This window comes from Streptomyces sp. NPDC000941, from assembly GCF_053599555.1.
Map to the genome: position 1 here is coordinate 1 of NZ_JBSFMM010000069.1, position 48,964 is coordinate 48,964.

39 protein-coding genes are annotated in these 48,964 nt (G+C 71.7%); 22 read left to right on the forward strand and 17 right to left on the reverse strand.

All coding sequences use genetic code 11. The annotated features are described in order from the left end of the window. Nucleotides 1–82 precede the first annotated feature (82 nt). The gene (locus tag ACWDSL_RS22620; protein ID WP_014179660.1) at nucleotides 83–718 is read right to left on the reverse strand and encodes a mycothiol-dependent nitroreductase Rv2466c family protein; all 636 of its coding nucleotides are present in this window, start codon (nucleotides 716–718) and stop codon (nucleotides 83–85) included. 160 nt (nucleotides 719–878) lie between these two features. Between ACWDSL_RS22620 and pepN (ACWDSL_RS22625) the strand changes: the two genes are divergently transcribed. Beyond that, on the forward strand, nucleotides 879–3,497 hold the full coding sequence (gene pepN / locus ACWDSL_RS22625) for an aminopeptidase N (protein WP_450488069.1): 2,619 nt from the start codon (nucleotides 879–881) through the stop codon (nucleotides 3,495–3,497). Between the two features lie 130 nt (nucleotides 3,498–3,627). Continuing rightward, nucleotides 3,628–4,671, forward strand: a complete 1,044-nt coding sequence (locus tag ACWDSL_RS22630; protein WP_450488071.1) for a hypothetical protein — start codon at nucleotides 3,628–3,630, stop codon at nucleotides 4,669–4,671. A 20-nt stretch (nucleotides 4,672–4,691) separates the two neighbouring features. On the opposite strand, the gene ACWDSL_RS22635 is transcribed toward ACWDSL_RS22630, so the two are convergent. After that, a complete protein-coding gene (locus tag ACWDSL_RS22635) occupies nucleotides 4,692–6,419 on the reverse strand; it encodes a TIGR03767 family metallophosphoesterase (RefSeq protein ID WP_450488073.1) in 1,728 nt (575 codons plus the stop codon). 412 nt (nucleotides 6,420–6,831) lie between these two features. On the opposite strand from ACWDSL_RS22635, the gene ACWDSL_RS22640 reads away from it, so the two are divergent. Beyond that, on the forward strand, nucleotides 6,832–7,857 hold the full coding sequence (locus ACWDSL_RS22640) for an aspartate-semialdehyde dehydrogenase (protein ID WP_089506815.1): 1,026 nt from the start codon (nucleotides 6,832–6,834) through the stop codon (nucleotides 7,855–7,857). A gap of 172 nt (nucleotides 7,858–8,029) precedes the next feature. Continuing rightward, complete coding sequence (gene pepN, locus ACWDSL_RS22645) at nucleotides 8,030–10,603, forward strand: aminopeptidase N (RefSeq protein WP_450488076.1); 2,574 nt, start codon at nucleotides 8,030–8,032, stop codon at nucleotides 10,601–10,603. A gap of 86 nt (nucleotides 10,604–10,689) precedes the next feature. Here pepN (ACWDSL_RS22645) and ACWDSL_RS22650 read toward each other — a convergent pair whose 3' ends face one another. The 4 genes from ACWDSL_RS22650 to ACWDSL_RS22665 all read right to left on the reverse strand — a co-directional run bounded on the left by ACWDSL_RS22650 (nucleotide 10,690) and on the right by ACWDSL_RS22665 (nucleotide 14,783). Beyond that, nucleotides 10,690–11,667, reverse strand: coding sequence for an acyl-ACP desaturase (locus tag ACWDSL_RS22650; protein WP_450488078.1), 978 nt, complete (start codon nucleotides 11,665–11,667; stop codon nucleotides 10,690–10,692). 301 nt (nucleotides 11,668–11,968) lie between these two features. Next, nucleotides 11,969–12,205: a hypothetical protein gene (locus tag ACWDSL_RS22655; RefSeq protein WP_089506818.1), complete on the reverse strand. Its 237-nt coding sequence runs from the start codon at nucleotides 12,203–12,205 to the stop codon at nucleotides 11,969–11,971. Then, complete coding sequence (gene malQ, locus ACWDSL_RS22660) at nucleotides 12,202–14,508, reverse strand: 4-alpha-glucanotransferase (RefSeq protein ID WP_450488080.1); 2,307 nt, start codon at nucleotides 14,506–14,508, stop codon at nucleotides 12,202–12,204. Before malQ ends, ACWDSL_RS22655 begins: the two co-directional genes overlap by 4 nt. A gap of 11 nt (nucleotides 14,509–14,519) precedes the next feature. Then, complete coding sequence (locus ACWDSL_RS22665) at nucleotides 14,520–14,783, reverse strand: hypothetical protein (RefSeq protein WP_450488082.1); 264 nt, start codon at nucleotides 14,781–14,783, stop codon at nucleotides 14,520–14,522. Nucleotides 14,784–15,211: 428 nt separating this feature from the next. On the opposite strand from ACWDSL_RS22665, the gene ACWDSL_RS22670 reads away from it, so the two are divergent. Beyond that, nucleotides 15,212–18,199 (forward strand): beta-N-acetylglucosaminidase domain-containing protein, encoded by a 2,988-nt coding sequence (locus tag ACWDSL_RS22670; RefSeq protein WP_450488084.1) that lies wholly within the window; start codon nucleotides 15,212–15,214, stop codon nucleotides 18,197–18,199. Nucleotides 18,200–18,342: 143 nt separating this feature from the next. On the opposite strand, the gene ACWDSL_RS22675 is transcribed toward ACWDSL_RS22670, so the two are convergent. Then, entirely contained in the window at nucleotides 18,343–18,879 is a 537-nt protein-coding gene (locus ACWDSL_RS22675) for an HNH endonuclease (RefSeq protein ID WP_014179649.1), read from the reverse strand. Nucleotides 18,880–19,245: 366 nt separating this feature from the next. On the opposite strand from ACWDSL_RS22675, the gene ACWDSL_RS22680 reads away from it, so the two are divergent. Continuing rightward, nucleotides 19,246–20,364 (forward strand): mechanosensitive ion channel family protein, encoded by a 1,119-nt coding sequence (locus ACWDSL_RS22680; protein WP_450488087.1) that lies wholly within the window; start codon nucleotides 19,246–19,248, stop codon nucleotides 20,362–20,364. An 87-nt stretch (nucleotides 20,365–20,451) separates the two neighbouring features. Here ACWDSL_RS22680 and ACWDSL_RS22685 read toward each other — a convergent pair whose 3' ends face one another. Together ACWDSL_RS22685 and ACWDSL_RS22690 are read right to left on the reverse strand one after the other, a co-directional pair. Further along, nucleotides 20,452–20,967: a hypothetical protein gene (locus ACWDSL_RS22685; RefSeq protein ID WP_450488089.1), complete on the reverse strand. Its 516-nt coding sequence runs from the start codon at nucleotides 20,965–20,967 to the stop codon at nucleotides 20,452–20,454. 46 nt (nucleotides 20,968–21,013) lie between these two features. Continuing rightward, nucleotides 21,014–22,111: a trypsin-like serine peptidase gene (locus ACWDSL_RS22690; RefSeq protein ID WP_450488091.1), complete on the reverse strand. Its 1,098-nt coding sequence runs from the start codon at nucleotides 22,109–22,111 to the stop codon at nucleotides 21,014–21,016. Nucleotides 22,112–22,364: 253 nt separating this feature from the next. Here ACWDSL_RS22690 and ACWDSL_RS22695 point away from each other — a divergent pair, with 253 nt between their 5' ends. The 9 genes from ACWDSL_RS22695 (at nucleotide 22,365) to ACWDSL_RS22735 (ending at nucleotide 33,504) form a co-directional block, all read left to right on the forward strand. Beyond that, on the forward strand, nucleotides 22,365–23,567 hold the full coding sequence (locus ACWDSL_RS22695; protein ID WP_450488093.1) for an ROK family transcriptional regulator: 1,203 nt from the start codon (nucleotides 22,365–22,367) through the stop codon (nucleotides 23,565–23,567). A gap of 138 nt (nucleotides 23,568–23,705) precedes the next feature. After that, a complete protein-coding gene (locus ACWDSL_RS22700; protein WP_450488095.1) occupies nucleotides 23,706–25,037 on the forward strand; it encodes an ABC transporter substrate-binding protein in 1,332 nt (443 codons plus the stop codon). Nucleotides 25,038–25,048: 11 nt separating this feature from the next. Further along, nucleotides 25,049–26,005 carry a carbohydrate ABC transporter permease gene (locus ACWDSL_RS22705; protein ID WP_450488098.1) on the forward strand — a complete coding sequence of 319 codons (957 nt, stop codon included), beginning with the start codon at nucleotides 25,049–25,051 and terminating at the stop codon, nucleotides 26,003–26,005. A 24-nt stretch (nucleotides 26,006–26,029) separates the two neighbouring features. Then, a complete protein-coding gene (locus tag ACWDSL_RS22710) occupies nucleotides 26,030–26,932 on the forward strand; it encodes a carbohydrate ABC transporter permease (protein WP_450488101.1) in 903 nt (300 codons plus the stop codon). Continuing rightward, a complete protein-coding gene (locus tag ACWDSL_RS22715) occupies nucleotides 26,929–28,191 on the forward strand; it encodes a 6-phospho-beta-glucosidase (protein WP_450488103.1) in 1,263 nt (420 codons plus the stop codon). The genes ACWDSL_RS22710 and ACWDSL_RS22715 overlap by 4 nt, the downstream gene beginning before the upstream one ends. Then, nucleotides 28,182–29,207, forward strand: a complete 1,026-nt coding sequence (locus ACWDSL_RS22720; RefSeq protein WP_450488105.1) for an N-acetylglucosamine kinase — start codon at nucleotides 28,182–28,184, stop codon at nucleotides 29,205–29,207. Before ACWDSL_RS22715 ends, ACWDSL_RS22720 begins: the two co-directional genes overlap by 10 nt. A 312-nt stretch (nucleotides 29,208–29,519) precedes the next feature. Then, complete coding sequence (locus ACWDSL_RS22725; RefSeq protein ID WP_450488107.1) at nucleotides 29,520–30,962, forward strand: hypothetical protein; 1,443 nt, start codon at nucleotides 29,520–29,522, stop codon at nucleotides 30,960–30,962. 5 nt (nucleotides 30,963–30,967) lie between these two features. Continuing rightward, nucleotides 30,968–32,017, forward strand: coding sequence for a glutamate ABC transporter substrate-binding protein (locus ACWDSL_RS22730; RefSeq protein WP_450488109.1), 1,050 nt, complete (start codon nucleotides 30,968–30,970; stop codon nucleotides 32,015–32,017). A 164-nt stretch (nucleotides 32,018–32,181) separates the two neighbouring features. Then, on the forward strand, nucleotides 32,182–33,504 hold the full coding sequence (locus tag ACWDSL_RS22735; RefSeq protein WP_450488111.1) for a hypothetical protein: 1,323 nt from the start codon (nucleotides 32,182–32,184) through the stop codon (nucleotides 33,502–33,504). Nucleotides 33,505–33,780: 276 nt separating this feature from the next. Here ACWDSL_RS22735 and ACWDSL_RS22740 read toward each other — a convergent pair whose 3' ends face one another. Then, nucleotides 33,781–34,107: a hypothetical protein gene (locus ACWDSL_RS22740; protein WP_450488113.1), complete on the reverse strand. Its 327-nt coding sequence runs from the start codon at nucleotides 34,105–34,107 to the stop codon at nucleotides 33,781–33,783. Between ACWDSL_RS22740 and ACWDSL_RS22745 the strand changes: the two genes are divergently transcribed. The 5 genes from ACWDSL_RS22745 to ACWDSL_RS22765 all read left to right on the forward strand — a co-directional run bounded on the left by ACWDSL_RS22745 (nucleotide 34,088) and on the right by ACWDSL_RS22765 (nucleotide 41,379). After that, a complete protein-coding gene (locus tag ACWDSL_RS22745) occupies nucleotides 34,088–36,211 on the forward strand; it encodes a tetratricopeptide repeat protein (RefSeq protein WP_450488115.1) in 2,124 nt (707 codons plus the stop codon). The two genes, ACWDSL_RS22740 and ACWDSL_RS22745, sit on opposite strands and share 20 nt — an antisense overlap. 3 nt (nucleotides 36,212–36,214) lie before the next feature. Beyond that, nucleotides 36,215–37,600: a PP2C family protein-serine/threonine phosphatase gene (locus tag ACWDSL_RS22750; protein ID WP_450488117.1), complete on the forward strand. Its 1,386-nt coding sequence runs from the start codon at nucleotides 36,215–36,217 to the stop codon at nucleotides 37,598–37,600. A 62-nt stretch (nucleotides 37,601–37,662) separates the two neighbouring features. Next, nucleotides 37,663–39,087 carry a VWA domain-containing protein gene (locus ACWDSL_RS22755; protein WP_450488119.1) on the forward strand — a complete coding sequence of 475 codons (1,425 nt, stop codon included), beginning with the start codon at nucleotides 37,663–37,665 and terminating at the stop codon, nucleotides 39,085–39,087. A gap of 71 nt (nucleotides 39,088–39,158) precedes the next feature. Continuing rightward, the gene (locus ACWDSL_RS22760; RefSeq protein WP_450488121.1) at nucleotides 39,159–40,481 is read left to right on the forward strand and encodes an FHA domain-containing protein; all 1,323 of its coding nucleotides are present in this window, start codon (nucleotides 39,159–39,161) and stop codon (nucleotides 40,479–40,481) included. Nucleotides 40,482–40,632: 151 nt separating this feature from the next. Continuing rightward, nucleotides 40,633–41,379, forward strand: a complete 747-nt coding sequence (locus tag ACWDSL_RS22765) for an SDR family oxidoreductase (protein ID WP_450488123.1) — start codon at nucleotides 40,633–40,635, stop codon at nucleotides 41,377–41,379. Nucleotides 41,380–41,402: 23 nt separating this feature from the next. On the opposite strand, the gene ACWDSL_RS22770 is transcribed toward ACWDSL_RS22765, so the two are convergent. Further along, the gene (locus ACWDSL_RS22770) at nucleotides 41,403–42,452 is read right to left on the reverse strand and encodes a methyltransferase domain-containing protein (protein ID WP_450488125.1); all 1,050 of its coding nucleotides are present in this window, start codon (nucleotides 42,450–42,452) and stop codon (nucleotides 41,403–41,405) included. Between the two features lie 80 nt (nucleotides 42,453–42,532). Here ACWDSL_RS22770 and ACWDSL_RS22775 point away from each other — a divergent pair, with 80 nt between their 5' ends. Beyond that, on the forward strand, nucleotides 42,533–42,937 hold the full coding sequence (locus tag ACWDSL_RS22775; RefSeq protein ID WP_450488127.1) for a globin: 405 nt from the start codon (nucleotides 42,533–42,535) through the stop codon (nucleotides 42,935–42,937). A 75-nt stretch (nucleotides 42,938–43,012) separates the two neighbouring features. Here ACWDSL_RS22775 and ACWDSL_RS22780 read toward each other — a convergent pair whose 3' ends face one another. From ACWDSL_RS22780 to ACWDSL_RS22805, 6 genes are all read right to left on the reverse strand, one after another. Further along, on the reverse strand, nucleotides 43,013–43,825 hold the full coding sequence (locus tag ACWDSL_RS22780; protein WP_450488129.1) for a hypothetical protein: 813 nt from the start codon (nucleotides 43,823–43,825) through the stop codon (nucleotides 43,013–43,015). Continuing rightward, a complete protein-coding gene (locus tag ACWDSL_RS22785; protein WP_450488131.1) occupies nucleotides 43,822–44,319 on the reverse strand; it encodes an acyl-CoA thioesterase in 498 nt (165 codons plus the stop codon). Before ACWDSL_RS22785 ends, ACWDSL_RS22780 begins: the two co-directional genes overlap by 4 nt. 2 nt (nucleotides 44,320–44,321) lie before the next feature. Further along, nucleotides 44,322–45,986: an energy-dependent translational throttle protein EttA gene (ettA, locus tag ACWDSL_RS22790; RefSeq protein ID WP_450488133.1), complete on the reverse strand. Its 1,665-nt coding sequence runs from the start codon at nucleotides 45,984–45,986 to the stop codon at nucleotides 44,322–44,324. Between the two features lie 324 nt (nucleotides 45,987–46,310). Beyond that, nucleotides 46,311–46,979, reverse strand: coding sequence for a YdcF family protein (locus tag ACWDSL_RS22795; protein ID WP_450488135.1), 669 nt, complete (start codon nucleotides 46,977–46,979; stop codon nucleotides 46,311–46,313). After that, nucleotides 46,976–47,365, reverse strand: coding sequence for a hypothetical protein (locus tag ACWDSL_RS22800; protein ID WP_450488137.1), 390 nt, complete (start codon nucleotides 47,363–47,365; stop codon nucleotides 46,976–46,978). The genes ACWDSL_RS22795 and ACWDSL_RS22800 overlap by 4 nt, the downstream gene beginning before the upstream one ends. Beyond that, nucleotides 47,355–48,164 carry a GntR family transcriptional regulator gene (locus ACWDSL_RS22805; protein WP_450488139.1) on the reverse strand — a complete coding sequence of 270 codons (810 nt, stop codon included), beginning with the start codon at nucleotides 48,162–48,164 and terminating at the stop codon, nucleotides 47,355–47,357. Before ACWDSL_RS22805 ends, ACWDSL_RS22800 begins: the two co-directional genes overlap by 11 nt. A 424-nt stretch (nucleotides 48,165–48,588) precedes the next feature. Between ACWDSL_RS22805 and ACWDSL_RS22810 the strand changes: the two genes are divergently transcribed. Further along, complete coding sequence (locus tag ACWDSL_RS22810) at nucleotides 48,589–48,789, forward strand: hypothetical protein (protein WP_450488141.1); 201 nt, start codon at nucleotides 48,589–48,591, stop codon at nucleotides 48,787–48,789. Nucleotides 48,790–48,964 lie beyond the last annotated feature (175 nt).

The following is a 48,964-nucleotide window of genomic DNA, read 5'->3' on the forward strand; positions in this document are numbered from 1 at the left end:
CCGCGCGACCGTGTCGCGCGGGGGCCTTCACCTGTCCGTCGTACGTACTTCAGGTGTGCCTCAGGTGTGCCTCAGGTGTGCCTCAGTCGAAGATCGGGCCCACCGTGCGGGTGCGCTTGATCTCGTAGAAGCCGGGGATCGAGGCGACCATCAGCGTGCCGTCCCACAGCTGGGCGGCGGCCTCGCCCTTGGGCGCGGGGGTCACGACCGGGCCGAAGAAGGCGATCTGCTCGCCGTCGGGGCCGGGGACCGCGATGACCGGGGTGCCCACGTCCTGGCCGACCAGGTCGATGCCCTCCTTGTGGGAGGCGCGCAGCTCGGTGTCGTACTCGTCGGAGTCGGCGGCGTCCGCGAGCTCGGCGGGCAGGCCGGCTTCCTCGAGGGCGGCGACGATCGTCTCGCGGTTCTTCTCCAGCCCCTGGTTGTGGAAGCGGGTGCCGAGGGCGGTGTAGAGCGGGCCGAGGACGTCGCTGCCGTGCTTCTGCGCGGCGGCGATGCAGACCCGGACCGGACCCCAGGCGGTCTTCATCAGCTCGCGGTACTCCTCGGGCAGTTCGTCGACCCGGGGCTCGTTGAGCACGGCCAGACTCATCACATGCCAGCGCACCTCGACCGGGCGGACCTTCTCCACCTCCAGCATCCAGCGGGAGGTCATCCAGGCCCACGGGCACAGCGGGTCGAACCAGAAGTCGGCAGGAGTCTTGGCAGTTTCGGTCACGATCTCTCCTCGAACGGACAGCTATGGGAAAGCGATAGGTGTTCCGGGAAACACGGCCGGGCGTGGCGGCCATTCCCCGATTCCCGTTGTCAGTGCCGCGTGACATGATTTCGCGTGTTCGAGTGTCCGATATTCGAGACGATGACGAGGGAGCCGCGTCTTGCCCGGCGAGAACCTGACCCGTGACGAAGCCCGAGAGCGCGCGCAGCTGCTGACCGTGGACGCGTACGACGTGGCGCTCGACCTGCGGTCCGCGGTCGGGGAGCACGCGGGTCAGGGTCCGCGCACCTTCCGCTCGACGACCACGCTGCGCTTCCGCTGCGCCGAGCCGGGGGCGGCGTCCTTCGCCGATCTGATCGCGCCGCGGGTCACCGCCGTGCGGCTGAACGGACGGGAGCTCGACCCGAAGGCCGTCTTCGACGGCGCGCGGATCGCCCTCGACTCCCTCGCCGCGGAGAACGAGCTGGTGGTGGAGGCGCAGTGCGCCTACAGCAGGACCGGTGAGGGGCTGCACCGCTTTGTGGACCCCGAGGACGGCCAGGTCTATCTGTACACGCAGTACGAGCCGGCCGACTCCCGCCGCGTCTTCGCGAACTTCGAGCAGCCCGACCTCAAGGCCCGCTTCACCTTCTCGGTGACCGCCCCGCAGGACTGGACGGTGCTCAGCAACGGCGCGGTGGCGGCGCTCGAGCCGTGGGGAGCGGGTGACGGGTTCGCCACCACCCACTTCGCGCCGACCGAGCCGATCTCGACGTACATCACGGCGGTCGTGGCCGGCCCGTACCACTATGTACGGGACCACTACAGCCGCGCCCTGCCGGACGGCTCGGCCCTGGAGATCCCGCTGGGGGCGCTGTGCCGCGCCTCGCTCGCCAAGCACTTCGACGCGGACGACATCTTCACCGTCACCAAGCAGGGCCTGGACTTCTTCCACGACCACTTCGACTACCCGTACCCGTTCGGGAAGTACGACCAGGCGTTCGTGCCCGAGTACAACCTCGGCGCGATGGAGAACCCGGGCTGTGTGACCTTCCGTGAGGAGTTCGTCTTCCGCGGCAAGGTCACCCAGGCCTCGTACGAGCACCGGGCCAATGTGATCCTCCACGAGATGGCCCATATGTGGTTCGGCGACCTGGTCACCATGGAGTGGTGGGACGACCTGTGGCTCAAGGAGTCCTTCGCGGACTTCATGGGCGCCTTCTCGCTCGTCGAGTCGACCCGCTTCACCGACGGCTGGATCACCTTCGCCAACCGCCGCAAGGCCTGGGCGTACCGCGCCGACCAGTTGCCGTCCACCCACCCGGTCACGGCCGATATCCGCGACCTGGAGGACGCCAAGCTCAACTTCGACGGGATCACCTACGCCAAGGGCGCCTCCGTCCTCAAGCAGCTGGTGGCCTACGCCGGGCGGGACGCCTTCCTGGAGGGCGCGCGCCGCTACTTCAAGCGCCATGCGTACGGCAATACGCGCCTGACCGATCTGCTGTCGGTGCTGACCGAGACCTCCGGCCGGGACATGGCCGCCTGGTCCCGGGCCTGGCTGGAGACGGCCGGGGTCAATGTGCTCACCCCCCAGGCCACCTATGACGCGGCCGGCCATATCACCGAGCTGTCGATCGTCCAGGAGGCCGCCTCCGCCGAGCATCCGACGCTGCGGCCGCACCGGGTCGCCGTCGGCCTTTACCGGCGGGCCGGCGCGGCGGCGGACGGGACCGGCGCGCTGGTGCGCTACGCGCGGGCCGAGGTCGACGTGGACGGCCCCCGTACGGTGGTGGCCGAGCTGACCGGGGCCGAGCGGCCCGAGCTGATCCTGGTCAACGACGACGACCTCACCTACTGCAAGGTCCGCTTCGACGAGGCCTCGCTGGACACCCTGCGCGCCCACCTGGGCGAGCTGACCGACCCCCTCGCGCGGGCGCTGTGCTGGTCCGCCCTGTGGAATCTGACGCGGGACGCGCTGATGCCCGCCCGCGACTTCCTGGACCTGGTGGAGCGCTTCGGCGGGGCGGAGACCGATATCGGCGTGCTCCAGATGGTCCAGGCGTGGGCCCAGTCGGCGCTCCAGCACTACGCGGCGCCCGACTGGCGCGAGGAGGGCGGCCTGCGGGTCGCCGAGGGCGCGCTGCGCGAGCTGCGGCTGGCCGCGCCGGGCAGCGGCCACCAGCTGGCCTGGGCGCGGTTCTTCGCCCAGACCGCCGCCACCGACCTGGACCAGCGGCTGCTGCTCGGGCTGCTGGACGGCACGGCCCGGATCGACGGGCTGGATGTCGACCAGGAGCTGCGCTGGACGTTCCTCGCCTCGCTGACCGCCCAGGGCGCGGCCGACGAGTCGCTGATCGCGGCGGAGCTGGGCCGCGACGACACCGCCTCCGGCAAGCGCCACCAGGTCCGCTGCCTGACCGCCCGGCCGTCGGCCGCGGTCAAGGCGGAGGCATGGGCGGCGGTCGTGGAGTCCGACGCGCTGTCCAACGCTCTGGTGGAGGCCACCATCGCGGGCTTCGCGCAGCCCTCGCAGGCGGACCTGCTCGCGCCGTACCAGGACCGGTACTTCGCCGTGATCGAGCGGGTGTGGCGGGAGCGGTCGATCGAGATCGCCATGTCGATCGTCCGCGGCCTGTTCCCCGCGCAGGGCGACCCCACGACCCTGGAGGCGGCCGACGCCTGGCTGACCCGCCATCCGAACGCGGCGCCGGCGCTGCGCCGACTGGTCCTGGAGGCGCGCGACGATCTCGCGCGGGCGCTGCGCGGACAGGAGTGCGACGCCCGCTCGGCCGTTTGACGGGGCTTTATCGGCAGATCAGCTGTTTTCGGCAATCGAACGTCCGTACTTTAGGACGGGGTTGTCCGTATTTGTCGACGAGCGTGTAACAGCGGTTAGCGGGCCGGGCGGGCCCGGGAATGGCGGGGTCATGAACTCCGACACCCCGCTCTCGCCCCGCCCGCTGCACCACCTCCCGGACGGCGGCCGCAGCGTTTTGACGAGTCGTCAACTCCGTGAGCACGGCGTGACGGCGGCCGAGGCCGCCGAGCGCTGCCGCCCCGGCGGACCCTGGCAGCGGATCCTGCCGGGCGTCCATCTGCTCCACCCCGGCCCCGCCACCGGCGAGGAGCGGCTGCACGCGGCGCTCCTGTACACCGCGAGCCGGGAGCGCCCGGGCCACCCGGAAGGCGCCGTTCCGGCACCCGGGGCGGGCGGCGGTCCGTACGGCGAGGCGATGATCACCGGACTGGCGGCGCTGGCCCTGCACCGCTTCTCCGCCGTCCCCTCGCTGCGCGCCCTGGACCGTGTCGATGTGCTCGTACCGCGTGCGCGGCGGCTGCGCGGGGCCGGCTATGTGCGCTTCGTCCGCGCCGCCGCCCTGCCCTGTCCCCGGGAGATCACCGGTCTGCCGACCGCCCCCGCCGCCCGCGCGCTGGCCGACACGGTGGCCCAGCTGTCCGACGCCTCGGCCGTACGCCGGCTGCTCATCGAGGCCGTACGCCAGGGGCACTGCGAGGCGTCGTCCGTCGTACGGGAGCTGAGCCGGGCCCGGCTGCTGTCCCGGCCGCATGTCGTCGACGCCGTCGACGCGCTGCTGGCCGAGGGGCGGGCCATGGCCGAGGCCCAGCTCTACGACATGGTGCGCGGATACTCCCTGCCCGAGCCGCTGTGGAACGTCGAGCTGCGGCTGCCCGGCGGCCCCCTGCTGTCCGGGGTGGACGCGTACTGGCCGCTGCAGGCCGTGGCGCTGGAGATCGACGCGCGCACCCCCCGCCAGGGCGGCGGGCACGATCCACTGGGCCGCTTCACGCCCGCGGGCGAGCATATGGAGCGGCTGGGCATCACGGTCGTGCGCGTCACGCCCAAGAAGCTCCGCGAGAGCCTGGAGACGCAGGCCGCGGTCGTCCGCACCGCGCTGATCGCGTCGATCGACCGCGAGCCCACGCCCTACCTCGTGATCCGGCCCAGGTGAGACCGGTTATATGAGACGGGTCACCGCTTGCGCAGCAGCAGCTCGGTGTTGCGGTCGTCCGCGTCGCCCGCCAGGGCCTGGCTGCGCCCCGGGGCGTTGTAGGACAGCTCGCGGTAGAGCGCGGCCAGGCCGGTCTGGGACAGATCGGCGTAGTCCGTGCGGCGCGGCGCGGCCGACTCGACGAGGGTGGTGAACAGCGACAGCGTGCCGTCGTGGTTGTCCACGACCTCGATCACCCGGGCCAGCTGGGGGAAGTCCACATGCGAGGCGGTGGTGATCTCCCAGAAGGTGCCACGCGGGGTGATCTCGTTCTTGTGGCTGTGGCCGTTGATCCACGCCAGCACCTGGGGGTGGCGCTGGAAGAGCGCCACGACCTCGTCGCCGCCGTGTCGGGCCTCGCGCGGGCGGGCCGGGTCACGGTTCAGGTTGTCCATGCTGCGGCTGTAGTGGTGGCTGAAGACCAGGATCCGGTCGTCCTTGTGGGCCTTCAGGGTCCGCTCCAGCCAGCGCAGCTGGGCGGTGCCCAGCGACCCGGTGTAGTGGCCGCCCGGGTCGGTGGTGTCCAGGCTGATGCCGAGGAGGCCGTCGGATATCCGGAACGAGTAGTAGCAGGTGCCCTCGTCGAGGTTGGCCTTGGTGTAGCCGTGGCCGACCGGGCCGGGCCCGGTGTGGGCCGGGTCGAGGTGCGCCGCGACGAAGTCCCGCTGGGAGAAGGGCGCGCGGCGCTCGTCGGGGGTGACGGTGCGCATGTCCTTCGCGTGCGCGCGCAGCAGCTCCTTCATGACCTTGCCCGTGGGGTCGCCGCCCTTGCGCTCGTCCTTGAAGCGCTCCTCGGCCTCGGCGGCCGGGATGATCTGGAGCTTGCGGCTGCCGGTGGCGAGGTCCGCGAAGTAGGAGCCGCCGAAGGAGTAGACACCGCCGGACAGGTCGTCGTGGTTGCCGATGGTCGAGTACCACGGCAGCCGCAGCCCGGGGCTGTTGACGGTGCGCAGCGCGGCCGTAAGGAAGCCGTCGATACGCGGGAAGCCGACCTGCTTGTCGGTGTCGCGCACCGCGCTCTCCGGGTGCCAGAACGCCTTGAGCCCGCTGTTCTGCACGCCCTCGTAGCGGCGCGGGTCGCCCGTGTTGGGGGTGATCCGGCCGCCGTTCATCACGCCCAGGAACCAGTCCAGCTCGATCCGCGCGTTGTTGTCGGTGTTGTCGCCGGTGGTCATGACGAAGGAGAGTGGGGAGCCGGTGGCCGGCCCGCCGCGCAGCCCGTTGACCCGCTCGATGAGGGACGCGGCGCCGACCACGGTCAGCGCCTCGTGGGGCCGCCAGGCGCCCGGGCGCCCGGCGCGCAGGAACTCGTACCGCAGCGGGTGCTGCACATCGGTGAGGTGCATGTCCGTGAGCTGTACGAAGGAGGCGAGCGTGGTGCGCCGGTCCTCCCGGCCGCCCTTGGCCCCGGCGAGCTCGGTGCGTACGGTACGGGCCCAGGCCGGGCCGTCGCCGAGCCTGCGGTAGGTGCCGCTGCCGCGCGGGGCGGAGAAGGTCTCCAGCGTCGTCCCGGCCTTCGAGGGGAGCGCGGGGGCGGTGACGACTCTGCGGGCGGCGGCGCGCACCTGGGCCGGCTGTGAGGCGGTCGCCGAACCGCTGCCGGGCCCGAAGGCGAGCCCGAGGCCCGTTGCGGCACCTGCGGAGGCGGTGGCGACGAGAAGGGTGCGGCGGTCGAGGGCGGCGTGGGTGGCGGACCGTATGCGGGACATGCGGGATCTCCCCGAGTGGATGCGCGGCAGCGGTCGGGCAGCGGGCTGCCCTGTCACTCCGGATCGTTGGCAGCGGGGATGGCCTGCGAGTTAACGATGCGGCAACGCCCAACGCCGAAATACGCACGTGGATCTTGGCGATAGCAAACGGTCATCCCGCACTCCGCAGCCGGAATCCCGCCGCTCACCCGGAGTTCACCGGACCTGGGAACGCCGACAGCACTCCGAAACGGGTTGCGCGCGGTGTGCGCGCGGCGTACGCCCGGCGCGGGGCCGTCCCGGGGACCGGACAATGGATTGGACAAGGTCGCCGGGGCCACCCGCATGATGGGAGGCACGCCAGGCACCCAGCAGCAGGCACAGAACGTGGCCAGGCGCCCAGCAGCAGGCACAGATCGTGAAGGAGCGCGTCGTGAGGATCGGAATCGTCGGAGCCACCGGCCAGGTCGGCGGGGTCATGCGGAAGATCCTCGAGGAGCGGGACTTCCCGGTCGAGGAGCTGCGCCTGTTCGCCTCGGCCCGCTCCGCCGGGCGCATGCTCCCCTGGCGGGACACCGAGATCGCCGTCGAGGACGCGGCCACCGCCGACTACTCCCGGCTGGACATCGCGCTGTTCTCCGCGGGCGGGGCCACCTCCCGGGCGCTGGCGTCCAAGGTCGCCTCGGCCGGCGCCGTGGTGATCGACAACTCCTCCGCCTGGCGGATGGACCCCGAGGTGCCGCTGGTGGTCTCCGAGGTCAACCCGGACGCCGTGGCCCACCGCCCCAAGGGCATCATCGCCAACCCGAACTGCACCACCATGGCCGCCATGCCGGTGCTGCGCCCGCTGCACGCGGAGGCGGGCCTGACCGCCCTGGTCGCCACCACCTACCAGGCCGTGTCCGGCTCCGGTCTGTCCGGTGTGGAGGAGCTGGACGGCCAGGTCCGCAAGGCCATCGACGGCGCGACCGCGCTGACCCACGACGGGGCCGCCGTGGAGTTCCCCGAGCCCGCCGTCTACAAGCGCCCCATCGCCTTCAACGTGCTGCCCTTCGCGGGCAATCTCGTCGACGACGGCCGGTTTGAAACCGACGAGGAGCAGAAGCTCCGCAACGAGTCCCGCAAGATCCTCGGGATCCCCGAGCTCAAGGTCTCCGGCACCTGCGTCCGGGTCCCCGTCTTCACCGGCCACTCGCTGCAGCTCAACGCCCGCTTCGCCAATCCGCTGAGCGTGGAGCGCGCCTACGAGCTGCTGGGGCAGGCCCCCGGCGTCGAGGTCTCCGAGATCCCCACCCCGCTTCAGGCCGCGGGCAACGACCCCAGCTATGTGGGCCGCATCCGCGTGGACGAGACGGTCGACAACGGGCTGGCGCTCTTCGTGTCCAACGACAACCTCCGCAAGGGCGCTGCGCTCAACGCCGTCCAGATCGCGGAGCTGGTGGCGGCCGAGCTCAGCTGAGCTCTCAGCCGAGCTCTCAGCCGAGCCGAGGCTCCGGGCAGCCGCGTTCCCGGCACCAGCCTCGTTCCCGGCACCTGACAGGCGCCCCGCGGCGCCGGGCGATTACCGCGGGCGGCGGATGGGCCTTGCGTGGAAGGATGGCCGAAACGTCGTATTCGAAGGAGATGCCCAGGTGCCTGGAACGAACCTGACCCGCGAAGAGGCGCAGCGGCGGGCGCGGCTGCTCAGCGTCGACTCGTACGAGATCGAGCTCGATCTCTCCGGCGCCCAGGAAGGCGGCACGTTCCGGTCGGTCACCTCGGTGCGCTTCGACGCGGCCGAGGCGGGCGACTCCTTCATCGACCTGGTCGCGCCCACCGTGCACCAGGTGGTGCTCAACGGATACGAACTGGACCCGGCCGACGTCTTCGCGGACTCCCGGATCGCGCTGGGCGGCCTCCAGCAGGGGCGCAACGAGCTGCGGGTCGTCGCGGACTGCGCGTACACCAACACCGGCGAGGGCCTGCACCGCTTTGTGGACCCGGTCGACCAGCAGGCATACCTCTACACCCAGTTCGAGGTGCCGGACGCGCGCCGGGTGTTCGCGAGCTTCGAGCAGCCGCACCTGAAGGCCACGTTCCAGTTCACCGTGACGGCGCCCGAGGGCTGGACGGTGATCTCCAACTCGCCGACGCCCGAACCCAAGGACAACGTCTGGCGCTTCGAGCCGACGCCGCGCATCTCGACGTACATCACCGCGCTGATCGTCGGGCCGTACCACAGCGTGCACAGCAGCTGGGAGGGCGAGGGGCGGTCGGTGCCGCTGGGCATCTACTGCCGCCCCTCGCTCGCCGAGTTCCTGGACTCGGACGCGATCTTCGAGGTGACCCGGCAGGGCTTCGACTGGTTCCAGGAGAAGTTCGACTACGCCTACCCCTTCGCCAAGTACGACCAGCTGTTCGTACCGGAGTTCAACGCGGGCGCGATGGAGAACGCGGGCGCGGTCACCATCCGCGACCAGTACGTCTTCCGCTCCAAGGTCACGGACGCGGCCTATGAGACGCGGGCGGAGACCATCCTCCACGAGCTGGCCCATATGTGGTTCGGCGACCTGGTCACCATGGAGTGGTGGAACGACCTGTGGCTGAACGAGTCGTTCGCCACCTTCACCTCCATCGCCTGCCAGGCGTCCGCGCCCGGCAGCAGGTGGCCGCACGCCTGGACCACCTTCGCCAACTCGATGAAGACCTGGGCCTACCGGCAGGACCAGCTGCCGTCCACCCACCCGATCATGGCCGAGATCCGCGACCTCGACGACGTCATGGTCAACTTCGACGGCATCACCTACGCGAAGGGCGCCTCCGTCCTCAAGCAGCTGGTCGCCTACGTCGGCGAGGAGGAGTTCTTCAAGGGCGTACAGGCGTATTTCAAGCGCCACGCCTACAAGAACACCCGGCTGTCCGACCTGCTCGGCGCGCTCGAGGAGACCAGCGGCCGGGACCTGAAGACCTGGTCCAAGGCGTGGCTGGAGACCGCGGGGATCAACATCCTGCGCCCGGAGATCGAAACCGACGCCTCCGGCACCATCACCTCCTTCGCCGTCCGGCAGGAAGCCCCGGCCCTGCCGCCCGGCGCCAAGGGCGAGCCCTTGCTGCGCCCGCACCGCATCGCGATCGGCCTGTACGACATCGACGCCACCGGCAAGCTGGTGCGCGGCGAGCGGATCGAGGTCGACGTGGACGGCGAGCTGACCCCCGTGGCCGCCCTGGCCGGCCTCAAGCGCCCGGCCGTGATCCTGCTCAACGACGACGACCTGTCGTACGCCAAGGTGCGCCTGGACCCCGACTCCCTGGCCGTGGTCACCGAGCATCTGGGCGACTTCGAGGCGTCCCTGCCGCGCGCCCTGTGCTGGGCCTCCGCCTGGGACATGACCCGCGACGGCGAACTGGCCACCCGCGACTACCTCTCCCTGGTGCTGTCCGGTATCGCCAAGGAGTCGGACATCGGCGTCGTCCAGTCGCTGCAGCGCCAGGCCAAGCTGGCCCTCGACCTGTACGCGGCCCCCGACTGGCGCCCGACGGGCCTGGCGCGGTGGACCGAGGCCACCGTGGACCACCTGCGGGCCGCCGCCCCCGGCAGCGACCACCAGCTGGCCTGGGCGCGGGCCTTCGCCGACACCGCCCGCACCGACGCACAGCTCGACCTGCTGGCCGGGCTGCTGGCGGGCACCGAGACCATCGAGGGCCTGGCCGTCGACACCGAGCTGCGCTGGGCCTTGCTGGAGCGGCTGGCCGCGACCGGCCGGTCCGACGGGGCCTCGGTCGACGCCGAGCTGGAGCGGGACCGCACCTCGGCGGGCGAGCGCCACGCGGCCACCGCGCGCGCCGCCCGGCCGACGCCGGAGGCGAAGGCCGAGGCGTGGGCGTCGATCGTGGAGTCCGACAAGCTGCCGAACGCGGTGCAGGAGTCGGTGATCCGCGGCTTCATCCAGACCGACCAGCGCGAGCTGCTGGCCCCGTACGCCGAGAAGTACTTCGCGGCGGTCAAGGGCGTCTGGGACAGCCGCAGCCACGAGATGGCGCAGCAGATCGCGATCGGCCTCTACCCGACCGTACAGATCTCACAGGCCACGCTGGACGCGACCGACGCCTGGCTGGCCTCCGCCGAGCCCAGCGCGGCGCTGCGCCGCCTGGTCACCGAGTGCCGCGCGGGCGTCGAGCGGGCGCTCAGGGCCCAGGCCGCGGACGCGGCGGCTGCGGCGGGCTGACGGTACACATACACGGATGAGGGCGCCCCGGACCGGGTTGGTCCGGGGCGCCCTCGTGTCCGGTGCCTCGCGTCTGGTCCGGTGCCTCAGACCTGCGCGGCGATGCGGGCCGCGCGGCGGGCCAGCATCGCCTCGCGCCGCTCGTCGAACTTGGTGGCCTGGGCGTCCAGACCGCCCATGTAAAGACCCAGCTCCTCCTGCGCCTTCAGCCCCTCGCCCGAGAGCCCGGAGATCTCCAGGACCTTGAGGAAGCGCAGCACGGGCTGGAGGACGTCGTCGTGGTGGATGCGCAGGTTGTAGATGCCGCCGATGGCCATCTGCGCGGCGGCCCGCTCGAACCCGGGCATACCGTGCCCCGGCATACGGAAGCCGACCACCACATCGCGTACGGCGCTCATGGTCTGGTCGGGCGCCAGTTCAAACGCCTTCGCCAGCAGATTCCGGTAGAAGACCATGTGCAGGTTCTCGTCGGTGGCGATACGGGCCAGCATCCGGTCACAGAGCGGGTCGCCGGAGTGGTGGCCGGTGTTGCGGTGCGATATACGGGTGGCGAGCTCCTGGAAGGCCACGTACGCGATGGAGTGCAGCATGCTGTGGCCGTTGTCGGATTCGAACCCCTCGCCCATGTGGGCCATCCGGAACCGCTCCAGCTCGACCGGGTCGACCGCGCGGGTGGTGAGCAGGTAGTCACGCATGACGATGCCGTGCCGGCCCTCCTCCGCCGTCCACCGGTGCACCCAGGTGCCCCACGCGCCGTCGCGGCCGAAGCGCGTGGCGATCTCGTGGTGGTAGCTGGGCAGGTTGTCCTCGGTCAGCAGATTGACCACGAGCGCGATCCGGCCCACGTCGGTGACCTTGGACTGCTCGGGCGCCCACGCCTCGCCGCCCATCACGCCGTCGAAGTTGCGGCCGTCGCTCCACGGCACGTACTCGTGCGGCATCCACTCCTTGGCGGCCTTCAGATGCCGGTTGAGCTCCACCTCGACGACCTCTTCGAGCGCGAACAGCAGGCGGCTGTCGCTCCATACGGCCTGACCGTGACGGCTGGTTGGGGCGAGGGTCACAGTGGGCTCCTGGGGATGTCGTGCGAGGGTAAACCTACGGCGCCGTAAGTTTGACTTACGGCTCCGTAGGTTACGACACCGTAGGTTAAAGCGGAAATAAATGGCCGGGTGCGCACCGGGAAATCCCATGCAGCTACGGCAGAGCACGGAGAGACGCGCGGAAACGCAGCGGCGCCGGGGAAACGCAACGGCGTGGGGAAACGCAACGAGGGCGCCCACCGGCATCCAGCCGGGGGCGCCCTCGTCACGGCGTCCTCAGTGACAGCTTGTGTCAGCTCGTGTCACCTTGTGTCAGTACGTGTCAGTCACTGCGCTTGCGCGTCTTGTCGCCGAGCATCACCAGACCGGCGATCACGACGAAGAGCACGATGGGAGTGACGACATAGAGGCCCAGCGTCTCCGCGACGCTCAGGCCCGGACCCGGGTCGTCACCATCGTCGCGGAGCGCGAACGCGGGGGACGACACCATCAGCATCGCCGTCGTCGCGGCGATGACGGCACCGGCGCGAACGGCGTTCTTTTTGACCTTGTTGCTCACGGACTCACGGTATCGGACGCCCTCGCGCCCCGCGTGCGCGGGGTGGGCTTGCCCCGGGCACCGGCCGCGCCCCCGCCCCGTGCCACCCGCGCCACCTCGCCCATCAGGGCATGCAGCCGCGGCGAGGCCACCAGATCCTCCAGCGATACGGGGCGGCCGGTCGCGTCCGCGATGGGCAGCCGCCAGTTCGGATACTGGTCCCAGGTCCCGGGGAGGTTCTGCGGGCGCCGGTCCCCCACCGTGTCCGGCAGCCACACCCCGACCAGCTTCGCCGGGGTGCGCAGCAGAAAGCGGTGGACGGCCTTCACGGCCGCCTCCTCGTCGCCCGGCCCCTCCGGCAGCATCCCCAGCCGCCCCAGCAGCCCCAGCCACTCCGCGAGCTCCACCGCCTCCTCGGCCCGTTCGCGCGCGAACGGGCGGGTGAGCAGGCCGAGCCGGTGCCGCAGCTCGACATGGCCGCCGGTGAGTCGGGCGGCGGTGCTCGGCAGATCGTGGGTGGTGACGGTCGCCAGGCAGTCCGCGCGCCACTCCTCGGGCCTCAGCGGACGGGCACGGGCGGGCACGGCGTCCCGGGGCCGCGTACTCGTCGCACCGCCTCCGCTTGCCCCGCTGACGCTCTCCCCGCCGTCCTCGCCGGTCGCGCTGTCCCCGCCGATCCCGACGTCCTCGCCGCGCCCGCTGTTCCCGCCGTCCTCGCCGTTGTAGTTCCGCTCGAACCACAGCACCGACGTGCCCAGCACCCCGCGCCCCGCCAGCGCCTCCCGCACCCCCGGCTCCACCGTGCCCAGGTCCTCGCCGATGACCACCGCCCCCGCGCGATGCGCCTCCAGCGCGAGCACGCCGAGCATGGCCTCCGCGTCGTAGCGGACGTAACAGCCCTCGGTCGGCTCCCGCCCCTCCGGCACCCACCACAGCCGGAACAGGCCCATCACATGGTCGATGCGCAGCGCGCCCGCGTGCCGCAGCAGCCCGCGCAGCAGATCGCGGTAGACGGCGTAGCCCGTGGCGGCCAAGGCGTCCGGGCGCCACGGCGGCAGCCCCCAGTCCTGGCCGCGGGAGTTGAACGCGTCCGGCGGCGCGCCGATCGACATCCCGGACGCGAAGACGTCCCGCTGCGCCCAGGCGTCGGCGCCCGACGGATGCACCCCGACCGCCAGGTCGTGCACCAGGCCGATGGCCATCCCGGCATCGCGCGCGGCGCGCTGCGCGGCGGCCAGCTGCCCGTCCGTCAGCCAGGCGAGCCAGCAGTGGAAGTCGGCCCGGTCCAGGTGCTCGCCCCGGGCGCGGGCGACCGCGGCGGACCGGGGGTCGGCCAGGCCGTCCGGCCAGGCGCGCCAGGTGGGGCCGTGAAGCTCGGCGAGCGCGCTCCAGATCGCGTGGTCCTCGAGGGCCTGACCGCGCTCGGCCAGGAAGTCGCAGTAGGCGGCCCGCCGGCCGGGGCTGAGCGGCACGGTCCGCACCAGCTCCAGGGCCTCCCGCTTGAGCGCCCACACCGCGTCCCGGTCGATCAGCGCGCCCTCGTGGAGCACGGCGGTGCGCAGCGCGGCGGCCCGCTCCAGCAGCTGGTCGACGCGGTCGCGCGCGGGGCCGCGCAGCTGGGCGTACTCGGGCACGTCCTCGACCCGTAAGTGGACCGGGTCGGGGAAGCGGCGGGAGGAGGGGCGGTACGGCGAGGGGTCGGTGGGCTCGGCAGGCGTGCCGGGCACGGCCGCGTGCAGCGGGTTGAGCTGGACGAACCCGGCGCCCAGCGCCCGGCCCGACCAGGCGGCGAGGTCGGCCAGATCGCCGAGGTCGCCCATCCCCCAGGAGCGCGCGGACAGCAGCGAGTACAGCTGGACGAGGAAGCCGTGGCTGCGCGCCGGGGGCGCCGGCATCCGGTCGGGGGCGACGACCAGGGTGGCGGTGGCCGAGCCGCCGTCGGGGGCGTGGGCGTGCACGGTGTGGCGGCCCAGGGGGAGCGCGGAGGACGCCGGGCCGTCGGCCTCCGGCCGCCAGTCGAGCGCCGCGCCGTGCGCACCGGCCGCGCCGTTCTCGGGCGTCACCCGCAGCACGGTGCCCTCGGGCAGCCGCAGCCGGGGCGGCCGGCCGGGGCGCACCACCACGCAGGGCGGCAGCAGCCGGGCGCGCTCCTCGCGCTCGTGCCGCTCCAGGGCGGCCTGTACGGAGTGAGGGGTCGAGGCGTCCACGCCGAGCGCGGCGAGCACGGCGACGACCGTGTCGTCGGGCACCCGCACGGTGCGGCCGGGGGCGGGCTCGTAGGAGGTGGCGACGCCGTGCAGCTCGGCGAGGAGCGCTCTGCCCATCAGGACTCCATTCAGAACTCCATGGGCTCCATGCCCGCCCCGGCGCCGAACGCGACAGTGGTCGGCTCGCTCGTCAGCGGCAGTTCGGCGGCGAGCGGGGGCTCGCTGGTCAGGGGGGCGATATCGGCGGGCGCAGGCTCACTGGTGAGCGGCGTCTCCGCGTGCAGAGCCGAGCCGAACCCCTCCAGGTCGGGGTGGGAGACCCCGGCGTACGGGTCGGGCTCGGGCACAGGTTTGGACAGAGCAGAGAGCAGAAGCTGAGCTGACGCGGCCACACGGGCCTCCGTGAGGGTGTCGGCAGTGGGACAGGGCAGGCCTACCCACTCGAGGCGGTCGCAGACGTAACCGGTCCCCTGACGTGCCTCAGCTCACATCCCCTGAAGCAGACGATTTGACGGTCGCAAGGGGTCCGGAGCCCATAGCTTACTGACCAACCCGACATTCCGGCGTGAGACTTTCGGCCTCAGGGATGCGCGCCCCGGCCGCCGCCGGCCCACTCCCTCCACAGTGCTCATCTCGTCACACCACACACCATGGCATTACCGGCATTTCGGTCACCGCCGTTGACACCCTCACACGCGCGATGGTGGGCTCGCGCCTATCAGGGCCACACCTAGACGAACCACCAGTCCGTATCGAGGAGAAGCCCGTGCAGTTGCGGGGAAACCGAGGACGAACATCGAGGGCGGCCGGAGCCACGGCCATGGCCGCCGCCGTCATCGGCGGACTGCTGGGCGGCGCGCCGGGCGCGGCCGCCACGCCCCAAAAGCCGGACGACCGCGGCGCCCCCGGCACCTCGACGACGGACCGCGAGAGCGACGGCGCCGTGCCGCCCGTATGGCCGCGCCCGCAGTCGCTGCGCGCCCAGGGGTCCGGCGTGAGCGTGAGCAAGGAGGTCACGCTCATAGCCGACGCCGACTCCGACCCGTACGCACTGGACGCGCTGCGCGCCCTGCTGCACGACGCCGGAGCGCGCATCGTCAACGAGGCCACCGAGCCCATACCCAAGGGAATGCCGCTCGCGGACGGTCTTGTGGTGCGCGTCGGCGGGCGGGGCGCGCAGAGCGCGCTGCGCGCCCTGGGCGCGCCCGAGCGCGGCGATCTGCCCTCCGGCGGCTACCGGCTCGCGACCGGCCAGGCGGCCGGGGTGCCGACGGTCGCGCTGTCCGGCGTCGGCCCGGACGGCCTCTTCCACGCCGTCCAGACGCTGCGGCAGCTCCTGGTCCGGCCCGCGCACGGCGCGGGCAGCTTCCCCGGGGTGACCGTACGCGACTGGCCCGCCGCCACGGTGCGCGGCACCACCGAGGGCTTCTACGGCCAGCCCTGGTCCCACCAGGACCGGCTCGCCCAGCTCGACTTCATGGGCCGTACCAAGCAGAACCGCTATCTCTACGCGCCCGGCGACGACCCCTACCGCCAGGCCCGCTGGCGCGACCCGTACCCCGCCGAGCGGCGCGAGGAGTTCCGGGAACTGGCCGACCAGGCCCGCCGCAACCACGTCACCCTCGGCTGGGCGGTCTCGCCCGGCCAGGAGCTGTGCTTCTCCTCCGCCGAGGACCGCAGGGCGCTGCTGCGCAAGGTGGACGCCATGTGGGCGCTCGGGGTGCGCGCCTTCCAACTCCAGTTCCAGGACGTCAGCTACAGCGAGTGGCACTGCGGGGCGGACGCCGACACCTACGGCTCGGGCCCCGAGGCGGCGGCCAAGGCGCAGGCCGAGGTCGCCGGCACGGTCGCCGCGCACCTGGCCGCGCGCCACCCCGACGCCGCCCCGCTCTCCTTGATGCCGACCGAGTACTACCAGGACGGCGCCACCGAATTCCGGCGCGCGCTGGCCGCCCAGGTCGACCCCGGTGTGGAGATCGCCTGGACCGGCGTCGGGGTGGTGCCCAAGACCATCACCGGCAGCGAACTGGCCGGCGCCCGGACCGCGTTCGGCCACCCGTTGCTCACCATGGACAACTACCCGGTCAACGACTACGCCCAGGACCGGGTCTTCCTCGGCCCGTACACCGGGCGCGACCCGGCCGTCGCCACCCAGTCGGCGGGGCTGCTCGCCAACGCCATGGAGCAGCCGACCGCCTCCCGTATCGCGCTGTTCACCGCCGCGGACTTCGCCTGGAACCCGCGCGGCTACCGCGCCCAGGAGTCCTGGCGGGCCGCCGTCGACGACCTCGCCGGACCCGACCCCCGCGCCCGCGCGGCCCTGCGCGCGCTCGCCGGAAACGACGCGTCCTCGGTCCTCGGCGGCGAGGAGTCCGCGTATCTGCGCCCGCTGATCGAGGCATTCTGGACGGCGCTCGCCGGAGGCAAGGGACAGCGGCTCGACCGGGCGGCGGACCGGCTGCGCTCGGCCTTCACCACGATGCGGGACGCCCCCGACCGGCTCGATACGACCCTGGGTGGCGAACTGGGCCCCTGGCTCGACCAATTGGGGCGCTACGGCGACGCCGGAGCGCAGGCCGTGGACATGCTCACCGCCCAGGCGCGCGGCGACGGGGCGGCGAGCTGGTCGGCCCGGACCGCGGTGCAGGAACTGAACGAGAAGATCGCGAAGAGCCGGGTGACCGTGGGCAAGGGTGTCCTGGGCCCCTTCCTGAAGGAAGCCCTCACCCGGGCCGACGCCTGGACGGGCCTGGACGCCGCGGACCAGAAGTCGCTGCACACCTCCAAGGCCCAGCGCGCCGCCGCCGACGGCGACGCGGCGACCTCACTGGCCTCCACCGGCCCGGTCACCGTGCGCTTCGACCGCGCCCGCCCGCTCAGCGCGGTCTCCGCGCTCACCGGGCGCGCCGCGGTCTCCCCCGGCACCGTCTGGGCCCATGTCCCCGAGGAGGGCTGGCGGAAGCTCGGCGCGGTCTCCGGCAGCGGCTGGACCCAGCTCGCGGGCCGTGGCGTACGGGCCGACGCGATACGGCTGGTCTGGGAGGCGGGCACGACGCCGCCCGACGTACACGAGATCACCCCGTGGTTCGCCGACACCCCGGCCGCCGAGCTGCGGCTGTCCCGGGACGCGGTCGACGCCGAGACCGGCGGCCGCGCCGTCGTCGTCGAGGCCCGCATCACCCCGCGCCGCCCCGAGGACATCCACGGCAAGCTGACCGTCCACGCGCCGCGCGGCATCCGCGTCACGGCCGACAAGGCGGTGACCGCCCGGCGCGGATCCACCGCGACCGCCCGGATCGAGGTTTCGATCCCGGAAGGAACCAAAGCGGGGACTTTCACCGTCCCGGTGCGCTTCGGCTCACAGGAGACCGTGCTGACCGTACGGGCCTTCCCGCCCACCGGCGGCCCCGACCTGGCCCGCGCGGACGGCACGAAAGCGACGTCGTCGGCCGATGAGACCGCAGACTTCCCGGCCTCCGCCGCGGTCGACGGCGACCCCGCCACCCGCTGGTCCTCCCCCGCCGACGACGGCGCCTGGCTCCAGTTGGAGCTCGCCCGCCCGGCCCGGGTCGGCCGGCTCGATCTGCGCTGGCAGGACGCCTACGCCAGCCGCTACCGCGTCCAGGTCTCGGCCGACGGCCGCACCTGGCGCACCGCGGCCACCGTCTCCGACGGCCGGGGCGGGCACGAAACCGTCCGGATGGACGCCCCCGGCACCCGCTTCATCCGCGTCCAGGGTGCCGAGCGCGCCACCCGCTTCGGCTACTCCCTGTGGTCGGTGGCGGCGTACGCGGTGACAGCGGACTGAAAAGCGGGCCGAGCCCCCGCGGGCCGCGGGACCGTACAGCGCGCAGCACAGGACCGTGGCCCCCGCTCCGCCGCGGGGGCCACGGTCCACGGACTCGCCGCGCATACACCGCGCAGGCACGCAGACATGACGATGGCCCGGTCTCAGGCAGATTTGCCGTCGATCCGGGCCATGGCGTCTTCCGCGCCGTACGGCTGCAGGTATGGCAGCCAGCGCGGGTCCCTATGCCCGGTGCCGATGATCCGCCAGGCGAGGCCCGACGGCGGCGCCGGCTGATGGCGCAGCCGCCAGCCGATCTCCGCGACATGGCGGTCGGCTTTGACATGGTTGCAGCGACGGCACGCGGCCACCACGTTCTCCCACGTGTGCTGGCCGCCGCGGCTGCGGGGGATCACGTGGTCGACGCTGGTCGCCACGCCACCGCAGTACGCACATCGCCCGCCGTCGCGGGCGAACAGGGCACGGCGGGTGAGTGGCACGGGGCCCCGGTAGGGCATCCGGACGAATCGCTTCAAACGGACCACGCTGGGTGCGGGTATGACACGGGTCGCGCTGTGCATCAGGGCGCCTGAGTCCTCAAGGCTGACGGCCTTGTCGTTGAGGACGAGTACGAGCGCGCGGCGGAGCGGTACGACGCCGAGCGGCTCGTACGACGCGTTGAGGACCAGGACATGCGGCACGGGTGCCTCCTTGTACGCCGGCGGCGCGTGGCTCGCGCCGGGACGATCTCCCCCAGTTTCCCCTGAACCCCGGCCGGAACGCCACCATCACCGGGTTAACGGTTGAGAGGCATTTCCGCGTACCGCCCGCATACCGCCGGAAGAGCGGAATTCGGCGGCCGTCCGAGCCCGCGGGCACCCATCAGAGTGGCGAGAATCACGGGCTGCCCGGGGCCGCGGCGGAAATCGCCCGGCTGACGCCCTCACCCCGCTCTTGTACGCCCCCTCGGCGCCCTCACGCGCTCTCGAACACAGGAACGGCACATTCCCGGGCCCGGCTACTGTGTGAGGGGTTGCCCGCCGGTCCTCCGGCCGGGCATGTCGCACATGAAGGGTCTCGCTGTGTTCTGGTCCGCTGCTCCGGCCGCAGACGCCACGCCTACTCCCACTCCCACCCGTCCCAGCACCCCCACCACGCTGAAGGACGCGCAGGAGAGCGCCACCAACGCCGCGGGCTGGGTGGAGGAGAACTGGTCCACCTGGCTCAGCATCGGGCTGCGCATCGCCCTGATCCTGGTGATCGCGCTCGTGCTGCGGACCGTGGTGCGGCGCTCGATCACCAAGCTGATCGAGCGCATGAACCGCACCGCCCAGGCCGTGGACGGCACGGCCCTGGCCGGCCTGCTGGTCAACGCGGAGCGGCGGCGCCAGCGGTCCGCGGCGATCGGCTCGGTGCTGCGCTCCGTGGCCTCGTTCCTGATCATGGGCACCGCGGCGCTGATGATCCTGTCGACGCTGCAGATCAATCTCGCGCCGCTGCTGGCCAGCGCCGGTGTCGCGGGTGTCGCCCTCGGTTTCGGCGCCCGCAACCTGGTCACCGACTTTCTGTCCGGCGTGTTCATGATCCTGGAGGACCAGTACGGGGTCGGCGACTCGATCGACGCCGGGGTGGCCTCCGGCGAGGTGATCGAGGTCGGGCTGCGCGTCACCAAGCTGCGCGGTGACAACGGCGAGATCTGGTACGTGCGCAACGGCGAGGTCAAGCGGATCGGCAACCTCAGCCAGGGCTGGGCCACGGCCGGCGTGGACGTCCAGATCCGCGCGGACGAGGACCTGGAGCAGGTCCGCGCGCTGATCACACAGGTCGGCGTGGACATGGCCAAGGAAGAGCCCTGGAACGAGCGGCTGTGGGAACCGATCGAGGTCCTGGGTCTTGACGCGGTCTACCTGGACTCCATGGTCGTGAAGGTGACGGCGCGGACCATGCCGGGCAAGGCGGTCGGCGTCGAGCGCGAGCTGCGCTGGCGGATCAAGAAGGCGCTGGACGAAGCGGGGATCCGCATCGTCGGCCGCCCCCTGGACCCGGATCTGGAGCCCGAGGACGCCGCCAACTCGGCCACGACGACGACCCTCGCGGCGCCGTCGGCCCTGTCCAACCCCGACTCCCCGCAGTCCCTGGCCACCACCCCGATCCCGCCGCCGGCCACGCCGCCCATCCAGAAGTAGCCGCGCCCCCCGCCGGCCGGGAAACAGCCGTACGCACAGCCGCGGTGGTCGCGCGGCTGCGCGTACGGGGTCTCGCCGTGCTTGGGCTCAGGCCGGCGCCGTGACGGTCAGCGTGTTGCTCCAGACCAGACGGCCGTTCTCATAGCGCTCGTCGTGGGCGCTGAAGTGGACCTGCTCGCCCGGATACGCCCCGTAGAGATAGACGATCGGGTTGGGGCAGACCAGCAGCGGCGGCAGCGTGGCCTTGGGGTCCACCGGAACGGAGATGTTCCCGGAGGGGTCGGAGGTGGCCGCCAGCAGCGTGGGGCTGGTGCGGAGGTCGGAGAGGGTGACGGTGCCGCAGGTCGGCACCGAACCCGAGACGGCGGTCCTGACCCACACCCGGTGGCTGGGCAGAAAGCCGCTGCCGGTGAGGGTCTTGGACCCGATGTCGTAGCTGATCAGCGTGGGCCCGGCGGCCACCCGCGTAACGGCCGCGGGCGCGGCGGTCGCCACCGCGGCCTGGGCGACGGGGACGAGGAGGGTGGTGGAGACCGCCAGGGCCGTGCCCACCGCGAGCGCGGCGCGGACGGCGAGCGTCTTCAGGGTCCTGGGAGCGCGCATGATGGTTCCTCAATTCCAGTGTGGATGGCGTCGTGTCAGCCGTGCGTCAGCTGTCGGCGACCCGGTAGAAGAAGTCCCTGAACTCGGTGTTGATGTAGGGGCTCTGGAGCCAGCCACTGGGCTGGTGAATACTCGTCACGCCGTTGACGTAGCCGAGGGAGTTGTCGGGGTTGATGTCCATCAGCCAGCGGCCGCCCCGGGAGAGCCCGCCGTCCGACGGGGCGCAGGGCAGCTCGATGCCCCCGAAGGAGGCGGGGCGGGTGTAGCCGCCGCACCCTGAGGGGATCTGCCCGTTGACGGAGTATCCGTTGGCGCTCACGAACACGTCCCTGGGCTGGTTCCAGGCGAAGCCGTCGCCGCCGACCCTGTCGACGAGCCGTTGGCCTGACTCGTTGGGGTGGGTGGTGGCCAGCCCGAAGTCGTAGTTCATATTGCCGTCGTCGATCCACGCGTTGAACGTGTATCCCCAGTCGCCGACGAACTTGCCGTAGGGCGCGTTCCCCCTGAAGTAGCCGGGAATGAACACCCAGTTGTTCATCCAGGCGTGCGCCGCCCTGCTGTACACACAGCTGCCGGAGGTGACCACCAGCCGGCGCGAACCGCTGTTCAGCGGATTGCCGTCGCAGGCCTTGTCCTTGCCGTCGAACGGATCGACGTAGAAGATCCGCCCGACCCGGTTCGGGATCTCGTCGGACGCGGTGGGCGCCCCCGGGCTGCTCGCCGCGGCCGGAGGTACGGAGCCGGGCTCGTCGGCTGGGGCCGCGATCTGCCGCTGGGCGTGCTCGATGGCACCCCGGGACGGACCGCTGCCCTGATACGCGGCGTGCCGCAGCCGCTCCGGCGTCCAATAGGCCCGGACCGCCTCGGCGGCCTGGGCCCGGGCGGCGTCCCGGCCGCCCCCGGCCTGTGCGCCCGTCAGCGCGGCCGAGGCCGCGCCGGCGCCGTTCGCCCCGGCCGGGCCATGAGCCCCGGCCGGGCCGCTCGTTCCACCCTGGGCGCCCGAGCCGGCTTGGCCTCCCTGACCGCCCGAGCCGCCCGGCCCGTGCGCGCCGTCCGACGCGGCCCGTGCGCCGCCGGCCCCGGCGGCGACCGCGAGCAGCACGGCGATGAGCACCGCGAGCGGCCCTCGTGAGGCTGTTTTCATGCGCTCCCCCCTTTTCTCGATTGCGCGCGACGGTGGCAGGCGCCGCTGGACCGCTACTGGAGGAACCCTCGCCTCCGGACCCGGCCCGCCCGGCCCACGCCGCTCCCGCCGCCCCGGCCCGCACCGGCCGACGGCCATGCCCCCACTCACCCGGCCGCACCCATTGACGCCTCACCGCCCCGCGCCTTACCTTGCTGTTCATCAATAGGAAAGTTTCTTAACAGAGGCATCGAGCGATACGGGGGGACCCACCATGGCCGCATCAGGCACTCCGGGAACGCCGCGCGTGCTGCGCGCCATGAACGACCGGGCCGCGCTCGAACTGCTGGTCGCGCACGGGCCGCTGACCAGGACCCGGCTCGGCGAGCTGACCGGGCTCTCCAAGCCCACCGCCTCCCAGCTGCTGACCCGGCTGGAGGCCGCGGGGCTGGTCCGGACGACCGGGAACGTCACCGGCCGCCCCGGGCCCAACGCCCAGCTGTACGAGATCAACCCGGCCGCCGCCCATGTCGCGGCGCTCGCCGTCGACCAGGAGGGCATCACCGCCGCCGTCGCCGACATCACCGGCCAGGTCCTCGGCGAGCACCGGGTGAACGCCGAGGCGACCGCCGAGTCGGTGCGCAACCGCACCGGCGAGCTCGTCGCCGAGGCCGTGGACGGCGCGCTGGCCGCCGCCGGGCTCACCCGGGACGATCTGCGGCAGACGGTGATCGGCACCCCCGGCGCGCTCGACCCGCACACCGGGGTGCTGCGCTACGCACCCCACCTGCCGGGCTGGCAGTCCCGCACCATGCGGGACGAACTGGCCGAGGTGCTGGGTACGCCCCTGGTGATCGAGAACGACGTCAATCTCGCGGCCGTCGCCGAGCAGCACCACGGCACCGCACAGGACTTCGACGACTTCGCCCTGGTCTGGGCCGACGAGGGCGTCGGCGCGGCCATCGTGCTCGGCGGCACCCTGCTGCGCGGGGCGACCGGCGGCGCCGGCGAGATCGGCTATATGCCGCTGCCGGGTGCCCCGCTCGCGCGCGGCGGGGACGACAGCGCCGCGCGGCCGGACGGGGGCGGGGGCTTCCAGAAGCTGGTCGGCTCCCCCGCCGTGGTCGAACTGGCCCGGGAGCACGGCATCCAGGCGCCCACCGCCACCAAGGCGCTCGCCTCCGCGCTGCGCACACCCGGCGCGGGCGACGCCGTCCTCACCGAGCTGGCGCGCCGCCTGGCCACCGGGCTCGCCTCGGTCGTCGCCGTGGTCGACCCGGAGTTGGTGGTGCTCTCCGGGCAGGTCGCCCAGGCCGGCGGGGAGCGGCTGCGGGAGCTGGTCGAGGCCGAGATGACCGGGCTCGCGCTGCCCCGGCCGCGCTTGCGGATCAGCGCCGTCGAGGGGGATCCGATTCTCATCGGCGCGCTGCAGACGGCGCTCGCCGATGCCCGTCACACCGTCTTCGACACCGCCTGAGCCCGACCTCCCCATCCCCGACCACGTCCCCCTGTCCCCGACAACACCTGGTACCCCATCGCCGTACCCAACCCCCCGCCCGGCGCCCCGCACCGCCGCTTCCCCTGCCGTTTCCCCCGTGCACAAGGAAGTCCGCCCATGCCACGACGATCATTGGCCCATCTCGGGTCAGCGCTCTGCGCCGCCGCCCTGCTCATGGCGGGCTGCGCCAACCCGAGCACCGGCAGTGCCGAAGACGATCCGACCAAACCGGTCACGCTCAAGTTCTGGCACGGCTGGTCGGAGCAGAACGAAGTCAAGGCGATCAACGCAAGCATCGCCCGCTTCGAAAAGCTCCACCCCAATATCAAGGTGAAGTCCGTCGGCAATGTCACCGACGAGACCATCAACCAGGCGCTACGGGCCGGTGGCGGCGACGCCCCCGACGTCGTCACGTCCTTCACCACCAACAACGTGGGCCAGTACTGCTCGTCCGGTATGTGGGCCGATCTCGACCCGTTCATGAAGAAGACCGGCCTCGACAAGAAAAAGGTCTTCCCCAAGACGCTGCTGGACTACACCAGTTACGAGGGCAAGCAGTGCGCGCTGCCGCTGCTGGCCGACGCGTACGGCATGTATTACAACAAGGACGCCTTCAAGGAGGCGGGCATCGCGCGCCCCCCGCGCACCATGTCGGAGCTCAAGCGGGACGCCGCCAAGCTGACCAAGCGCACCAAGGGCGGCGGCTACGAGCGGGTCGGCTTCATGCCCAACTTCCGGCTCTATCAGAACAGTCCGGACCGGCTCTTCGCCCAGTGGGGCCCGACGTACTTCGACAAGCACGGAAAGTCACGGCTGGCGAAGGAAGGAAAGATCAAGAAGTTCTACGCCACCGTCCGGGACCTGATCCAAGAGCAGGGCGGATACGGCCCGCTGGAGACCTTCCGTACCTCCTTCGGCGATGAGTTCTCCTCCCAGAACGCCTTTCTGACCGGCAAGCTGGCCATGCATCTGGACGGCGAATGGCGCGGCCTCTTCCTCAAGGACGCCAAGTTCACATGGGGCACCGCCCCGCTGCCCGTGCCCGACGATCAGGCCGACACGTATGGCCGGGGCTATCTCACGGGCACCGTCACGGGCATCGCGCACAGCAGCAAGCACCAGAACGCCGCCTGGGAACTGGTGCGCTTTCTGACCGCCGACACCGATCAGGTGGTCACCTTCGCCAACGCCATTCACAATGTGCCGTCCACCAAGGCGGCGCTCGCCTCCCCCAAGCTGGACTCGGATCCGGCCTTCCGCGCCTTCCTCGATATCGCGCAGAACAAGTACAGCAACGCCCTTCCGCCCTCGATCAACGGCGGCCAGTACGTGACCTCGCTGCAGGACCTCTCGTACAACGTGGAGGCGGGGAAGGTCCATGACCTGGACAAGGGGCTCAGGGAACTGGACGACCAGATAGACGCCGATATTCTCCAGGCGCAGGACTGACGGAGGGCGATATGGCCACGATGACAACAAACGCCCCCGCCCTGCGCCGTAAGCATCTGCGCAAGCGGCTCCGCACCCTCGGTTTCCTCTCTCCCTGGCTGGTCGGCTTCACCGTCTTCTTCGGCTATCCGCTGATCGCCACCATCTACTTCTCCTTTATGCACTACAACCAGATCAAGGCGCCGACCTTCGTGGGCCTGCGCAACTGGCGATATGTGCTGGAGCAGATGCCGCTGTTCGGCCCGGCGCTGTGGAACACGCTGTGGCTGGTCGTGGTGATGGTCGCGCTGCGCGTCGTGTTCGGTCTGGGTATCGGGCTGCTGGTCACCAAGATAAAGTCGGGCGTCGGTTTCTTCCGCACCGCCTTCTATCTCCCCTATCTCGCCCCTCCGGTGGCCGCGACCGTCGCGTTCGTCTTTCTTCTCAACCCCGGCACCGGCCCGGTGAACGACATTCTCGGCAAGATCGGGATTGACGCGCCGAACTGGCTCAACGACCCGGCCTGGGCCAAGCCCTCGCTGGTGCTGCTGTCCCTGTGGGGCATCGGCGATCTGATGGTCATCTTCATGGCCGCGCTGCTGGATGTGCCGAAGGAGCAGTACGAGGCGGCGGAGTTGGACGGCGCCGGGGCGTTCACCAGGTTCCGCTATGTCACCTGGCCGTCGATCACGCCTATCGTGATGTTCGCGGTGGTGACGGGTGTGGTGCAGACCATGCAGTACTACACCCAGGCCCTGGTCGCCGGGAAGCTGGCCTCGGGGGTCAGTATCGGCCCCGGCTCGGTCATCCAGCCCGGCTACCCCGACCACTCCACGCTCACCGTGCCACAGCTCGTGTATTCGCTCGGCTTCCAGAACTTCAACACCGGGGCCGCCTGTGTGCTCTCGCTCGTGCTCTTCGCGATCGCGATGGCCGTCACCACCCTGCTGATGCGCCGGCGAGCCGGCCTGCTGTCGGCGGACGACTGAGAAGGCTTGAGAGGACCAACCGATATGACCACCACGACCCTCTCGGCACCGTCCGCGCCGGTACGGCCCGCCGCCCGCCCCTCCTCTGCCCCGGCCGCGCGCCGCAAGGCCGTACTGCACTGGATCGCCGTGCACGCGGTCGCCATCGCCGCCGCGCTGTTCTTCGTGCTGCCGTTCGTCTTCGTCTTTCTGACCTCGGTGATGAGTGACAGCCAGGCGATGAGCGGCGATCTGTGGCCCAACTCATGGCACTGGTCCAATTACACCGAGGTCTTCAAAACCCCCGGTTTTCTGGACTGGTGGCGCAATTCCCTGATATATGCCGGGCTCGGCACTGCGTTCACGCTGCTCTCCTCGGTGCCGGTCGCCTACGCACTCGCCAAATTCCGCTTCCGTGGCCGTCGCACCGCCATGATCCTGGTCATCTCCACGATGATGCTGCCGCCGCAGGTCGTGGTGGTGCCGATGTATCTGGTGTGGGCCCAGCAGTTCCATCTGTCGGGGTCGCTGTGGCCGCTGATCATTCCGATGGCGTTCGGCGACGCGTACTCCATCTTTCTGCTCCGGCAGTTCCTGCTGACGATCCCCGGGGAATACCTGGAATCCGCGAAGGTGGACGGCTGCGGGGAGCTGCGGACGCTGCTGCGGATCATCGTGCCCATGGCCAAGCCGGGTATCGCGGCCGTCGCGCTGTTCCAGTTCTTCTACTGCTGGAACGACTACTTCGGCCCGCAGATCTATGCCGCGCAGAATCCGGGCGCCTGGACGCTGTCGTACGGCCTGGAGAGTTTCAAGAGCGCGCACAGCGTCAACTGGAATCTGACGATGGCCGCGACACTGCTGGTCATGGCCCCCGTCATCATCGTCTTCTTCTTCGCCCAGAAAGCCTTCGTCGAAGGCGTCACACTGACAGGAGTCAAGGGTTGAAGCTCGCAGTGGTGGGTGGCGGATCCACCTACACCCCCGAACTCGTCGACGGATTCGCCCGCTTGCGGGATGTGCTGCCGATGGAGGAGCTGGTCCTGGTCGACCCGGCCGCCGACCGCCTCGAGCTGGTCGGCGGGTTGGCGCGGCGGATCTTCGCCAGACAGGGCCACCCCGGCCGGATCTCCTGGACGGATGACCTGGACGCGGGCGTGGACGGCGCGGACGCGGTGCTGCTGCAGCTGCGCGTCGGCGGGCAGGCCGCCCGCGACCAGGACGAGACCTGGCCGCTGGAGTGCGGCTGCGTCGGACAGGAGACCACCGGCGCGGGCGGGCTCGCCAAGGCCCTGCGCACGGTTCCGGTGGTGCTGGACATCGCCGAGCGGGTGCGCCGCCGCAATCCCGACGCGTGGATCGTGGACTTCACCAACCCGGTCGGCATCATGACCCGCGCGCTGCTGACGGCGGGGCACCGGGCGGTCGGACTGTGCAATGTCGCGATCGGCTTCCAGCGGAAGTTCGCGAAGCTGCTGGGCGTGGCCCCGGACGAGGTGTCGCTCGACCATGTGGGCCTCAACCACCTCACCTGGGAGCGTGCGGTGCGGCTGGGCGGCCCGGGCGGCGAGGATGTGCTGCCCAAGCTGCTGGCCGAGCATGGCGACGCGATCGCCGACGATCTGCGGATGCCGCGTGCGCTGATCGACCGTCTGGGCGTCGTCCCTTCGTACTATCTGCGCTACTTCTACCAGCACGACGCGGTCGTACGGGAGCTCGGGACGAAGCCGTCGCGGGCGGCCGAGGTCGCGGCGATCGAGCGGCGGCTGCTGGAGATGTACGCCGACCCGACGCTGGACGAGAAGCCCGAGCTGCTGGGCAAGCGCGGCGGCGCCTTCTACTCGGAGGCGGCGGTCGATCTGACCTCGTCCCTGCTGCGGGACACTGGCGAGGTGCAAATCGTCAACACCTTCAACCGGGGCACGCTGCCCTTCCTCCCCGACGACGCGGTGATCGAGGTCCCCGCGGCCGTGGACGCGCACGGCGCGAGCCCGCTGCCCGTCAGCCCGCTGGAACCCCTTTACGCGGGGCTGGTCGCCCATGTCACCGCGTATGAGGACCTGGCGCTGGAGGCGGCGTTGAAGGGCGGCCGGGAGCGGGTCTTCGACGCCTTGCTGGCCCATCCTCTGATCGGCCAGATCGAGTACGCCGAGAAGCTGACCGACACTCTCATCGCACACAACCGGGAGCACCTGGCGTGGGCCTGAAGCAGTCCCAGAATGTGACCGCCCACCCGCCGCGCGCATCCGTCCTGGCGGTCGACGCGGGCAACAGCAAGACCGATGTGGCGCTGGTCGGCCCGGACGGGGCGGTCCTCGGCACCGCGCGCGGCGGCGGCTTCCAGCCGCCCGTGGTGGGCGCCGAGGCCGCGGTGGCCTCGCTCGCCCCGCTGGTGGCGCGGGCGGCGCGGGCGGCCGGGTTCGACGGGCCGCCGTCCACCGAGCATGTCTCGGCCTGCCTGGCCAATGTGGATCTCCCGGCCGAGGAGGAGCAGGTGACGCCGCTGTTGGCGGCTCAGGGCTGGGGGTCGAGCGTCACGGTCGCCAATGACACCTTCGCGCTGCTGCGGGCCGGGGTCGCGGACGACGGCGAGCCGACCGGCGTCGCCGTCGTATGCGGCGCGGGCATCAACTGCGCGGGGCTCGGCCATGGCGGCCGCACCGCGCGGTTCCCCGCGATCGGCCGGATCTCCGGCGACTGGGGCGGCGGCAGTGATCTGTCGCTGGAGGCGATGTGGTGGGCGGCGCGCGCGGAGGACGGCCGCGGCGCGCCGACGGCCCTGGCCCGGGCCCTGCCCGAGCACTTCGGCCTGGCCACCATGTACGAGCTGATCGAGGCGCTTCATCTGGGGCGGATCACCCAGGCGCGGCGCCATGAGCTGACGCCGCTGCTCTTCGCGGTGGCCGGGTCGGGCGACGAGATCGCGCGCGGGATCGTCGCCCGGCAGGCGGAGGAAGTGGTCACCATGGCCACGGTCGCCCTGGCCCGGCTCGAACTGCTCGGTGAGCAGACGCCGGTGGTGCTCGGCGGCGGGGTGCTCGCGGCGCGCCATCCGCTCCTGGACGACCGGGTCCGCGAGTTGCTTGCCGAGCGCGCGCCCAAGGCGGAGCCGAGGGTGGTCACCGCGCCGCCGGTGCTCGGGGCCGCTCTGCTCGGTCTGGATCGCATGGGCGCGCCCGCGGCGGCGTACACGGCGCTGCGCGCGCACTACGCCCGGGGCTGATGATCCCTGCGCCCGGGGCCGAAGCCTCCTGAGCCCGGGGCTGAGGACCTCGATTTTCCAGGTCGGGGCGGGTAATTGGGAACCGATGCGCGCCGAGAAGCGTATGAGAAGTTGGGAGAAGGAGGACGACGCGGACACCCCCCGGGGCCGGTGGCCCAGAGGCGAAGATCGCGATCGGGCCAAGATCCGGGCACGACCGGTGTGCTCGTCGGCGGCTGGCGTCCATACTGCTGCCCGGATACCTGTCCCCCGCCGCATCGGGCGACGGGCCGCCGACAGTGACTGAGGGGTCAGGACCGAGGGGGAGGTCAAGTGGCATACCCGCCGACCACCGGCGCGGCCGGAGCTGCGGCCGCGGGCGCGTTGTCGGGGCGGCGGCGGGCCGCGTGGCGGGAGGGCGTTGAGCGGGCCCGGTCCGCGGCGACGACGGAGCCGGGGCGGCTGCGGGTCATCGGGGCCGTGCTCGCGGCGCTGGTGGTGGCGTTCGGGGCGGTGACGGCCTGGCAGGTCTCCGACCGGCAGACCGCGGCGGACGCGGTGGTGGAGCACAGCCAGCCGCTGAGCGCCGACGCGGCGAGCATCTACCGCTCCTTGGCCGACGCGGACACGACCGCGGCGAGCGCGTTCCTGGCCGGCGGGCAGGAGCCGACGGAGGTGCGCAGGCGGTACGAGGCGGATATCGACCGGGCCGCCAAACTGCTGGTGCGGGCCGCGGCCAATACGGAGGGCTCGGCGACCGCTCGCGAGGAGATACGCCGGATCGGCGAGCTCCTGCCGGTCTATTCGGGCCTGGTCGAGTCCGCGCGGGCCAACAACCGCCAGGGGCTGCCGCTGGGCGGCGCCTATCTGCGGTATGCCAACGACATCATGCGGCAGCGGCTGCTGCCCGCCGCGGGTCGGCTGTACCAGGCCGAGACCGCGCGGCTGGGCGAGGACTACGAGGAGGCGACGTCCTGGCCGTGGGCGGCGATCGGCCTCGGCGTCGCCGCGCTTGCCGCCCTGGGCTTGGCCCAGCGGCGTGACTTTCTGCGCACCAACCGGGTGTTCAACCGCGGGCTGCTCGCTTCTGCCGCCGCCTCGGCGGTGGTGCTGGTGTGGCTGGCGGTCGGCCATGGCCTCGCCCGCTCCGCGCTGAACGACTCCAATGACCACGGGGCGAAGTCCCTGCATGTGCTCAACGAGGCCCGGATCGACTCGCTGCGCGCCCGCGGCGACGAGAACCTCACGCTGGTGGCGCGTGGCGCGGTCGTCGTCGAGAAGGGCAAGGACAAGGGCAAGGACGCCTATGAGGTGGGCTACGCCGAGCAGATGTCCGGCCTGATAGGCGACGACGGCGCCGACGCCGGAAGCGTCGCGAGCGACGACAAGGTCGGGGCCGCCCCCGGCAGCCTGCTGGCCCGGGCGCGCGGCCTCGCGGACGACGACGAGGGCCGCGCCCCGGTGGACGAGGCGACCAAGCGCGTACGGGAGTGGCAGGTGCGCCACAAGGCCGCCCGTGCCGACGACGATGCGGGCAACTACAAGGACGCGCGGGAGAAGGTCATCGGCGGTGAGGGCAGCACGGGCGAGTCGTTCGACAAGGTCGACAAGTTGCTGGCCAAGGCCCTGGACCATGAGCAGCGGGAGTTCAAGCAGGCGGCGGACGAGGGGCGGGGCGCGCTGACCGGGCTGGCGCTCGGCGCCGGGGTGCTGGCCGCGCTGGGCGCGGCGGCCGCGCTGCTGGGCATAGGCCGCCGGCTGTCGGAGTACCGGTGAGGGCGATGGGGGGCGTGAGGATGCGAGCGGGGCGAGCAGTGCGAGCGGGCGCCGCGGCGGCCGTCTGTGCCCTGGGCGTGGCCACGGCGATCTTCGTGCCCGCGGCGCTGGACGACCAGGGCGACGGGGGCGGGAGCGGGCGGGGCGAGGGAAGCGGGATGCAGCCGCGGACCGCGCGGACCACGGCGGCGACCACTGCGGAGAAGTGCGTACGACCGGAGGCCAGTCTGCGGCCGTCGAGCGCGAGCGGCCCGGCCATACAGCGCATCAAGAACCGCAAGGTCGACGGCCACAGGCTGGGCAAGCTGATCGCCGGGGTGGACCAGAACAGCTACCGCTGGGGCTATCGCGACCCGGCCACCGGCGATCTCACGGGTTTCGACATCGAGCTGGTGCGCGCCATCGCCAAGGACATCTTCGGCGACCCTGACGCGGTCATCTACCGCGCCATCCCCACCAGCCAGCGGGTCAAGGCCCTGCAGCAGGGCAAGGTGGACATCGTCGTGCGCACCATGACCATCAACTGCGACCGCCTCAAGGACGTCGCCTTCTCCACCGCCTACTTCAAGGCCGGGCAGCAGGTGCTGGTCCCCAAGGGCTCCTCGGTGACCGGGTACAACACCTCGCTGCGCGGCAAGAAGGTCTGCACGGCGCAGGGTTCCACCGCCGAGGCCGAGCTGGACAAGGAGAAGGACGGCGCCGAGGACCTGGGCGCGATCAAGGTCGACCCGGTGCCCAATCAGCTGGACTGCCTGGTCAGATTGCAGCTCGGCCAGGTGGACGCCGTGATCACGGACAATGCGCTGGCGGCCGGGCAGGCGGCCCAGGACCCGTCCGTCAAACTCGTCGGCAAGCCGTTCACCGAGGAGTTCTACGGCGTGGCGATGAACAAGAGCGATGAGGACCTGGTACGCCGGGTCAACAAGGTGCTGGAGGCGTACCGCTCCGGCGGTGACAACAGTTCCTGGATGCGGGCCTACCGTAAGTGGCTCGCCGAAGATCTCGGCAGAACGGAGGAGAATCCGGCGGCACCGGCTCCCACCTACAAGGACTAGCGGTCAAGGACTAGCGGTCAAGGACTAACGGTCAAGGACTAGCAGCCGCCGAGGATTAGCGCGCGGCGAGCGCGCGTAGGGATGCACGCAGTAAGTGCACGCAGTAGGGATGTAGCGGATACGGATCACGTAGGTCACAGGGCACGGACACAGAGAGGTGATCGATGGGGGGCACGGGACCCTTCCCCAGTTCCGCGGGGGAACCCGACAAGCCGGTCATGGGCCGCGAGGAGGTGGACCGCGTGCTGGCGAAGCTCGGAGCCGAACACGAGGCGATCGAGTCCTCGCTGCTCGCCCTCCAGGACCACGCGGGCCGCAGACTCCTGGAGGGCGCCGAGCTGACCGGCGTCACCAAGGACCGGTGGGCCACCACCGAGCAGGCCATCTCCCTGCTGTGGACGTATTACGACGCCTATACGGACGCGCTGCACTCCGCCCGTGAGGTGCGCTCCCGCCACCGCTGGTCCACGTCCGGCGAGTTGGCCGAGCTCACCGGGCTGCTGCGCGGCCCGGGCATCACGCTGCCCAGCAGCGCCTCGCTCACCGGCTCGCCGCTGCTCAGCGAGCAGCTGACGCTGAACGCGATGGTCGTCCGGATGAACCGGTGGTACGCCGAGGCCCTTGATGTCATCGTCACGGCCGACGCCGTCTGGTCCGCGCTGCCCGCCCGTATCGACATGCTCTCCGCCGAGCTGCGCCGCACCCGTTCCCTCGCCCATTCGGTCGGGGTGCGCCCGGGCGAGCACCCCTCCGGCGACGACCTGGAGCGGATCACCGCGGAGCTGACGTCGCTGCGCGCCGAGGTCGTCTCCGATCCGCTCGCCTTCTGGTCCGGCGCCTCGCCGAGCTCCGCGCCCGGCGGCGGCCGCCCCGACACCACCCGCTACGACGCCGCGGCCCGCGCCCTGGAGGACGTACGGCGCGAGATCGAGGCGGTCCTCGATGTGCGGCAGGACGCGGAGCGGCGGCTGATGCGGCTGCGCGACGTCCTCTCCCGTGCGGACCGCACGCTCTCCGAGGCGCGACAGGCGCGCGGTGAGGTGCTGGCCAAGATCGCGGCATCCGAGGTGCCGGCGGTCAGCGGCCCGCCGACCGTGCTGCAGGAGCAGCTGGTGACGGCGGCCGAGTACCGCAGGCGCGCCCAGTGGCACCGGCTCTCCCCGCTGCTGGAGTCCCTGGAGGAGCGCGCCGACGACGAGTTGCTGCGGGCCCGGGAGTCGCTGACCGCGGTGACCGCGCCGCTGGCGGTGCGCGCCGAACTGCGCGGCCGGCTGGACGCGTACAAGGCGAAGGTCTCGCGTCATGGCATGGCCGAGGACCCGCTGCTGATCGAGCGGTACGACACGGCGCGCCGGATGCTGTGGAGCGCGCCCTGCGATCTGCGCGCCGCCGAGGCGGCGGTGCTGCGCTACCAGCATGCCGCGGCCGAGGCCCTGGTCCCGCGCCAGAAGGGGCCGCGGGACCGCAGAACGGGGGAGGCACTTTGAACCCTCCCCCAGCCGAAGCAGGGGGATTCCTGGCTCAGGAAGCCCCGCAGGTCAGCGACCTGAAAGATCTTACTCCCTCAACACCAGCCGGGACGGAACCTGCCCGGTCGCCCGAAAGCATTGGGTTGCGCCAGCTTGGCTCTCGCTCAGCGCGTCGTGCGCGCTTGGTTCTCGCAACGCACGACGCATATCTTACCCCAAAGGAGACCATGTGAGCGCTTTGGGCAGGTGTCAGCGGCGTGGGTGCGGCGGGTCGTACGAGGATGTGGGCGGCGGTCAGCTGTACTGCGACACGTGCGGTATGGCCCCGGTCGTCTCGCGGGACGGAATGGTCGGCTCGTCGCCCACCGGTATCACCGGCGTGGGGCGCGGCGACCGGGGCAGCGGCTCGTCGCCCACCGGCTCCCGCTCCTCCTCGCGCCCGTCGTCGCGGTCCGCCTCGTCCCGGCGTTCGGTGTCCGGGCGGCTGTCCCGTTCGCTGGGGTCGGGGCGGTCGTCCTCGCGTTCGGTGTCGGTGCGCAGCTCCCGCTCCTCCGCCGTGGCCCGCTCCGGGCGCAGCCGCCTGGGCGCGGGCCTGGTCAGCGTGGACGAGGTACCGCGCACCGACCCGCGGATGGCGGTGCTGACGAATCCGGAGGTGCCGGAGCGCAAGCGGTTCTGCAGCCGGAGCGACTGCGGGGCGCCGGTGGGGCGCGCCCGCGGCGACCGGCCGGGCCGTACCGAGGGGTTCTGCACCAAGTGCGGCCATCCGTATTCCTTCGTGCCCAAGCTGAGCCCCGGCGATATCGTGCGCGGCCAGTACGAGGTGGCGGGGTGTCTGGCCCACGGCGGTCTCGGCTGGATCTATCTGGCCATCGACCGGGCGGTGTCCGACCGCTGGGTGGTCCTCAAGGGCCTGCTGGACACGGGCGACGAGGAGGCGCTGTCGGTCGCGGTGTCGGAGCGCCGGTTCCTCGCCGAGATCGAGCATTCCAACATCGTCCGCATCTACAACTTCGTCGAGCATCTCGATCAGCGCACCGGCAGCCTCGACGGCTACATCGTGATGGAGTACGTCGGCGGCAAGTCGCTGAAGGACATCGCCAACTCCCGCCGCGCACCGGACGGCAGGCGCGATCCGCTGCCGGTCGAGCAGGCGTGTGCGTACGGTATCGAGGCCCTGGAGGCCCTGGGCCATCTGCACAGCCGCAATCTGCTCTACTGCGACTTCAAGGTCGACAACGCCATCCAGCAGCAGGACCAGCTGAAGCTCATCGACATGGGCGCGGTGCGGCGGATGGACGACGAGGACAGCCCGATCTACGGCACGGTCGGCTATCAGGCCCCCGAGGTCTCGGAGCTGGGCCCGACGGTCGCCTCGGATCTGTATACGGTGGCGCGCACGCTGGCCGTGCTGACCTTTGACTTCCAGGGTTATACGAACGTCTTCGCGGACAGCCTGCCCGACCCGGGGAACATCGAGGTCTTCCAGCGTTACGAGTCGTTCTACCGGCTGCTGGTGCGGGCCACCGACCCCGATCCGAACCGCCGGTTCGGCTCGGCGCAGGAGATGGCCGATCAGCTGACGGGTGTGTTGCGGGAGGTCGTGGCGCTGCAGACGGGGCGGCCCCGGCCGGCGCTGTCGACGCTGTTCGGGCCCGAGCCGCGGGTGGTGGACACCCAGTTGTTCGCCGAGCAGGGGCAGGACGCGTCGGCGCTCGGGGCCCGCGCCGGCCGGGGCCGGGCGGCCGCCGCTCCGCCCCGCCCCCAGGGCGTGCTCGCCCTGCCGTTGCCCGCGATCGCGCCGCTGGACGCCCGCGCCACGGCCCTGGCACTGCCGGTGCCGCTGGTGGATCCGGACGACGCCAACGCCGGGTTTCTCGCCGGGCTGCTGGCCTCCGCCCCGACCGAGCTGCACGCGGCGCTGCGGGCGGCCCCCGCCGACTCGCTGGAGCTGCGGCTGCGCCGTATCCGCGCGCAGTTGGAGCTGGGCCACGCACGGGAGGCGGGGATCGCGCTGGACGGTCTGGAGGCCGGCCATCCCGACGACTGGCGGATCGTCTGGTGTCGGGGCCTGCACGCGCTGGCGACCGGGGACAACGAGACCGCGGCCCTGTCCTTCGACGCCGTCTACGACGCGTTTCCCGGCGAGCCCGCGCCGAAGCTGGCGCTCGGTGTGTGCGCGGAGGTGCTCGGCCAGTTGGACAATGCGGCGGAGTACTACCGGCTGGTGTGGACGACCGACCCGAACCATGTGAGCGCCGCCTTCGGGCTCGCCCGGGTGCTGTTGTACGCCGGGGACCGCGTGGGGGCGGTGGCCGCTCTCGAGTCCGTACCGGAGTCGTCCATTCACTACACGGCGGCCCGGGTCGCGGCGGTGCGGGCCCGGCTGCGGCAGCGCGCCGCGCATGAGCCGCTGCTGGCCGATCTGACGGCCTCGGCCCAACAGGTCGAGCGGCTGGGCCACTTGGGTCTGGACGCGGTGCGGTACGAGCGGCTGTGCACGGAAGTACTGGGCAGCGCCCTGGATTGGGTACTGTCCGGCAGCAGCGGCGCGCCGCCGGGCGGCGCCCGGCCGTCCCTGCTCGGCAGCAGTCTGGACGAGCGGGGACTGCGCTTCGGCTTGGAACGCTCGTACCGGGTGCTCGCCAGGCTTGCGCAGCGCGGCGAGGAAAGGATCGAACTGGTGGAGCGGGCCAACCGTTTCCGCCCCAGGACGTGGGTGTGATCGATGTCGCAGATGCCGCGGCTGCCTGGAGTGGCAGCCTGCCCGACCTGTGAAGAGCCGCTGGAGTCGGGTGACAACTTCTGCGGCGTGTGCGGGGCCGACCTGGCCTCGGCCGCGCCGGATGCCGCCGATGCCGCCGTGGCCGCGGACCGTCCGGCGCCTCCGGTGAACGGAGCGGCGCGGGCCAGGCGTCAGGAGCCGGAGGACTATCCGCTCCCGGCCCCCGCCCCGGCGCCTCCGGCTGCCGCAGCGGGTTCGGCGGGTCCGGATGTCCCGGCGGCCTCGGATGTCCCGGTCGCCTGGGACGTACCGGACGGGCCGGACGGGCCGGACGGGCCGGACGGGCCGACGGCCGACCCCAGGGCCACGGCTCCTGGGGAGCAACCAACCCCCGATACGCCTGCCGCACCGGGTACGCCGGGCACGCCGGGCATCGGACCGAACACTGACGCGAGCAGCGGCCGCCGCCTGTGCGCCGCGTGCCGGGAGGGCACCATCGACCAGGACGGATACTGCGACTCCTGCGGCCACGCCCAGCCGCGGGAACGCGACCACATGGAGCGGGAGTTGGCGGGCGTCGCGGCGGCCAGCGACCGCGGTCTGCGCCACCATCGCAACGAGGACGCGTTCGCCGTGTCCGCCGCCGCGCTGCCCGACGGTTCACCGGCCGTGCTCGCGGTCGTCTGCGACGGGGTGTCCTCGGCGACCCGCCCCGACGACGCGTCCGCGGCCGCCGCCCGCGCCGCGGGCCAGTCGTTGCTCGCCGCGCTCCCCCGTGGCGCCCATCCCCAGACGGCCATGAACGAGGCGATCGTCGCCGCCTCCGAGGCCGTGAACTCCCTCGCGGCGGAGGCGGGCGGGGCGGGCGCGCACGACGAACCCCACCAGCGCCAGCAGAACGCGCCGGCCTGCACCATCGTCAGCGCGGTGGTCACCTCCGGCATCCTGACCGTCGGCTGGATCGGCGACAGCCGCGCCTACTGGGTGCCCGACGACCGTTCGGCGCCGCCCGCCCGGCTCACCGAGGACGACTCGTGGGCGGCCCAGATGGTGGCGGCCGGTCTGATGTCCGAGGCGGAGGCGTACGCGGACGAGCGGGCCCATGCCATCACCGGCTGGCTCGGCGCGGACGCCTATGAACTGGAGCCGCACACCGCGTCCTACAAGCCGGACCAGCCGGGTGTGGTGGTGGTGTGCACCGACGGCCTGTGGAACTACGCGGAATCGGCGCAGGACATGGCCCGCGCGCTGCCGCAGGACGCCCACGCCCGGCCGATGCACAGCGCGCGCGTTCTGGTCGGCCACGCTCTGGAGGGCGGGGGCCACGACAACGTAACAGTGGCCGTACTGCCGTTCCCCGCGGAGCCGGGCGGGGCAGGATCCGGCTGATCTCCGGACGGCCTGAGGAGCGGTCTGAGCCCAGGAGCGGTTGAAGCCAAGGAGCGGATCTGATGGCCAACTTCGCCAAGTCCACCGTGCCGCGGTTCTCGGTCGAGGTCTACCAGAACGAGTACCTTCCCGAGGGCGGCCGCGAGGTGAACGCGATCGTCACGGTCACGTCCACCGGCGGCGGCACCACCGGGGGGATGCCCATCCCGGCACTCCCGGCGCCCGCCGAGCCCCGGGACCCGGGCGGCGCCCAGCCCCGGGACCAGAGCGGCGCGCCACCTCGGGACCAGAGCGGCGGCGCGGCCGTGGTCATCATGGTCGACTGCTCCGGCTCCATGGACTATCCGCCGGAGAAGATGCGCAACGCGCGGGACGCGACCGCCGCCGCGATCGACGCCATCCGCGACGGCGTCGCCTTCGCGGTGGTCGCCGGCACGCACCAGGCGGAGGAGATCTTCCCGAGCGAGGGCCGGCTGGCGACCGCCGACCCGGCCACCCGGGCCCGGGCGAAGGACGCGCTGCGCGGGCTGAGGGCCGACGGCGGCACGGCGATCGGCACCTGGCTGCGCCTCGCCGACCGGCTGCTGGCGTCGGCCGATGCGCCGATCCGGCACGGCATCCTGCTGACCGACGGCCGCAACGAACACGAGGAGCCGGGCGAGCTGCGGGCCGCACTGGACGCCTGCGCGGGCCGCTTCACCTGCGATGCGCGCGGGGTGGGCACGGACTGGGAGGTCAAGGAGGTCACCGGCATCGCCTCCGCGCTGCTCGGCACGGCCGATATCGTGGCAGACCCCGCCAATCTGGCCGCGGACTTCACGCGCATGATGGATGCCGCGATGGGCAAGGAGATCGCGGACGTGAGCCTGCGGGTGTGGACCCCGGTGGGCGCCGAGGTGGCGTTCGTCAAGCAGGTGGCGCCCGCGGTCGAGGACCTGACCGACCGGCGCGCCGAGGCCGGAGCGCGGGCCGGCGACTATCCGACGGGCTCCTGGGGCGACGAGTCCCGCGACTACCACCTGTGTGTGCGGGTGCCCGCGGCCGACGTCGGGCAGGAGATGCTGGCCGCCCGCGTCTCTCTCGTACTGCCGCAACACGATCCGCGGCACGACCCGCGGCACGCCGCGCTCCCGGCCACGCTCGCCCAGGGGTTGGTGCGGGCTGTGTGGACGGAGGACATGGTCGCCTCCACCGCGATAAATCCGCAGGTCGCGCACTATACGGGCCAGGCAGAACTGGCACAGGCCATCCAACAGGGCCTGGATGCCCGCAAAGCGGGAGATACCGACGGAGCAACGGCCAAGCTGGGACGTGCCGTCCAGCTGGCGAACGCCTCGGGGAACGAGGACACGGCGAAACTGCTTGCGAAGGTGGTGGACGTCGTCGATGTGGCGACGGGTACTGTGCGACTGAAGGCGAAGGTCGCGGAGGCGGACGAGATGACCCTCGAAACGCGCTCCACCAAGACAGTTCGCGTCAAAAGGTAACAAGAAGTAACGCGACAAGCACGCAAAACGGCAGTAAGCGCCGAGAACGGCACAAGAGGGGGAACACCGACATGCCGACCTGCCCTAACGGCCACCAATCAGCGGCCGACGACTGGTGCGAGGTGTGTGGCCACCGGATGTCGGGGACACCCATGCCCACGGGCGCCGTCCCCCCGCCTCCGCCACCGCCGATGCCCGGCCCGCCCGGGTTCCCGGGAAGCGCTCCGGGCCCCGCGGGCCCGGGAGGTCCCGGCGTCCCGGACGGCATGGGTTTCCCCGGCGGGTCGCCACCGCCGGGCGCCCCGGGGCCCCAGGGCCCGCCCGGGGGCTACGGCTATCCGGCGCCCGCCCCGCAGCCACCGGACGCCCAGGGATTCCAGGGTCCGCCCGGGGGCTACGGCTACCCGGCGCCCGCCCCGCAGCCGCCGGACCCCACCTTCCAGGCGGAGCTGTGCCCTCAGTGCCGTACGCCCCGTGAGGCGCAGGCACCGTTCTGCGAGGAGTGCCGCTACAACTTCCTGACCCAGTCGCCCACCTCGTACGCCCCGCCGCCCCCGCCCGGGTCCGGCGGCTTCCAGCCGCCGCAGCCCCCGCAGCCGCAGGCGTTCCCGCCGCAGGGGCCCCACGGGGGTCCGGGTCCGGGCGGCTACCCGGCGGGCCCGCCTCAGCCGGGTCACCCGAGCCCGGCCGAGCCGCTGCTGCCCTCGCCGCCGATGCAGCAGCCTCCGGGCCCGTCCTTCGCCAACGACGACTGGACGCTGCAGCCGCCGAACGCCGCGGGGCCCGCCGCGTCGCCGAACGCTCCCGCGCCCCCGTCGCCGTACGGGCAGCCGCAGCCGCCCCAGGCCCCGGCCCCGCCCGGGCCCGCCTTCGGCGGCGGCGACTACCCGGGCGCCCCGGCGCCCGGACCGCACCAGGGGCCGCCCGCCCACTTCACCCAGGGCACAGCCCAGGGCGGCCCTCCGAGTCCTCCCGGGCCCGTGGCCCCCGCGGGGTGGGTCGCGTTCGTCGGCCCGGACCGTGAGTACTTCATGGCGATGATGCACCGCAGCGGCCCGGAGGCGGCCGGTCTGAACCTCCCGGCCTACTCCCCCGAGCAGCAGCTCCCGCTCACCGGGCCGCAGATCACCATCGGCCGCCGCCGCCACAGCACCGGCGAGTCGCCCGATATCGACCTGGCGCGCCCGCCGGAGGACCCCGGGGTCTCCCACCAGCACGCGATGCTCGTCCAGCAGCCGGACGGCGGCTGGGCGGTCGTCGACCAGGACTCGACGAACGGCACCACGATCAACGGCGGAGAGGACCCGATCCAGCCGTACGTCCCGATCCCCCTCCAGGACGGCGACCGCGTCCACGTCGGGGCCTGGACGACGATCACCGTGCGCCGGGGATAGGGCCGAGGACGGCTCCTCTCCCCCGGCTGACGCGACGCAGCCCGGTGGCGGGCGACCGGCCGACTTCTTCGGCCGACAGCCCGCCGCCGGAGGCGCACCCTGCATAGATCCGGGGCGGAACATCCGCTCACCGAGATGTGTGGAGGGTGCAATGCCAGCGCTGAAAGGCAAGACCGCGGTCGTCACCGGAGGCTCGCGGGGCATCGGCCGGGCCATCGTGGAGCGGCTGGCCCGCGACGGCGCCGAGGTGGTGTTCAACTACGCGCGCAGCGCCGAGGCCGCCGAGGACGTCGTCCGCGCCGTCGAGGAGACGGGCGGCCGCGCCCGCGCGGTGCGGCTGGACCTGACCGGGCCCGGGGCGGCGGAGCAGTTGATGGAGACCGCGTCGCAGGGGCCGTCCGGCGGCGTGGAGATCCTGGTCAACAACGCGGCCGTGAACCTCCCGAGGGCCCCTCTCGCCGAGATCGAGGAGGAGGACTTCGACCATCTGCTGTCGGTCAATCTGAAGGCCGCCTTCCTGACCGTGCGGTACGCGGCCCGGCATATGCCCGACGGCGGGCGGATCGTCAACATCTCCACGCTCAACACCGTCCGGGCCGTGCCGGGCGTCGCCCCGTACATGATCAGCAAGGGTGCGCTGGAACAGCTCACCGCGGCGGCCGCGCAGGAGCTGGGGGAGCGCGGCATCACCGTCAACACGGTCTCCCCGGGGGCGACCGACACCGACATGCTGCACGACGCGAACCCCGGCGACGTGCTGGACCTGATCGTCAGCATCACCCCGCTGCGCCGGCTCGGGCAGCCGTCCGATGTGGCCGACGTCGTGGCGTTTCTGGCGGGCCCGGACGGCCGCTGGCTCACCGGCCAGAACCTCCGGGCCTCGGGCGGTCTCAACTAGGAGCCCACTTCCGCCGAGCCCGTTCAGTGAGCCCGTTCGGCGTGGGCAGGCCCCAGCGGCCAGGCGTACGCGCCCTCCGGGTCGTCCAGCCACGCCCACTGCCGCCGCTCCCGCACCGTCACGCCGTAGCGCTCCCGCCCCGGCCGGCCCTCGTGCTCCCACAGTGCGAGGGCCTCCAGCGGGTCCAGCCACGCCGTGACCACGTTCAGCAGAAAGCGGAAGGAGTCTTCCAGCAGCGGTTCGGTCGGCAGTCCCTTCGTACGGACCGGGGGCCGGGGCTCGCTGCCGCGCAGCGGGACGAAGTACGCGGGGGTGGTCAGGAAGCGCCCCTCGCCGTGCTCGGCGTCGGCGACCCACAGCGCGATCAGCCCGGTGGCGAGCGGCGCCAGGATCAGCGCGCCGCACCGGCACTGGTCCAGCCAGGCGGGCGGCAGGGCGGTCACGGCGCAGGTGACGATGATCCGGTCGAAGGGGGCGCGCGAGGGGCAGCCGAGCGCCCCGTCCCCGGTGACGGCCGTCGGCTGGTATCCGGCCGCGGCCAGGTGGTCGCGGGCGGTGTCGGTGATGTCCGGGTCGATGTCGACGGTCGTGACCCGGTCCTCGCCGAGCCGGTGCGCGAGCAGCGCCGCGTTGTAGCCGGTGCCGGTGCCGATCTCCAGCACGCTGTCCCCGTCCCGTACCGCCAGGGCCTCCAGCATCCGCGCCATCAGCGACGGCTGGCTGCTGGAGGAGACGAGCTCGCCGTCGCGCACCCGCGTCGCCAAGGGCGCGTCGGAGTACACCCCGGCCAGCCAGCGCGCCCGCCGCGCGGGTTCGGTGTCGTGCCGCCCCAGCCGTTCGTAGAGCGCCGTCCCGCCGGATGTGCTCGGCTCGCCCGCCTCGTAGTAACGGGGGACGAACACATGGCGCGGCACCTCCTCGAAAGCCTCCCGCCACGCCGGGTCGGTCAGCCCGCCGCCCTCGGCGATCTCCCGGACCAGGGCGGCACGCAGCGTCGCGGCCGTCGCGGCGTACGGATCGGACTTCCGGTCCGCGCCATCCGCGCCGCGCCTGCCCGTGCGCGTGCTGCCCATGACTCCACTGTCCTGCGCCCGCGCCTCCATCGCGACCTACGTCCGGAGTCCTCCGTCAGGCGGTCTGAGAGCATGGGGGAGTGACAGAGATTCCGCGCGGCACGCTTCAGGAACAGACGTTCTACGAACAGGTCGGCGGCGAGGAGACCTTCCGGCGCCTGGTGCACCGCTTCTACCAGGGCGTAGCCGAGGATCCGCTGCTGCGGCCCATGTATCCCGAGGAAGACCTGGGCCCGGCCGAGGAGCGGCTGCGGCTCTTCCTCATGCAGTACTGGGGCGGTCCGCGCACCTACAGCGAGAACCGCGGCCACCCGCGGCTGCGCATGCGCCATGCGCCCTTCACCGTGAACCGCGGCGCTCACGACGCCTGGCTGCGTCATATGCGCGACGCCGTGGACGAGCTGGAGCTGGCACCCGAGCTCGAGCGGCAGCTGTGGGACTACCTCACCTACGCGGCCGCGTCCATGGTCAACACCGCGGGCTGACCCCGCCGCCGCCCTCCCACAGCCGCTCGCTCGGGCGGCTCGGACGAGGGCCGACGGCGGCTGGTCAGGCGGCGGTCAGGCAGGGCTCACCGACAGGCCCGAGAGCCCCGGCAGCCCCGTCTTGCGCACCGCTATCGAGCCGTACGGCGTGCGCAGCCGCAGCCAGCCGCCCGCGCCGAGCAGCGCAAGCTGCTCGGGCTCGGGGGCGAGCGCCGTCGCCCCGCCGCCCGGCGAGCCGGTCGCCACGGCCGCGGCGACCGGCTCCGAGGTGCGGGCCTGGCGCAGAAAGCCCAGTGACTGCGCGGCGTGTACGGCGCGCAGTGGGAGGCCGGTCTCGCCGAGCGTCCGGGACCAGATCTCGCGGCCGATGCGGTCCCGCTCGGCGCGGGTGCGCCGCTCCTCGGGCAGCGCCGCGTCCCGGGCGCGGAACTCGGCGACGGCCGAGGCGACCGCCCCGCGCACCTCGGCCACGCCCGGCAGACCGGGCACCCGGCGCCAGCCGCCGCGCGGCGGCAGCAGCCCGGCCCATGGCGGGCCGGTGACCGGGTCGGGTACGGCCACGGCCAGGCCGGCCGGACCGTCGGGCGCCGCACCGGCGCCGTCTGCCCTGCGCCGCGCCGCCGCGTCGAGCGCCGCCGCGTCCAGCGCGTCCGCGAACTGCCCGGCCGAGACCGTCGTGTCCAGTACGGTGTCGGCCGCGAGCCGGGCGGTACGGATGGCGAGCACTTCGAAGGACGGCGGGCGGCCGAAGACGGCGAGCACTCCGCCGCCCGCCTGCAGCCGCACCGCCGCGGCCCGGTCGTAGTGGATCAGCCGGGCCAGGAAGGCGGCGAGGTCCGCCGCCTCCCCCGGGTCGGCGAAGCGCAGCTCCTCCCCCTGCACCGTCATACGGTCACTGCCCCCTCGGGCTGCTCGTCCCGCCCGGTAGCCGCAGCGGACCCGGCAGCCTCGGGAGCCGCCTCGGCGGCCCCGGCGGCGTCTTCCCGGTATTTCACCAGGAAGCCCTCCTCCTCGGAGGTGAGACGGCGCGGACGGCCGCGCTCCAGGTCATAGGGGACGATCATGGTCGAGGCCCGCGCGTACACGGTGTCCTCGTCCTTGACCTCGTACCCGAGCGTGATGAACGCGGCGCCGGTCTCCTTCACCCACAGCTCGATGGTCACCGGGGCGTGCCGGTGGACGAGCGGCCTGAGGTAACTGATCTCGTGCCGGGCGACCACCACGCCGCCGGTGAACGCGCCGCTGTCGTCCCCCGGCGCCAGCCGCCAGATGAAGTCGACGCGCGCCTCCTCCAGATAGCGGAGGTAGACCACATTGTTGACGTGGCCGAACGCGTCCATGTCGGACCAGCGCAGGGGGCAGGAGTAAATATGGCGGGCCACACTCAGCCCCGGGTCAGCTTCTTGTAGGTGGCGCGGTGCGGACGGGCCGCGTCCGCACCGAGGCGGTCGACCTTGTTCTTCTCGTACGCCTCGAAGTTGCCCTCGAACCAGAACCACTTGGACTCGCCCTCGTACGCGAGGATGTGCGTCGCGACGCGGTCGAGGAACCAGCGGTCGTGGGAGACGACCACGGCGCAGCCGGGGAACTCCAGCAGCGCGTTCTCCAGCGAGGAGAGGGTCTCCACGTCGAGGTCGTTGGTCGGCTCGTCGAGGAGCAGCAGGTTGCCGCCCTGCTTGAGGGTCAGCGCGAGGTTCAGGCGGTTGCGCTCACCGCCGGAGAGCACCCCGGCCGGCTTCTGCTGGTCCGGGCCCTTGAAGCCGAACGCGGACACATACGCGCGGGAGGGCATCTCGACCTGGCCGACGTTGATGTAGTCCAGCTCGTCCGAGACGACGGCCCACAGCGTCTTCTTGGGGTCGATGTTGGCGCGGCTCTGGTCGACGTAGGAGATCTTGACCGTGTCGCCGACCTTGATGTCGCCCGCGTCCGGGGTCTCCAGGCCCTGGATCATCTTGAAAAGCGTGGTCTTGCCGGCGCCGTTGGGGCCGATGACGCCGACGATGCCGTTGCGCGGCAGGGTGAAGGACAGGTCGTCGATCAGGACCTTCTCGCCGAACGCCTTGGAGAGGTTCTCCACCTCGACCACGACACTGCCCAGGCGCGGGCCCGGCGGGATCTGGATCTCCTCGAAGTCCAGCTTCCGGGTCTTCTCGGCCTCGGCGGCCATCTCCTCGTAACGGGCCAGTCGCGCCTTGGACTTGGCCTGGCGGCCCTTGGCGTTGGAGCGGACCCACTCCAGCTCTTCCTTCAGGCGCTTCTGCCGCTTGGCGTCCTTCTGGCCCTCGACCTTCAGCCGGGTCTGCTTGGTCTCCAGGTAGGTGGAGTAGTTGCCCTGGTAGCCGATGGCACGGCCGCGGTCGAGCTCCAGGATCCACTCGGCGACGTTGTCCAGGAAGTACCGGTCGTGGGTGATGGCGACGACGGTGCCGGCGTACTGGGCGAGGTGCGCCTCCAGCCACTGCACGGACTCGGCGTCCAGGTGGTTGGTGGGCTCGTCGAGCAGCAGCAGGTCGGGCCCCTCGAGCAGCAGCTTGCACAGGGCGACGCGGCGCTTCTCACCACCGGAGAGGTTGGTGACCGGCCAGTCGCCGGGCGGGCAGCCGAGGGCGTCCATCGCCTGCTCGAGCTGGGCGTCCAGGTCCCAGGCGTTGGCGTGGTCCAGCTCCTCCTGGAGCTTGCCCATCTCGTCCAGCAGCGCGTCGGAGTAGTCGGTCGCCATCTGCTCGGCGATCTCGTTGAAGCGGTCGAGCTTGCCCTTGATCTCCGCCACGCCGTCCTCGACGTTCTCCAGGACGGTCTTGGTCTCGTCCAGCGGGGGCTCCTGGAGCAGGATGCCGACGGTGTATCCGGGCGAGAGGAAGGCGTCCCCGTTGGACGGCTGCTCCAGGCCGGCCATGATCTTCAGCACCGTCGACTTACCGGCGCCGTTGGGACCCACGACACCGATCTTGGCGCCGGGCAGGAAGCTCAGCGTGACATCGTCGAGGATCACCTTGTCGCCGTGAGCCTTGCGCGTCTTGCGCATGGTGTAGATGTACTCAGCCAAGAGAAACCGTCCGGCAATCGTAGGTATCGAAGTGCGGTCTTACCACGAGGTTCGCCGCCCGTGGATCGGCATGCGGCTGCGCCGCGTCGTCAGATACACCCCATCTTGCCGTACGCCAAGCTCGCGACGGAAACCAGTTCCTCAGAGTGCTCTGATCACCAGGTGGGGCGACGGCCGCCCTACCTGGTGATGGTCGTCATTGGTCGTTGTTGGTCGTCATTGGCCGCCCTCGGACGGCCCACAGACGGCCCCACGGTCACACCGCTGTGAGTAGACGGGACGGCCCTGCCGGGCCGTCCCGTCCCACGCCTGCCCCGTATACGCTCACGCACGCGTCGCCGCACCAACGGACACGATGCGGCTCGTGAAGCCGTCACTGCGTAGCCGTTCGTAGGCCGCCATCACGTCATCGGGCACCACTTGCCTGATCATGAAGCCCTGATCGGGGTAGATCAGCAGCCGCTGCAAGGCGCCGACGAGCATGTCAATCACGAGGCGCGGGTCCCCGATGGAGTCCAGGTATTCCTCGAAGGTCATCGGCGCGGACGCGCTGACGACCTGCACCTCGGGCCAGAGTTTGCGCGCCGTCGCATACGAGCGCCGTTCCTCGTACGGCTTGCTGATCAGCAGCACGGATGACACATCGACGCCGGATTCTTCGAGCAGTGCCCGTGAGAATCGAATGTTCTCGCCGGTATTGCGCGCCCGGGGCTCGACGAGCACGGCCGAGCTGGGTACCCCCAGCTCCAGCGCCCGCTCCCGGTAATGGACGGCTTCGCCGCGCGGCATGGCGTCCAGCGTCGTGGGGCTGTTGGCCCCGGTGAAGACCAGCAACGGAGCCATGCCGCTCTCGTACAGCCTCACGGCCGCATCGGCCACGCCCAGGTCGTGACTCCCCAGGCCGATGGCGACCGAGCAGGGCCGCGCTGTGTGACCCATCTGGTGGTAGTCCCAGACGCGCCGGGCATCCGCCCATGCCTGCGCCGAGATCACTGGCCCTTCCCGAGTCCGGCAAGGCGCAGCGCCTCGGTCGCCTCGCCGCTCGGGAGCTGCTGGGCCCACGCCACGAACGCGGTCTGTGCCTGGGCGGAGTCGGCCAGGCCAAGCGCCCGCGCCAGTTGCTCCCACGTCGCTCCGTGCCGCAGACCCTCGAGAACAAGGTGCTGCTCCTGGTCGTCGAGGACGCGGCGGATAACAGCGCCGAGCGCAAGAGCAGCGAGTGCATCCGGCGCGCTGGCGCTGCTCTTGTCCTGGCCGATGACACGCCCGGTATGGCGCTCCCGTCGCTCGGCCAGTAGCCACAGGTCGGCGGTGGGCACGTCGCTCGGGGCCGTGATGACCGCTGTGTCGATCGGCTGCGGCTTTCCTTCACTCGGCATGGGGGGCGCCTTCCTCATCTTTCTGATCGGCGGAGTCGGGGACCTTGAAGTCGTATTCCCAGGCGAAGCGCGTGGCGGCGTGCACTCCGATGGCGAACTCGACCACTGTGCCATCCGCCGTGTACGTGGTCCGATGCAGCTCGACGACGGGTTCGCCCGGTGGGAGCTGGAGAAGCTTCACTTCCTCGGCCGTCGGGACGCGTGCGAACAGCGATTCCTTCATGTGGTCGATCTCGTACCCCGCGTCGTACAGCACGCGAAAGCCGCCGCCCCTACCGGCCGGGCCGGGCGTCGGGTCGACCAGTCTCGTTCCCTCCACATGCTCGGGCCGGTAGTAGCTGGTCAGGGTGTGCGTCGGCTGCTCGCCTTCCTTCACCAGTCGCGCTCGTGCATAGACCTCGGCACCAGCCGGTAGACCGTGGGCGGCAGCGGCGGCCGGAGGCGCCACGACACGACTAACGGTCTGGGTCTGCTCGCCACGACGGTACGCACGCCCGGAGGCGACGCGGTCGGCGATGAACGCCACCTCGCCCCCATCGCGCCACTTGGCCTTGTCGTATCGGGCAATGCCGAGTCGCTTGAGCGGCGCTCGCTGGCGCACGACGGTGCCATGGCCGCGCGAGGAGGTCACCAACCCCTCGGCTTCCAGCGCCTTATAGGCCGCGTGAACCGTGGACTTGGACCCTTCACCCGCTTCCACAAGGTCTCTGATCTGCGGCAATTGGTCGCCCGGCGCGTATTCACCGTTCCGGATCTTCTCGGCGATCCGGTCCGCAAGCTCCCGCCACTTGGGTGCCATGCAGAACCTCCTCTCGACATCGCCCAGTGAAACACAGTCCCAGGACTGTTGACAGTCCCAGGACTGTGCGCCATTGTCTTGTCATCGGCCGCAGTCCTAGGACAGCGACCGAAGGAGGGCCTTCTTTGGGCTGCTCCGACAGCGCCCGGAGGGCCCCGTGAGACGGGTCCGAAGGAAGCGTTCGTTCCTTGAAAACTCAACAGTGGACCGAGGATCTACCGCCTGTCCTCAGCTCAGCAATGAGCCAAGAAGGTGGCCCGCGCGGAGCAAGACCCGCGCACTCTTTGACCTTTCCGCCGCGCTGTCTGCGGCGGCCGGTTGCCTCCTCCGCCCGTCCGGGCCGCTCTGTGCGGTGCCGTACGGGCGGGGTTGAGGGGAGCCGGACAGTCCGGCCAAACCCATCGCAGAGACACGGAGAAGTTCCATGGCGAAGAACCGGAACAACAACGACGAGACGGTCGTCAACTACGCCGCGCCCGGCAGCGTGGTCGGGATCCAGTGCGGCGGCAGCATCAGCGGATCCACTGTCGTCGTGAACGGGTCCACCGTCGACCAGTACCCCAGCGGCCGGTGGATCGACGTCGAGGACATCGACCACACCCGCAACTCCAACCCCGACGAGTGACCTAGCACCCCTAACCCCCTCGTCGGCGTGACCGGCTGGCTGCCGTGACCGCGCTGGTGCTCTGTTGGCCCGTCCCCTACGGGCCTCCCCATCACTTCAACGGCGCGCTTTGCCGTCCTCGATGCCGGTGAACAGCTCCCGGCGGTCCGGCGCCTCCGCGGCGAGGGCGGCGCGG

Excerpts from the sequence above, each read along its gene's own strand:
- ACWDSL_RS22630 (WP_450488071.1), top strand. The coding sequence starts at position 3,628 with ATGAACTCCGACACCCCGCTCTCGCCCCGCCCGCTGCACCACCTCCCG.
- ACWDSL_RS22635 (WP_450488073.1), bottom strand. The coding sequence starts at position 6,419 with ATGTCCCGCATACGGTCCGCCACCCACGCCGCCCTCGACCGCCGCACC.
- malQ (WP_450488080.1), bottom strand. The coding sequence starts at position 14,508 with ATGGGCAGAGCGCTCCTCGCCGAGCTGCACGGCGTCGCCACCTCCTAC.
- ACWDSL_RS22670 (WP_450488084.1), top strand. The coding sequence starts at position 15,212 with ATGGCCGCCGCCGTCATCGGCGGACTGCTGGGCGGCGCGCCGGGCGCG.
- ACWDSL_RS22680 (WP_450488087.1), top strand. The coding sequence starts at position 19,246 with ATGAAGGGTCTCGCTGTGTTCTGGTCCGCTGCTCCGGCCGCAGACGCC.
- ACWDSL_RS22685 (WP_450488089.1), bottom strand. The coding sequence starts at position 20,967 with ATGCGCGCTCCCAGGACCCTGAAGACGCTCGCCGTCCGCGCCGCGCTC.
- ACWDSL_RS22690 (WP_450488091.1), bottom strand. The coding sequence starts at position 22,111 with ATGAAAACAGCCTCACGAGGGCCGCTCGCGGTGCTCATCGCCGTGCTG.
- ACWDSL_RS22695 (WP_450488093.1), top strand. The coding sequence starts at position 22,365 with ATGGCCGCATCAGGCACTCCGGGAACGCCGCGCGTGCTGCGCGCCATG.
- ACWDSL_RS22700 (WP_450488095.1), top strand. The coding sequence starts at position 23,706 with ATGCCACGACGATCATTGGCCCATCTCGGGTCAGCGCTCTGCGCCGCC.
- ACWDSL_RS22705 (WP_450488098.1), top strand. The coding sequence starts at position 25,049 with ATGGCCACGATGACAACAAACGCCCCCGCCCTGCGCCGTAAGCATCTG.
- ACWDSL_RS22710 (WP_450488101.1), top strand. The coding sequence starts at position 26,030 with ATGACCACCACGACCCTCTCGGCACCGTCCGCGCCGGTACGGCCCGCC.
- ACWDSL_RS22730 (WP_450488109.1), top strand. The coding sequence starts at position 30,968 with ATGGGGGGCGTGAGGATGCGAGCGGGGCGAGCAGTGCGAGCGGGCGCC.
- ACWDSL_RS22735 (WP_450488111.1), top strand. The coding sequence starts at position 32,182 with ATGGGGGGCACGGGACCCTTCCCCAGTTCCGCGGGGGAACCCGACAAG.
- ACWDSL_RS22750 (WP_450488117.1), top strand. The coding sequence starts at position 36,215 with ATGTCGCAGATGCCGCGGCTGCCTGGAGTGGCAGCCTGCCCGACCTGT.
- ACWDSL_RS22755 (WP_450488119.1), top strand. The coding sequence starts at position 37,663 with ATGGCCAACTTCGCCAAGTCCACCGTGCCGCGGTTCTCGGTCGAGGTC.
- ACWDSL_RS22760 (WP_450488121.1), top strand. The coding sequence starts at position 39,159 with ATGCCGACCTGCCCTAACGGCCACCAATCAGCGGCCGACGACTGGTGC.
- ACWDSL_RS22765 (WP_450488123.1), top strand. The coding sequence starts at position 40,633 with ATGCCAGCGCTGAAAGGCAAGACCGCGGTCGTCACCGGAGGCTCGCGG.
- ACWDSL_RS22770 (WP_450488125.1), bottom strand. The coding sequence starts at position 42,452 with ATGGGCAGCACGCGCACGGGCAGGCGCGGCGCGGATGGCGCGGACCGG.
- ACWDSL_RS22780 (WP_450488129.1), bottom strand. The coding sequence starts at position 43,825 with ATGACGGTGCAGGGGGAGGAGCTGCGCTTCGCCGACCCGGGGGAGGCG.
- ACWDSL_RS22800 (WP_450488137.1), bottom strand. The coding sequence starts at position 47,365 with ATGCCGAGTGAAGGAAAGCCGCAGCCGATCGACACAGCGGTCATCACG.
- ACWDSL_RS22805 (WP_450488139.1), bottom strand. The coding sequence starts at position 48,164 with ATGGCACCCAAGTGGCGGGAGCTTGCGGACCGGATCGCCGAGAAGATC.
- ACWDSL_RS22810 (WP_450488141.1), top strand. The coding sequence starts at position 48,589 with ATGGCGAAGAACCGGAACAACAACGACGAGACGGTCGTCAACTACGCC.